Origin of the sequence: Actinospineispora spinosispora DSM 44797 (assembly GCF_000429025.1) — a bacterium.
GTDB classification, from domain to species: Bacteria; Actinomycetota; Actinomycetes; order Mycobacteriales; family Pseudonocardiaceae; genus Pseudonocardia; species Pseudonocardia spinosispora.
Map to the genome: position 1 here is coordinate 478,359 of NZ_KE386833.1, position 57,366 is coordinate 535,724.

A 57,366-nucleotide genomic window follows, 5' to 3' on the forward strand; every position below is an offset into this window, starting at 1 on the left:
GGCTGGTCTGGGTGGCCATCCGGGACCGGCGCATCGACCCGTTCGCGCTGTTCCTGTTCCTGGTGTTCGCACTCGGTCTTGCACTCACGTTCTTCACCGGAGACATCCGGCTCGCACTCGCCAAGGACTCGGCGACCAGCGGCCTCGCCGGCCTGGTCTTCCTCATCAGCTGCGTGATCCGGCGGCCGCTGGCCTACTACGCGTCGCTGCGCTTCGCCGGGCCCAAGGGCGAGGCCGGGGTGCGTGCGCAGTGGGACGAGCCCGAGGTGCGCCGCCGCTGGTACCTGGCCTCGACGGTCTGGGGCGTCGGTCTGCTGCTGGAGGCGTCGACGAGGGTCTGGGTCATCTACCACCTGCCGCTGGATCTGGCGGTCGCGTTGTCCAACGGTGTGATGGTCGTGGTGTTCACCCTGTTGATCACCTGGACGATTCGCTCCGCCAAGCGAGCAGTGGCAGGTTGATGCGGTGATGTCGAGCGCGGCGAGCAACGGACACGACGACCTGAGTGACGTCGCGGTGGACTCCCGGGAGTGGCCGGTCTTCCCCCGGACCGGGGCGAAGGGTGCGCGTCGGTGGGACTGGATGATCTCGTCGCTGCTGGTCGTCTGGCTGGTCAGCGGGACCGTGGAGACGGTGCGGGCCGGGGGCTCACCCGCGCTGCTCATCCCGCTGACGATCGCGTACGGCGGGGGATACCTCCTGGTGTGGTGGGTGGCCCCGCGCTGGTCGCCCGCCTACCGGGTCCTGATGGTTGCTCTGTTGTTCGTCCTCGGCATCGGTTATCTCCTGGCCTCGGGCTCGAACCGCTCCTTCGGTTATCTGGCCTACGCCGTCGCCGCCGCCGTGATGTTGTTGCCGCTCGCGGCGTCGAGGGCGATCGTCGTCCTGACCATCGCCTCGGCCATGGGGTTCGGTCTGGCGGCCGACGGGCAGATCGACGACCAGGGCACCGTCGTGGTGGCCCTGGTCGGGCTACTGGCACTGACCACCAGCCGGATGGCCAGGCTGGTCGGCAAGCTCGCGGTGGCCCGATCGGAGATCAGGACCCTGGCCGTGGCCCACGAGCGGGCCCGTCTCGCGCGCGACCTGCACGACGTACTCGGCCACAGCCTCACCGCGATCACGGTCAAGGCCTCACTGACCCGCAGGCTGCTGGAGAGCGGCCGGAGGGTCGAGGACGCGCTCGCCGAGGTCCGTGATGTGGAGAACCTGGCGCGCACCACACTGGGTGAGGTGCGCGCGACGGTGGCCGGTCAGCGTCGGATGACGCTGGTCGAGGAGCTGGCCGCCGCCCGCGCCGCACTGCGTGCCGCCGGGATCGACGCAGACCTGCCGACCTCGACCGATGACGTCGACACCCGGTTGGACGAGCCGCTCGCCTATGTCCTTCGGGAGGGCGTGACGAACGTGGTCCGGCACAGCCGCGCGCGACGGTGCATCGTCCGAGTGGGACGGCGGTGGCTGGAGATCGTCGACGACGGGGTCGGACCGGTCAACGGGGCAGGCAACGGCCTGACGGGGCTCTCCGAACGGCTGGCCGCCGTCGAGGGCACGATCGAGACCGGTCCGGGGCCGACCGGCGGGTTCCGACTGAAGGCGGAGATTCGCTGATGCCGAACAATCCGATCACCGTGCTGGTCGCCGACGACCAGGCGCTGGTCAGGGGTGGGTTGGTCGCCATGCTCGACCTGGAACCGGACCTGACCGTGGTGGCCGAGGTGGCTCGTGGGGACGACGTACTCGCGGCCGTCGTGGACAAGCGACCGGACGTCGCCCTGCTGGATGTACAGATGCCCGGTCTCGACGGGCTCGAGGTCGCGCGGCTGTTGCGTGAGTCGGCGCCCGGCTGCCGGGTCATCATCTGCACGACCTTCGGGCGTCCCGGCTACTTCAGCAGGGCGATGGCGGCGGGTGCCGCCGGTTTCGTGCTGAAGGACGCACCACCGGAACAGCTGGTCGACGCGATCCGCCGAGTCCACGCCGGGCTGCGCGCGGTGGATCCCGCACTGGCCGCCGACGCGATGGCGATCGGGGCCAACCCCCTGACCGACCGTGAACAGAACGTCCTGCGTGCCGCGGGGGAGGGGCGGACCGCCGCGGAGATCGCCAAGGCACTGCACCTGTCACACGGAACGGTCCGGAACCATCTGTCGTCCGCGATAGGCAAGACCGATGCGGTGAACAGCGCCGACGCGGTGCGCATCGCCGAGAACAACGGCTGGCTCTAGTGGGCACTAGCTCGTCGGGCCCAGCCGGTACGCCTCGTCGAGCTCCGGTGCCAGCGGTTCCGTGCCCAGCTCGCCCGCCACGAACCGTCGGGTGAGCGTCGACCAGGTGTGCCGCTCGCGCAGCATCGCGTGGCCCTCGCCGGCTATCTCGAACCGGGCGACGCGAGTCGCCACGTCCCTGGCCCGCACCGCGTAGCTGTAGGACTGCCGTGGGTCGGTCATCCGGTCCTCGACGCCGTGCACGATCAGCAGGGCGCGGCCGGACAGCTGGTCGACCGGATCCGAGCCGTCCAGCCACGGCGCCAGCGCGCACACCGCCCTGACCGAGGGATGGCCCGCGGCGTGCAGCGCCGCCCGTCCGCCCATCGAGTGCCCGACCAGCACCGCCGGCACACCCGGGTGGCGCAGGGACATCTCGTCCAGCACCCGCTCGGTGTCCTGGTACGCGTCCCGCTGGGCGCCGTTCCACCCCCGGTACCGATAGCGCAGCAGCCCGACGCCGACCCCGTCCGCGCGCAGCGCACCTTCGAGCATGTGAGCGATCGGCACCATCCGCAGGTACGCGGGCCGCAGCCGGTGCGGCCGCTGGAGGCTCACGGACTGGCCGCCGTGCAGCACGACGACCAGAGCTGACGGCCGCGCCGGAAAGCGCCGGATCACGTCGAGGCGGGGTGCGCGAGGGTCTGTCACAACGTCATCAAACAGGGCGTGAGCTCCGGCCGTCACTTCGCGTCGAGAATCCAGCGTGTCGCTCGGGCCAGGATCTCGGACGGGACCAGCTCGTCGGCAGTGATCGTGGTCGCCCTGGTCGTGCCGCGCGGGCTGAAGTGCCGCATCACGTCGACGTGCAGTGGCAGCCGCACGAATCGGCGCAGGTCGGCTTCGTTCGACCAGACGGAGATCGAGCCGGTGCGGGCTTGCAACGGCAGCGACCACAACCACAGCCCGACGGCGCCGGGCATGGCGTACCAGCCCTGGCGCAGCCGAAACCCGGTCCGCGCGATAGACGGGAGGTCCCGATAGCGCGCCGAGGTGAAGTCCGTGACGCTCACGACCACCGGACCGGTGTGCCTGACGACCGGGCCGGGCGTCCACCGGGTGAGTACCGGGCGCGCGGACGTGGTCGGGGACCTGCTCGTCAAAGGCACACCGGTGACTCTGAGGCTAAGATTGGCCGGTGTCCAGACCCAATTCTGACGCAGCTAGCCGGACCAATTCTCAGTTCCCGGCCGATCTGCTGGTCGTGCTCGATCGGACGCGACCGCGATCGTTGCGCGCCCAGCTGGAGAGCGAGCTGCGCAGGCTCATCCAGTCCAGCCAGGTGCCGGCCGGCACGCGGCTGCCTCCGTCCCGGACACTGGCCGAAGACCTGGGTGTCGCGCGGAGCGTCGTGGTCGAGGCGTACGGCCAGCTCGCTTCGGACGGCTATCTCGACGCGCACCAGGGATCGGCCACGACGGTGCGCGCCGTGGCGACGTCGCGCAGCGAAGGCGGCCGGGCCGGGACCGCGCCCGCGTCGACCGTCAGGTTCATCGGCGGACTACCCGACCCGGGGCTCTTCCCCAGGGCCGAGTGGCAACGGCACTACCGCGCCGCACTGACCGCGGTGTCGGACCGTGAGCTGGGATATCCGGGTCCGTTGGGTGCCTCCGCACTGCGCGAGGCGCTGACGGGCTACCTCGGGCGGGTCCGCGGGGTGATGACGTCGCCGGGCCAGCTGCTGGTCACCTCGGGCGTCACCCAGGCGCTGACGCTGCTGTGTGGTGTTCTCCGCGCACGTGGTGTGCGGGCGGTCGCGCTGGAGGACCCGTGTTTCGGCGTCCACCGCGAGATCGTCGTCAGGGCCGGTCTGCGTCCCGTGGCGATCCCGGTCGACCAGGACGGTCTGGACATCGCCCGGCTGACGGCCCACGAGATCGGTGCCGTTCTGATCGCTCCGGCCCACTCCTACCCGATGGGTGCGGTGCTCAGCGGCGCCCGGCGGTCCGCACTGCTCGACTGGGCCAGGGGGAGCGGCGGGCTGATCATCGAGGACGACTACGACGCGGAGTTCCGCTACGACCGGACACCGATCGGCGCATTGCAGGGGCTGGCACCGGAGCATGTCGTGCACGCGGGTTGCGTGAGCAAGACGCTGACCCCGGCGTTGCGCCTGGGCTGGCTGGCGTTGCCGAGCGACCTGGTCGACGAGGTCGCGGCGGAGAAGATGTACGCCGACATGGGCAGCACGCTCCTCGAGCAGCTCGCGCTGGCCCGGTTCGTCGCCGGCGGGGGATTCGCCCGTCACCTGCGGCGGGTCCGGCCGACCTATCGACGCAAGCGGGACACCGCGATCCGGGCGCTGGCGGCGGCGCTGCCCGATGCGCGTCCGCTCGGCGTCGCGGCCGGGCTGCACCTCTACGTCCAGTTGCCCTCCGAGTGTGACGAGCAGCGACTCGTGGCTCAGGCGCGCGACCGGGGAGTGCTCGTCGAAGGCGCGTCCTGGCACTGGGCCGAGCCGCACCTGGCGCCGCCCGCGCTCGTGCTCGGCTACGGCTCGCTCGCCGAGTCCGCGATCCGGGACGGGATCGCGGTGGTGGCGAGCTGCCGTTCCTGAGGTTCTCGGCTCGCTGGTTCGGGTCCGATTCCGCACACTCATTGGTGGATCGCACAAAACGGGAGTGGCCCACGCCACGCTTGTTCGTCGATCCGGTGAGTACCGTGCCGGACTGCGTGACCCGCATCGTTAGCGGACGGCCACGCCCGCCGTCCCCAGCTCGTGAGGTGCCCATGCGATTTGCCAGAGGCCGCTCCAGCCAGGATTCCGCATCGACCCAGGATTCGGCAGCGACAAGGCCGAGGACCGTCCATCCCGTCGACGAGGTGTTACCCGCCGGACGGTTGGCGCTGTACGGAATCCAGCACGTACTCGCTTTCTACGCCGGTGCCGTGGTCATCCCGATCCTGCTGGCGGGTGCGATCGGGCTGTCCGAGCGTGAGCTGATCCACCTGATCAACGCGGACCTGTTCACCTGCGGCATCGCCTCGATCATCCAGTCGGTCGGCTTCTGGAAGGTCGGCGTACGGCTGCCGCTCGTCCAGGGCGTCACGTTCACCGCCGTGTCGCCGATGATCGCGATCGGGCTGGCGGCCGGAGGTGGCACCAGCGGCCTGTTGATGATCTACGGATCGGTGATCGTCGCCGGTCTGGTCACGTTCTTCGCCGCGCCGTACTTCAGCAGGCTGATCCGCTACTTCCCGCCGGTCGTGACCGGCTCGGTCATCCTGATCATCGGTATCGCGCTGCTGCCGGTCGCCGCGCAGGACGTGGTCGGGGGCGCCACGAACGCGCAGCCCGCGAACTCGCGCAACCTGGCGTACGCACTCGGGACCCTCGCGCTCATCGTGATCATCCAGCGGGTCTTCCGCGGTTTCATGGCCACGGTCGCGGTGCTGGTCGGGCTTGTGCTGGGCACGCTGGTCGCCTGGGCGCTGGGTGACGCCAGCTTCACCGCGGTGGTCGGCCAGCCCTGGCTCGGCGTGACGACACCGTTCTTCTTCGGCATCCCCAAGTTCAGCGTCGCGGCCATCGTGTCGATGGTGGTGGTCATGCTGATCACCGCCGTCGAGACCACCGGTGACGTCTTCGCCACCGGCGAGATCGTCGACCGGAGGATCGGCCGCGAGGACATCGCGCGGGCACTGCGGGCCGATGGCCTGGCCACCACGATCGGCGGTGTCCTCAACTCGTTCCCCTACACCTGTTTCGCGGAGAACGTCGGTCTGGTGCGGCTGACCCGGATCTCCAGCAGGTACGTGGTCGCCGCGGCCGGCGTGTTCATGATCCTGATCGGTCTCGTGCCCAAGGCGGGCGCGGTCGTGGCCTCGATCCCGCACCCGGTTCTCGGTGGCGCCGCGCTGGCGATGTTCGCCACCGTCGCGGTCGTCGGAATCCAGACCCTCGGCGCCGTGGACTTCCACGACAACCGCAACGTCGTGATCGTGGCCTCCAGCGTCGGGCTGGCACTGCTCGCCACGGTGCAGCCGGACATCGCCAAGGCGGTCCCGGGGTGGGCGCAGATCGTCCTCGGATCGGGGATCACCCTGGGCAGCGTGACCGCGATTCTGCTGAACGTCGTGTTCCACCACATCGGCAAGGACTACGGACCGGCCGTCGCCGGCACCCCCGGCGGCGCCTCCGTGCGCCTGGACCAGGTCAACGAGATGGACCGGGCCCAGTTCGTCAGCACCTTCCGCAGGCTCTTCCAGGACACCGACTGGGTCGTGGAGAAGGCCTACGAGAACAAGCCCTTCGCGGATACCTCAGCGCTGCGGACCGCGTTCCAGGAAGCACTATTCACCAGCGGCCATGAGGAGCAGCGCGAGTTGATGACGCACTATCCGGCACTCGGCGACGACCGGGTGGCCGACGGGACGGAGGGCGAAGAGTCCGTCCGTGACCAGTCCGCCGCGGGTCTGACCCGGTTGACCGAGGACGATCACGCCGAGTTCGACAGCCTGACCAGCGCCTACCGCGACCGGTTCGGCATCCCGCTGATCGTGTCCGTGCGTGACGCCGGCAAGCGGGACCGCATCCTGGAGGAGGGCTGGCAGCGGCTGGCCAACTCGGCGGCGCAGGAGCACGCGGCGGCGCTCGTGGAGGTGGCGAAGATCGCCAGCCGGCGCTTCGGTGACCTGGTCGCCGACGCGAACCCGATCCACAGCGCACGTAGCTGGGCGCTGGGAAGAGAGGATCGGTGAACCTCGCCGAGTTCAACGAGCTGCCCGACGAGTCCGCCCGCGAGCTGCTGCTGAGCTGCTGCAGCGCGCCCCGGTGGGCGAGTGAGGTCGCGGCCGGCCGCCCGTACGCCACGGTCGCGCAGCTGGGCGTCGCGGCCGAGGACGCGCTGACCGACTCCGACGTCGTCGACGGGCTGACCGGACATCCCCGCATCGGTGAGCGCAGTTCCGACCCGAGGTCGAGCAGGGAACAGAGCAAGGTCAGTGAGGCGGGCGAGGACGTGCTGTCCGCGTTGGCCGAGGGCAACCGTGCCTACGAGGAACGATTCGGGCACGTCTACCTGGTGTGCGCCAGCGGCCGGGGTGCCGAGGAGCTGCTGGCGGTGCTGCGTGACCGGCTGGACAACGATCCGGCGACCGAATGGCGTGTGGTGCGCGCCGAGCTCGCCGCGATCAACCGGCTCCGGCTGGCCCGGGTGCTCGGCGAGCAGACGGCGGTGACCGGATGAGCCTGTCGACCCACGTCCTCGACACGACCCTGGGGATCCCGGCCGCCGGAGTGGCGGTCCGGCTGGAGCACAGCGCCTGCACTCTCGCCGAGGCGGTGACCGACGGCAACGGCCGGATCGGAGCCCTCGGCGCGGACCTGGCGGCGGGCACCTACCGGATCGTCTTCGACACCGGGACCTACTTCGCATCGGCCGACCGGCCGGTCTTCTACCCGGAGGTCGCCGTCAGTTTCGTCATCAGCGACCCGGCGCGGCACCACCACGTGCCGCTGTTGCTGTCGCCGTTCGGTTACTCCACCTATCTCGGGAGTTGACAGTGGAATCCCAGGACACAGCCTCGCGCGCCGGCATCGTGCTCGCCGAGAACCAGTACGGCAAAGCGGAATGCCGGGTCGTCCGCATCTACCGTGACACCGAGCGGCACGAGATCCGGGACGTCACCGTGTCCACGTCGCTGCGCGGTGACTTCGGCGCGGCGCACATCCACGGTGACCAGAGCCGGGTGCTGCCGACCGACACGCAGAAGAACACCTGCTACGCGTTCGCCAAGGAACACGGCCTCCGGGAGATCGAGAACTACGCGCTGCAACTCGGCAGGCACTTCGTCGGGACCGTGGAGCCGGTACACAGCGCCCGGATCGAGGTGGAGGAGCTCGACTGGGAGCGGGTCGAGGTCGACGGCCGGGGCCACGACCACACGTGGGCCCGGCGGGGCGCCGAGGTGCGCACCACGGCGGTCACCGTCGAGGGCGATCAGGCGTGGGTCGTGTCCGGCCTGCGTGACCTGGTGCTGCTGAAGTCGGCGGGCTCGGAGTTCGCCGGTTTCCTCACCGACCGCTACACGACGCTGCCGGAGACCCACGACCGGATCATGTCGACCTCGCTGGTCGCCAGGTGGCGCTACCGGGACACGGACGTCGACTGGGACAAGACCTGGGCGTCGGTCCGCCGGATTCTGCTGGAGCGGTTCGCCGAGGTGCACTCGCTGGCGCTGCAGCAGACGCTGTGGGAGATGGGCAGCAGCGCGCTGGCCGAGCACCCGGAGATCGCCGAGATCAAGCTGTCCGCTCCGAACCGGCACCACTTCGTCGTCGACCTCTCGCCGTTCGACCTGGAGAACCCCAACGAGGTCTTCTACGCCGCCGACCGCCCGTACGGCCTGATCGAGTGCGCGGTGACCCGGGAGGACGCCCCCGACGCCGGTCCGGCGTGGCGCTCGGTCCCCGGCTTCGCCTGAGCGAGCCCAGCTCGCACAGACCGAGTACACGCCGCACAGAGGCCCCAGCCTCTGTGCGGCGTAGAAAACCTCTGTGCGAGCTGCGGTTTGTCGGTGGTTCTGTCTACGACGGCCTGGACCGGGGTCCGGGATCGAACTTTGCTCAGTTGCGTGGGTGCCAGCCTCTGTGCGGGCTATCGCGAACGCAGGGCCAGGAAGACGTCCACGCGGTCCTCGAAGCGGGCCAGGTCCCGGCCGGTCAGCTCCTCGACCCTGCTGATCCGGTAGCGGACCGTGTTGACGTGCAGGTGCAGGTGCTGGGCGACCCTGCTCCAGGAACCGGAGTGGTCGAGGAAGGCCTCGAGGGTCTCCACCAGGCCCGCGTCGTTGCGTGCGTCGTAGTCCAGGACCGGGTCCAGGACCCGGGAGGCGAAGGCGCGCCGGACCTCGTCCGGGACCATGGCGAGCAGCGCCACGTGTGAGGTGACCTCGGCGTCGGTCACGACGTTCAGCGGGCCCGAGCGCAGCCGGGCGAGTTCGCGCGCGTGCTCGGCCTCGCGGATGGCACCGGACAGCGCCTCGGCGCCCGACGGCCTGCTGATCCCGACGGTCAGCCGCAGGCCGCCGAGGGCGGGCTGCAACCGCTCCAGCGCGGTGCGCAGAGTGGCCGACGGGTCCGGGTCCTGGCCGCCGGCCACCAGCGCCACGGCCAGGCCGTCCGACGTGGCTGCCGCGACCGGCGGCCCCAGGTGCGCGACCGCGTCCTCCAGCACCGTGACCGCGGTTTCGGTCAGGTCCGGCCGGTCCACGAACCCGGCCACGACCACCATCATCCGGACGGTCGGATCCAGACCGACCTGGCGCAGGCGGGCCGCGGTCTCGGGCTGACCGGACGCGCCGGCCGTGATCAGCCGGATGGCGTCGTCGGCGATCGTCCTGGCCACCCGGCGGCCCTCGTTGCGCCGCGACCGGTCGAGCGCGGCGAACGCCACCAGCTCGCCGACCGCATCGGAGACGTCCGGGCTCCAGCTCTGCCACGGCCCGACCACCACCACGAACCACGAGGTCAGGCGCTGTGCCAAGGCCGGGCCGACCGGGAACACCGAGTAACCGGGCTGCCCGGAGACGTTCGCGGGCAGCCGGTCGGCCGTCAGGTACGCCTGGACCACCAGGTCGACCTTCGAGGCCGTGAGCGGCACCGGGCCGGGCACGATCGCCCGGCCGGTCGGCGTGAAGATCCGGCAGACCACCCCGATCGTCTCGGACACCCGGCCGGACAGCTCGGTGAGCCCCATCCCGCCGGCCACGGCGGAGAGCAGCTCGCGCTGTCTGCCGAGCCGAGCGGCCAACCGGTCACCCCGCGCCGCCGTGACCGAGCCGGTGACCTGCTCGGTGACCGCCGAGAAGGAGACCTCCTCCGGCACGGCGATCAGAACCATGCCCCGCCGCCGGCACGCCGCTTCCAGGTCCGCGGGGACGTGGTGGAGGCGCGCCTCCCCGGCGGCCAGCGCGGCCGCTCCGGCGTCCGCGATCGTGTCGACGAACAGGTCGCTGTCGCCGGGCCCGTTGTGCCACACCAGACCGCTGATCACCAGCTCCCCGCCGGACAGGTAGCGACCGGGGTCGATCAGGTCGGTCGTGTAGACCCAGCGGACCGGACGGTCGAGTGCCGCATCGGTTCCGACGAGCAGCCGCAACCGTAGTTCGGGCACGGCGAGCAGGTCCCGAAGCAGCATTGGAGGAACCTACAACTTCATCGGGTGTTCGGCGCGACACTTCGTCTGCGTGATGGCTTATGCGGACCGTCGGAGTAGCGCTGTACTGGCACAGTCCTACGGAGAAGGAGTCCCGATGGAGTTCCTGCAGCCGAGCACCTGGCAGGAGGCGCTGGCCGCCCGCGCGGAGTTCCCCGATGCGGTGCCCGTCGCCGGCGGCACAGATGTCATGGTCGAGATCAACTTCGATCGACGCAGGCCGGGTGCCCTGCTGGACCTGACCCGGATCACCGAGCTGCGCGAGTGGAGCCGGGAGTCCGACGCGGACGGCGCGCGGGTACGGCTCGGGTCCGGGGTCAGCTACACCCGGCTGATCGCCGAGCTGGGCGATGAGCTGCCCGGTCTGGCGATGGCGTCGCGCACGGTCGGTTCCCCGCAGATTCGCAACCGGGGCACCGTCGGCGGCAACCTGGGTGCGGGCTCGCCCGCCGGCGACTCGCATCCTCCGCTTCTGGCCACCGACGCGGTGGTCGAGGTCGCCTCGGCGGCGCGAGGCACCCGTTTCATCCCGATCATCGAGTTCTATCTCGGGGTGAAGAAGACCGCGCTGGCCGAGGACGAGCTCATCGCGGCGATCCTGCTGACCCCGGCGTCGGGGCCGCAGCAGTTCTGCAAGATCGGCACCCGCAACGCCATGGTGATCGCCGTGTCGGCGTTCGGGTTCGCCCTGCACCCGGCGCGCCGCTCGGTGGGCACCGGGATCGGATCGGCCGCGCCCACCCCTCGGCGTGCGCACGAGGCGGAGACGTTCCTGGCCGGGGAACTCGAGGCGGCCGGGCTGTGGGACTCCCGCGGCCCGTTGCCCGAGTCGTTGACCCGGGAGTTCGGCAGCCGGGTCAGCGACGCGGCCGCTCCCATCGACGACGTGCGCGGCAGCGCCGCCTACCGCAGGCGTTCGCTCGCGGTGATGGCCCATCGTGCCGCGAACTGGGCCTGGAACGACTACCGGAAGGCAGCCTGACGCCATGCGGGTCACCACGACACTGAACGGGACGAAACACGTCGTCGACGACGTCTGGGAGGGCGAGAGCCTGCTGTACCTGCTGCGTGAGCGGGTCGGTCTGCCCGGTTCCAAGAACGCCTGTGAGCAGGGCGAGTGCGGTTCCTGCACCGTGTACCTGGACGGGCTGCCCAGCTGCGCCTGCCTGGTGGCCGCCGGTCAGGTGAACGGCCGGGAGGTCACCACGGTCGAAGGGCTCGCCGACAACACGGCGGAGGAACCCGCGCTGCACCCGGTCCAGCAGGCCTTCCTCGAGTGTGGAGCGGTGCAGTGCGGGTTCTGCACGCCCGGGCTGATCGTGTCCACACACGACCTGCTGGCGCGCAACCCTGAGCCGTCCGACCCGGAGATCCGCGAGGCGCTGGCCGGCAACCTGTGTCGGTGCACCGGCTACGAGAAGATCCTGGACGCCGTGCGGCTGGCCGCGCAGCGTGGCACCGACGAGCAGGGCGACCGATGAGCGGCACCGTGATCATCGAGGGTGCGCACATCGTCACGATGGACGGGCAACGCTCCGAACACACCGACGGTCACCTGGTCGTCTTCGACGACCGGATCGTCACGGTCGGCGACGGCCCCGGGCCCCGGCCCGAGGGCGCCAGGGTCATCGACGCCAGGGGATGTCTGGTGACCCCCGGTCTGGTCAACACACACCAGCACCTCTACCAGTGGGTCACCCGGGGGCTCGCGGTCGACGACACCCTGTTCGGCTGGCTGACCCGTCTGTACCCGGTGTGGGCGGGGATCGACGAGCACGCCGTGAACGTCGCCGCGAGCGGTGCACTGGCCTGGCTGGCCCGCACCGGGTGCACGACCAGCACGGACCACCACTACGTGTTTCCCCATGGCGGAGGCGACCTGCTGGCCGCCGAGATCGAGGCGGCCAGGGCGGTGGGCCTGCGGTTCCACCCGTGTCGAGGCTCGATGGACCTGGGCCGCAGCGCGGGCGGCCTGCCACCGGACGAGGTCGTCGAGGACCGGGACGCCGTGCTGGCCGCCTCGGCCGACGCGATCGACCGCTGGCACGACCCGGCTCCCGGCTCGATGCTGCGGATCGCGCTGGCCCCCTGTTCGCCGTTCTCGGTGACCGGTGAGCTGATGCGCGAGTCCGCCGAGCTGGCGCGCGAGCGCGGCCTGAGGCTGCACACGCACCTCGCGGAGACCCTGGACGAGGAGGACTTCTGCCGCGAACGCTTCGGCTGCACGCCGCTGGAGTACGTGGAGAGCCTCGGCTGGACCGGGCCGGACGTCTGGTTCGCCCACGCGGTGCACCTCGACGACTCGGCCGTGAAGAAGATCGCGGACAGCGGCACCGGTGTGGCGCACTGCCCGTCCTCCAATGCCCGTCTGGGAGCCGGCATCGCACGGTCCCGCGACCTGCGTGACGCGGGCGCCCCGGTCGGGCTCGGCGTCGACGGCGCGGCGAGCAACGAGGCGGGCAGCCTCCTGGAGGAGGTGCGGCACGCGTTGCTGTTCGCCAGGGCCAGGGGAGGCCCCCGTGCGCTGGCGGTGCGTGACGCACTGGAGATGGCGACGCTCGGCGGCGCCGCGCTGTTGGGTCGCACCGACGAGATCGGCTCGCTGGAACCGGGCAAGCTCGCCGACCTCGCGGTATGGCGGATCGACGGGTTCGCCCACGCCGACATCGCGGACCCGGTGGCCGCGCTGGTGCTCGGCGCCCCACCGCCACTGGAACTGCTGCTCGTCGGCGGCACACCGGTCGTCGAGCACGATCGTGCCCTCGGCGTCGACGCGGAGGCACTCGCGCGGGACGCGACGGCCGTCCATCGCGCACTACTGGCCAAGGCAGGTGGTTGAGGTGACCAGTACCCAGAACGACACCCGTACCGAGACTCGCGGCCGCATCGGGGACAGCCCGCTGCGCGTGGACGGTGTGCTCAAGGTGACCGGCGAGTTCGCCTACGCCAGCGACCTGTGGCACGACGACATGGTGTGGGGCGTGACGTTACGCAGCCCGCACCCGCACGCCCGCATCCTCGGCATCGACATCACCGACGCGCTGACCGTGCCGGGCGTGGACGCGGTGCTCACCGCCGCCGACGTGCCCGGTGCCAACGCGGTCGGGCTGGAGCACCTGGACACACCGGTGCTGGCCGACGGCGTGGTCCGCTATGAGGGCGAACCGGTCGCGCTGGTCGCCGCCGACCACCCCGAGACCGCCCGCAGAGCCGCGCAGCGGATCAAGGTCGACTACGAAATCCTTCCGGCCGTGACCGACGCCCGGCACGCGCTGGACGACGACGCGCCGAAGGTGCACGAGAACGGCAACCTGGTCCGGCACCTCGTGCTTCGCCGGGGCGAGCAGGACGTCAGCGCGCCGGTCGTGGTCGCGCTCGACTTCGAGGTCGGCATGCAGGACCAGGCGTTCCTCGGCCCGGAAGCGGGCCTCGCGGTGCCCGCGCAGGACGGCGGGGTCGACCTGTACGTCGCCACCCAGTGGCTGCACGTCGACCAGCAGCAGATCTGCCACGCGCTGGGACTGCCGAAGGACAAGGTGCGGCTCAGCCTGGCGGGTGTCGGCGGGGCGTTCGGCGGCCGTGAGGACCTGTCGATGCACGTGCACGCCTGCCTGCTCGCGCTGCACACCGGCAAGCCGGTCAAGATGTCGTACAACCGCGAGGAGTCGTTCTTCGGTCACGTCCACCGGCATCCTGCGACCATGCGTTTCGAGTTCGGCGCCCGCAGCGATGGGACGCTGGTCTACGCGAAGGCGAACATCCTGTTCGACGGCGGCGCCTACGCCTCGTCGACCGGCGCCGTGGTCGGCAACGGCGGCACGCTGGGCCTGGGCCCGTACCGCATCCCGAGTGTCGCGGTCGATTGCTACGGCGTCTACACGAACAACCCGCCGTGCGGCGCGATGCGTGGCTTCGGCTGTGTGCAGGCCGCGTTCGCGCACGAGGCGCTGATGGACGAGCTGGCCGACCGGGTCGGGCTCGACCGGGTGGAGATCCGCAAGCTCAACGGCATGCGCGAAGGCGACCGCAACATCACCGGGCAGCTGATCGACTCCGCCGCCCCGGTCGAGGAGCTGCTCGACATCGTCCGGGACATGCCGTTGCCCGCCCCCCGGTCCGCCGGCGACGAGCTGGACGTGCGCACCTTGCCGGGGGGTGCGTCCAACACCACCCACGGCGAAGGTGTCGTGCGTGGCGTCGGCTACGCCGTGACCTACAAGAACATCGGCTTCTCCGAAGGCTTCGACGACTACTCGACCGCGAGGGTCCGGCTCGAGGTGATCGCAGGCGAGCCGGTGGTCACGGTCCAGACGGCGGCGGCGGAGGTCGGCCAGGGGCTGATCACCGTCGAGCAGCAGATCTGCCGGACCGAGCTGGGGATCGAGCGGGTGGTCGTGCATCCCAAGGACACGACGGTCGGCTCCGGCGGTTCCACGTCGGCGTCCCGCCAGACCTACGTGACCGGTGGTGCGGTGAAGGCGGCGTGCGAAGCGGTGCGCCGGTCGCTGCTCGCCCGCGCTGCCGACCGGCTCGCGGTCACCGCCGACCAGCTCCGGCTCGACGGTGACAAGATCGTGGCGAGCAGCGGCGAGGTGGTCGTGAGCCTCGTCGAGCTGCTCGGTGACGGGACCGATGCCGGGTTCGTGGAGGAGACCGTCGAATGGCGGCACCGCCCGACGCACGCGATCGACCCGGAGACCGGGCAGGGCGACGCGCACGTCCAGTACGCGTTCTCCGCGCACCGGGCGGTGGTCGACGTCGACGTCGAGCTCGGGCTGGTGAAGGTCATCGCGCTGGACACCGCGCAGGACGTCGGCAAGGCGATCAACCCGGATGCCGTGGTCGGCCAGATTCAGGGCGGCAGCGCGCAGGGTATGGGGCTGGCGCTGATGGAGGAAATCCTCGTGACCGACGGTCATGTGCGAAATCCCTCTTTCACCGACTACCTGATTCCGACCATCCTGGACATGCCACCGATGCAGATCGCGGTGCTGGAGTACGCGGACCCGCACGCGCCGTACGGGGTCAGGGGAGTGGGCGAGCCGCCGACGATCTCCTCCGGCCCAGCCGTCGCCGCGGCGATCCGCGACGCCACCGGCCGCGCGCTGCGCCGGGTGCCGATCCGTCCAGAACACATCACCGGAACCTGAGGACTGATGAGCATCGACTTCCGCGAACTGCCCGATCTCGCCGTGCGCACCCTGGGTGGTGCCGTCGTCTACGCGAACGACGAGGCCTTCGCCGCCAGGGAGAACCTGATCTCGGCCGGGCCCTCGGTGTTCGACCCGAGCAGCTTCGGGCACAAGGGCAAGGTCTACGACGGGTGGGAGACCCGCCGCCGCCGCGAAGCGGGACACGACGAGGCGATCGTCCGGCTCGGTGCGGCCGGTGTCGTCAAGGGCGTGGTGATCGACACCAGCTGGTTCAAGGGCAACTACCCGCCGGAGGCGTCGGTGGACGGTCTGTGCCTCGACGGCCACCCGTCGGTGGACGAGCTGGTCGGGCACGAGGGCTGGCAGCCCCTGGTGCCCCCGCAGGCGATCAAGGGCGACGCGGAGAACCCCTTCGAGGTGGTCGGCGATGCGGCGACGCGTCGGTACACCCACGTCCGGCTGCGGATCCATCCCGACGGCGGTGTCGCGCGGCTGCGGGTGCACGGCCAGGCCATCGCGGACCCCTCGGTCGTCGACGCGCTCGGTGTCGTCGACCTCGCGGCCGCCGAGAACGGCGCGACGATGATCGACTCGTCGAACCGGTTCTACGGCTCGTCGACGAACCTGCTCCTGCCCGGCCCGGTGCGGTCCATGGGCGAGGGTTGGGAGACCGCGCGGCGCCGCGACGACGGCAACGACTGGGTCCATGTCGCGCTCGCGGCGGAGGGCCACGTCCGGGTCGCGGAGCTGGACACGTCCTACTTCCTGCACAACGCGCCCGGCTGGGCGTCGCTGCGGGGCAGGCGCGCGGGTGGCGAGTGGTTCGAGCTGCTCGCCAGGACCGCGTTGCAACCCGACACCCGGCACCGGTTCGTGCTGGGTGACACCCCGGCGGCCGACGAGGTCCGGCTGGACATCCATCCCGACGGTGGCATGGCGCGGCTGCGGCTGTTCGGCAGCCTCACCGACGAGGGAAGGGCGGAACTCGGCAGACGCTGGTGACGCTCACCGGTACGGTCGACCGTGTGACATCGCAAGCAGACAAGATCGCGCGGTTCCGCGAGCTCCACGTCCCCGGCCGTCCGCTCGTGGTGGCGAACCCGTGGGACGTGGGCACCGCGAAGCTGCTCGTGTCAGCGGGGTTCGCCGCACTGGCGACGACGAGCAGCGGCCACGCCGCGACCCTGGGGCGGCTCGACGGCGGGGCGACACGCGACGAGGTGCTCGCGCACGCGGCGGAGCTGGTCTCCGCGGTCGAGGTCCCGGTGTCCGCCGACCTGGAGAACGGTTTCGGGCACACCCCTGAGGCGGTGGCGGCGACGGTCACCGACGCCGCCGCCACCGGGCTCGCCGGGTGCTCGATCGAGGACTACACGGGCGATCCGGACACCCCGTTCTACGACCTGCCGCACGCCGTGGAGCGGATCGAGGCTGCCCGCGCCGCGTCGGACCTGGTGCTGACCGCGCGGGCGGAGAACTTCATCCGGGGCAACCGGGACCTCGCCGACACGATCGCTCGGCTGCAGGCCTTCCAGGAGGCGGGTGCCGATGTGCTGTACGCGCCCGGGGTGTCGAGGCCCGACGACCTGCGGAGCCTGCTCGCCTCGGTGGACCGGCCGGTCAACGTGCTGGTGCGCCCCGACATGGTCCCGGTCGCGCAGCTGGCCGAGTGGGGTGTCGCCCGCATCTCGGTCGGCGGCGCGTTCAACCAGGCGATGATCGGCGCGCTGCACCACGCGGCCCGCGAGCTGCTGGACGAAGGAACCTACGGCTTCCTGAACCTGGCCGCCGAGGGCCGAACCCAGATCGCGAAGGCGTTCGGCTGACTTCGTGATGTGTCCACTCAGAAGACGGCTGAGAGCAGCATGACGAAGACGAACGCGATCACCGACACGGCCGTCTCCATGACCGACCAGGTCTTGAACGTCTGACCGACGCTCAGCCCGAACAGCTCCTTCACCATCCAGAACCCGGCGTCGTTGACGTGGGACAGGAACAGTGACCCGGCGCCGATGGCCAGCGCGAGCAAGGCAGCGTGTGACGGGCTCAGCGTGGTGGCGAGCGGCGCGACGATGCCGGCCGCGGTGACCGTGGCGACCGTCGCCGAGCCGGTCGCCAGACGCAGCGCGACGGCGACGAGCCAGCCCAGTAGCAGGACCGACAGGTGCACGTCGGTGGCGAACTTCGCGACCGAGTCGCCCACGCCCGCACCGACCAGGGTCTGCTTGAACCCGCCGCCCGCTCCGACGATCAGGATGACCGCCGCGATCGGTCCGACGCTGGCGCCGATCCGCCGGGACAGCCCCGCGCCGGTGAACCCGACCGCGTAGCCGAACGTGACCAGCGCGAGCAGCACCGCGAGCGTCATCGCGACCAGCGGCTCACCGACGAAGTCGAAGATCGTCCGGATCAGCGGTGGGTTCTTCGCATCCGGCCAGATGATGTCCACGAGCGCCTTGCCCAGCATGAGCACGACCGGGAAGACGATCGTGAGCAGCGTGGCCAGGAACGTGGGCTGCCTGGTCGGGGCCTCCTCGTCCGGTTCCGGCTCGGCGTGCTCAGCCGTGTCGACGCCACCCGCGACCGCCGGCGCACCGACCGGTACCCACTTGGCGAGCAGAACCGCCAGCAGCGGCCCGCACAGCACGACGGTCGGAACGGCGACCAGGATCCCCAGTGCGAGCGTCGTACCGAGTGGCGCGTTCACGGCGCTGATCGCGATGAGCGGCCCGGGATGCGGCGGGATCAACCCGTGCAGCACGGACAGGCCCGCGAGCGCCGGGATGGCGATGCGCATCAGGCGCAGCCGGGATCGTTGGGTGACCAGCACGATCACCGGCAGCAGCAGGATCAGGCCGATCTCGAAGAACATCGGCAGACCGATGATGACCGCGACGAGTGCCATCGTCCAGGGCAGCGCACCGGCCGACGACGAGCCCACCAGTTTGTCGATCACCCGGTTCGCGCCACCGGAGTCGGCGAGCAGCTTCCCGAGCATCGCGCCGAGCGCGATCAGCAGCCCGACCTCCTGCAGAGTGCTGCCCACACCTGACTCGAAGTTGGAGATGACCTTCGGCAGCCCGACGCCGGAGGCCAGCCCGACGAACGCCGAGCCCAGCACCAGAGCCAGGAAGGGATGCATCTTGACCGCGACGATCAGCAGCACGATCAGCGCGATGCCGATCACCGCGACCGCGATCAACCGGGTGTCGTGCGCGCCCCAGGGCATCGCGGCGACGGCGTTCATCGGTGTTCTCCCGTCAGCCGGAGGTGCCGGATGATCTCCTCGGCCTCGCCGCCCGGCGAGTCCACGACATCGACCGTGATCGCCCGCTCGTCCTCGCCCGGTGGTTCCAGCGCGGCGAACTGCGAGTCGAGCAGCGTCGCCGGCATGAAATGCCCGTGACGCGCGGTGAGTCTCCTGGCGATCTGGTCGTACGTGCCGGCGAGGTAGACGAAGACGACGTGATCGCCGCGCAGCACGTCCCGATAGCGGCGCTTGAGCGCGGAGCACGTCACGATGCCGGGTCGGCCCGCGTCGGTCCGCTCGCGGATCCAGCGGGCCACCTCGGCGAGCCACGGCCCTCGGTCGGTGTCGTCGAGCGGGTGCCCGGCCGCCATCTTGGCCACGTTCGCCGGCGGGTGCATGTCGTCGCCCTCGGCCAGCTCCCAGCCGAGCCGACCGGCCAGCACACCCGCGACGGTCGACTTCCCCGAGCCCGACACACCCATCAGAACCAACACCGGACTGGGTTCGCCCATGCTCACGCTCCCTGGTCGGCGCTGACCTGTGCGCAGATCGTAAGGGCTGCGCCGAGGTCGCGCCCGGGGACGAGTTCGACGTGCGGTCTCGCCGAACCTGTCCCACAGTGAGGGTGGGAGGAATCGATGACGGTGTCTCAGGACCAACGCTCCACCGATCGGTCCGGCACGGAGCCCGACGCGATCGTGATCGGTGCCGGGTTCTCCGGCATGTACATGCTTCACCGGCTACGCGCGCTCGGGCTGTCGACGGTCGTGCTGGAGGCCGCCGAGGGAGTGGGCGGAACCTGGTACTGGAACCGGTATCCCGGCGCGCGGTGCGACTCCGAGAGCTACTACTACTCCTACTCGTTCTCCGACGAGCTGCAGCAGGACTGGGTGTGGACGGAGCGGTACCCGGAACAGCCGGAGATCCTGCGCTACCTGAACCACGTGGCGGACCGGTTCGACCTGCGCCGGGACATCCGGTTCGGCACGACGGTCACGCGCGCCCGGTTCGACGAGACGACCGACCGCTGGCGGTTGGACTCCGCGTCCGGCGAGACGTGGACCGCCCGGTACCTGATCACGGCGGTCGGGTGTCTGTCCGCCGCCAACATCCCCCGGATCCCCGGCCTGGACACGTTCGAAGGTCAGTGGTTCCACACCGGACGGTGGCCGCACGAGGGCGTCGACTTCGCGGGTAAGCGAGTCGGCGTGGTCGGCACCGGTTCCACCGGAATCCAGGCCATCCCGGTGATCGCCGAGCAGGCCGCACACCTGACGGTCTTCCAGCGCACCGCGAACTACAGCGTCCCGGCGCGCAACGGTCCGCTCGAGGACGCCGCCCTGCGCGAGATCAAGGCGGACTACCCGGAGATCCGCCGGACCCAGCGCGCGTCGACCAACGGTCACCCGTTCCTGATCAGCGAGAGGTCCGCGCTGGAGGTCTCGCCGCAGCGGCGGCGGGAGATCTACGAATCGGCGTGGAAGGTCGGCGGCCTGCGGTTTCGCGCCTGCTTCCAGGACCTGCTCACCGACAAGGCGGCCAACGACACGGCGTCGGACTTCATCCGGTCCAAGATCAGGGAGACGGTCCGCGACCCGGACACGGCGGCGACGCTCACCCCGACCGACCACCCCTTCGCGACCAAACGTCCGCCGATCGACACGCACTACTTCGAGACCTACAACCGGGACAACGTGAGTCTCGTCGACGTCCGCCGGACCCCGATCGAGGAGATCACTCCGCGCGGCGTGCGGACCGGCCAGGACGTGCACGAGCTCGACTGCCTGGTCTTCGCCACCGGGTTCGACGCGTTGACCGGCCCCCTACTGGGCATCGACATCCGGGGCACCGGCGGTCGGTCGCTGGGGGAGAAGTGGGCCGAGGGCCCCAAGACCTACCTGGGACTGCAGGTCGCGGGGTTCCCGAACATGTTCACGATCACCGGTCCCGGCAGCCCCTCGGTGCTCACCAACATGCCCACGGCGATCGAACAGCACGTCGACTGGATCGCCAGGACCATCGACCACATGCGCGGCCACCGGCTGGTCCGGATGGAGGCGAGCGAACAGGCCGAAGCCGAGTGGGGCGAGCACGTCAACGAGGTGGCGAACCGGACCCTGCTCCCGATGGCCAGCAGCTCCTGGTACCTGGGGGCGAACGTCCCCGGTAAGCCCCGGATCTTCATGCCGTACGCGGGTGGCTTCGCCTACTACGCCGGCCGGTGCGACGAGGTCGCCGACGCGGGGTATCCGGGGTTCGCTTTCGCCTAGGAACAGTTCGGATCCCTACTGGATCGTTCGAGAGCGGGTTAGCCACTCCACCATGTGGGTAAAGAGAGGCATGTGGCTCGTGGTGATTGTTCCCGTCGCTCTGTTGCTGATGCTTCTCGGGATGCAGCGCTTCGAAGCCGCACTGGACGCCACGACACGCCTGACCGCCCGCACCCCACAACGGCACGAATGTGGCTTTAGGGACGTTCAACGTCCCTAAAGCCACATTCGTGTCATCGCGAAACGGTGTGGTGGTCAGGCCGCTCGGTGGTGTGCGGCGGGGCTGGGGCCGGGGTGACCGCCGGAGATCGGGCCGCCGGTGTCGATGGCCCTCAGCTGTGCGGTCAGGCGGGTACCGAGGGACGGCAGGGCGGTGCCGGGGCGCGAACCGGGACGTTCGGTCCCGGTCGTCACGATCAGCACGATCAGTCCGAAACCGATCGCCACGAGTGAATGTGACGCCACCCGCCCGCCGTCGACGTTGCCGCCCAGCAGATCGATCACGCTGACCAGCGAGAGCACGAGTACGAAGCTGCCGAGCACCGGCAGCACGCCGGCCAGGTGCCGGGTCCACGCGGCGCCCGCGATGAAGGCGACGCCCAGAGCGAGGTTCCACGCCGACGACTCGTGAGACATGTGCGCCAGGTCCGCGCCCATCATGGTGCCGTGGTGCATGGTGTGGCCCATGTCCAGGTTCGGCACGATCAGGCCGAGCAGACCGAGGACGGCCTGCGCCGCGCCGACTCCGCCGAGGGCCCACCTGCCGAGCCCGTTCCACCGCGACGGGCGACCGCGGCGAGGGCGAGGCAGGTGCTCCAGTGCGTGCTCGAGCTGCTCGCCGGACAGGCCGGGGCTCGGCTCGGCGTGCGTGGTCCGGATGAGGCGGTTGACGCGCGCCGCGTCGCTGAACCAGCGCGAGCATCCGTGGCAGGTCTCCAGATGCGCGTACGCCCGGTTCAACACCGCGAAGTCCGCCTCGCCGTCGAGATCGGCGGAGAGATGCTCCCGGCAGGTGCTACAGCCCATGTATGTCAGGTCGGCCGGGTCACCCTGCTGGTTCCCGCCCGCACCATTGCGCTCGTTCATCCGCTGCCCTCCCGGTACTGGGGCTCGTCGAGGTGACTGATCAGATCGTTGCGCGCCCGCGCGACACGGGAGCGGATCGTGCCCACCGGGCAGTCGCACACGTCGGCCGCTTCCTGGTAGCTCAGGCCGACCACCTGGGTGAGCAGGAACGCGAGCTTGCGGTCGGGGTCGAGACCGTCGAGCACGGCACGCAGCGCGACGGACTCGCTGAGATCGCCGCGATCCACCGCCCACGGCGTGTCGTCGACCGCGATGTCGGGATCGATCCTCGGCCGGGTGCGGACGGCGCGCAGATGGTCGGCCGCGACCCGCCTGGCGATGGTGAGCAGCCAGGCGCGGACCGGCGACTCGGCCCGGAAGCTGGGCAGGGAGCGGAACGCCCTCGCGTAGGTCTCCTGGGCCAGGTCCTCGGCCACGCCCCGGTCGCTCAGTGCGACCAGCATGCGCCAGAGCTGCTGGTGGGTGTGCCGGACGAACTGGGTCGCCGCCGCGCGATCACCGTCGCGGGCCCGCAACGCCAGTGCGGTCAGCAGCGCGTCGTCAATCACGGGCATCGGCCGGTGTGCGCGAGCGGCGGCCACGGACCGCGTCGAGGAGCAGGAAGAGCAACACCGAGCCGCCGAACACCGGAAGGAACAGCCCGATCGCCACCGCGAGGGCGGCCAGCAGCACCACGGCGCTGAAGCTGGGTGCACGGGTGGCGCCGGGTGAGTCGTCGCGGGTCGGTCTGCGCAGCCACCACATCCGGTAACCCCACACGACCATGCAGATCACCGCCAGCGCCAGCGCGGCCAGCGCGATCTGGCTGGCCAGACCGAACAGTAGCCCCATGTGCGCGTCGACTCCCCACCTGGCGAGCTTCGCGGCGAGCGGCCAGTCCGCGAAGGCGAGCTGGTCCACCACGGTCCCGTTCACCGGGTCGACGGACACCGAGTCCTGCTTCTCCGGCCAGGACCGCTTGTTCTGCATGACGACCCAGGCCCGTCCCGGTTTCGTCGGCGGTGTGATCTCGACCGGATCGCTCAGCCCGTGCGCCCGCGCGACCGCGAGGGCCCGCTCGGCATTGATCGCCAGCTCGGCGGGCGAGCCGGTCGTGGGTGGCAGGGACGGCAACGCCGTGTGCACGGTCGGGGTCGTCCAGCTCATGGCAGACCGCAGTGTGTCGACGTTGGTGCCGGCGAACTGGGACCAGGTCAGCCCGGTCGCGGACAGGAAGAGCAGGCCGACCGTCGCCCACACCCCTACCGAGGCGTGCCACGAGCGCAACCTGACCCGTCCGGTGGCCCGCAGCTCGGGAGCGAGGGTGCGCCGGACCCGGTTCTGCCTGCGCCGCCGGGCCAGCCAGATACCGAGGCCGCTCAGCGTCAGTACCCACAGCCAGCTCGCCGCCAGCTCGGTGTACAACCGGCCCACGGCCCCCAGGTGCAGGGTGCGGTGCAGCTCGTCGAACCAGGCGCGGACCGGCAGCCACTCACCGAACGTCGTGAGCACCCCGGTCGAGCGGGCGGTGTACGGGTCGATGAAGGCGGTCCGGCTGTAGTCGGCGGGCACGCCCGGCGCGTCGAAGACCACGCGGGTCGTGCCCTCGGCGGACACCGGCGGACGGACCTCGATGACCGTACCCCCGGGTACGGCCGCGATCGCGGTCTCGATCTGCTGGGACAGCGGGAGTGGCTGTGCGCCGTGCGGCACGGTGACCCGCAGCTGGTCCTGGTGGACGTAACGCTCCAGCTGGGGGGTGAGCGTGTAGAGCAGACCCGTGGTCGCCGCGATCAGCAGGAACGGTCCGAGGAACAGACCGGCGTAGAAGTGTAGGCGGAGGACCAGCGGGCGCAGCTCGCGCCACCAGAAGTTCGCGGCCCGGCCGCGCCCGGCGGGCGGTGCCGCGGTGAGGGACAGGTGGTCGTCGTCGCGGACATCCGGTCGGGACACGGTGATGTCGGACATGGCGCTCCTAGCTGTCTGTCGTGCTGTCTGTGGTGGGCAGGGCGTCAGAGCATGGGGAGAAAGCCCAGTGCCATCGCCAGACTCATCAGACAGTGACAGGCCGCGTCGGTGCGCGGGGTGAGTGCGCGGGCGACCGGGTGGGGCCTACCCGGCCCGGACATGTCGGTCGTGCCACCTCCGACGAGCACGGGTTCCGGGGCCGGGGCACCGACCGGTGCGAGGAGGGACTCCCGGGCCCAGAAACCGGCACCGACGACCAGCAGCACGATGACGGCCCAGCTCACCCCGAGAGCCCAGGTCGGCGCCGGTGCGGCGGGCATGGACATGGTGGCCCCCATGTCCGAGCCGCCGTGCCCCGCGTGACCGGCGTGGCCACCGGACGAACCGGACGTCATCGGCCCCATCAGCAGCGGCATCGCCGCGACCATCCACACCATCGCGGCCGACATCACGAAGTGGTGCCCGGCGCCGCGACAGCCATGAGCGGCCGACGGATGTGCGCGGAGACCGTCGACCCAGCGCAGGAGGAAGTACAGCGCGAACGCGCCGAACCCGACGATCTGCACGACGTCGGCGACCGGACCCGCGTAGCCGTAGACCATTCCGATCATGGCCAGGCTCATCAGGAGATGACACAGCTCGGCGATCTGGTCGCCGTGGTGGCCTGCCACCCCGGCCCGCAACGATGCCCACCGCAGCAGGGCGTATCCGCCGGTGACCAGGAAGGCCACCGTCAAGAACGCACTCAGCAGGATCGACGAGATCACTGGCGTCTCCCTCATCCGCTGCCCGAACAGTCGGGCACTAGGCGTCCAGTCAACGAACCCGGGGGAGTAGTTCCCGAGAGTTTCCCCGGAGTGGGGACGGTCACACCGGTGTGGGTTCGCGGACCCTCTGCCACTCCGGTGCCGGCCGAGGGCTGTGGTCGTCCTTGGTCCAGCGCAGGATGAGCACGACGACGGCGAGAATGACCGGGACCTCGCCGAGCAGCCATCCGAGGATCGCGCCGAGTCGTTGGTCGGCGAGCAGATCCGTGACGAACGGCAGGCCGAGGGGCCGGTAGAAGTCCGAGGCCAGCGCGTCCGGCTGACCGAGGAGCCACGCGGAGAACCCGGCGTGCAGCGCCATCACCGCGAAGATCAGCACGAGCTGGCCGATCGCCGGCAGCGCCCGATGGGTCGAGCCGCGTCCCAGAACCGACCAGAACAACGCCAGTCCGGTCAGGAAGAACACCAGGTTCATGGCCAGATGGGCCCAATGCTCGGCGACGATCGCGGTGTACAGCCCGGTGGGGTACAGCAGGAACAGCGATGCGGCCACCGAGAGCCAGGCCGCCATCGGGTGGCTGGCGAATCGCACGACGGCGGAGTCGAGCAGGCTGCCGATCCGGCTCGACACGCCTGACGAGGTGGCCTCGATGGCGAGGCTGGCGCCGTGGCCGAGGACGAGCAGCACGGGCGCCAGCGTGGCGAGCAGCATGTGCTGAACCATGTGCACGCTGAACATGGCCGGTGCGTAGCTGCCGACACCGGACGAGGTGGCGACCAGCAGGACGCCGCAACCGGCCAGCCAGGACACGGTGTGCCGCACCGGCCAGTGGCGCCCGGACCGGTGCAGCCGGCGCACTCCGACCAGGTAGGAGACCGCCGCGAGCACGGCGACCAGGTTGAAGATCAGGTCCGGTCGCCACCGTACGGCCAGGTCGAGCGCGGTGAGGTGATCGGGCAGGTCGTAGCCGATCTGGTAGGTCTGGGTGCTGATCTGGTCGCTCGGCGCACTCGCCGGCGCGGTCCGAGACAGTCCGGTGCCGAGGGCGGAACCACCCGCGAGCAGCACGAGTTCTAGCAGGACCAGCCGGGTCGCCGACCGCTCGACCACCGTTCTCAACCGCGCCGCCGCTGCCGCCAGCCCGACGAACAGCGCGCAGCTGAGCAGGACCAGCTGTCCGTAGCCGCTGGACAGCAGGTCGGACGGGTTGACCGCGTACGCCGAGGAGATAACCCCGGAGATCCCGACGCACAGCAGGCACCAGGTGGCGATGCGACGATGCCGGCGTAGGGCGACAGCCCGGTTGTCGGCGTGCCGTGCAGAGTGCACCACCACCGCCAGCGTGCTGCCCAGCCAGAGCACCGAACCCAGTACGTGCAGCGTCAGTGAGTCGCCGACGATGTCGTGCGAGCGCTCCGCGTTGCTGTCGGCGGTCAGCGTCGCGGGGAGCAGCCCGGCAAGCGTCAGCACCAGCAGGCCGACGGCGCCACGCCAGGACAGCGTCCAGTCGCAGCCCACGGCCACGACGAGGCCCACCACGGCGGTGATCAGCCAGCCGGTCGCCTGCTGGATCTGTTGGAGTCCGATCAGCAGCGCGGCGCCGTTCGTGAGCAGGCGCGCGGGCTCCATACCGACGTTCTCCGCGACGGTCAGCACCGCCACCGTGCCCGAGGCCAACGCCTGGACCAATGCGCACGGCCGGGCGGCGCGCAGGCCCGCGTAGCCGGCTGCCGACACCACACCGGTCGGCTCTCCCGGCGCGAGCACCGCCGCGACCAGCAGGTTCCCGACCAACGCGGCCGAGGCGAGCACCGCGACGAGCCGGGCGGCCGGCTGCGCCGCGTCGACCACGACCGTGGCCGGCGGCAACCCGTACTGGACCGACAGACTCGTGCCCAGCGTGATGATCAGACCCGAGGTCAGCACGACGAGGACCGAGGCGCCGATCACCAGCGGCGGCCATGACGACCGCGGAGCAGTCATCGCTCGGTGTCCGGCCGGAAGCTGCGCAGTCGCAAACTGTGCGAGACCACGAACACCGAGGACAGCGACATCGCGGCGCCCGCGACCAGCGGGCTGAGCATGCCGGTCATCGCGAGCGGCAACGCGGCGATGTTGTAGCCGAAGGCCCACACCAGGTTGCCCCGGATCGTGCGATGGGTGCGGCGGGCGAGCTCTACCGCTTCCGGGACGACCAGCAGGTCATCCCGGGTCAGCACGATGTCGGCCGCTTCGATCGCGGCGTCGGTGCCGCGTCCGATCGCCAGCCCCAGGTCGGCCGCCGCGAGTGCGGCGGCATCGTTGACCCCGTCGCCGACCATGGCCACCCGGTGCCCTTCGGCCTGCAGACGCCGGATGACGTCGACCTTCTCCTCGGGCAGGGTCTCCGCGACGACGTCGTCGATCCCGACCTCGGCGGCCACCGCGGCGGCGGTCCGCGCGTTGTCGCCGGTCACCAACATCGGACGCAGCCCCTGATCGCGCAGTGCCGCGATGGCCGAGGCGCTCGTGGGGCGCACGGTGTCGGCGACGGCCAGCACGCCGAGGGCCTGACCTGCCCAGCCGACCAGCACGACGGTCACACCGGCGGCTTCGAGCTCGTGGCGCCAGGTCTCGATCTCCTCGGGCACCCGCAGCCCCAGGTCGGTGAGCAGCCGCTGGCGTCCCACGACGACCCGCTCGCCCTCGACGATGCCGTGTGCTCCGAGCCCGGGCAGGGCGGTGAACTCGGTGACCGAGGGCAGCTCGCCCTCGGCCGCCGCGATGATGGCCTGGCCGAGCGGATGCTCGGACGCACTCTCGACCGCGGCGGCGAGCCGCAGCAGCTGCTCGCGGGGAACGTCGGCGAGCGATCGGGCCTCGCGCAGCCGCATCCGGCCCTCGGTGATGGTGCCGGTCTTGTCCAGCACCACGACGTCCACCGAACGCGTCGACTCCAGCGCGGACGGACCCTTGATGAACACCCCGAGCTGGGCACCGCGGCCGGTGCCGACGAGCAGCGCGGTCGGCGTGGCGAGGCCGAGCGCGCACGGGCAGGCCACCACGAGAACGGCCACCGTCGCGGTCACGGCCGAACCGACCGGTTCGCCGAGCAGCAACCAACCGGCGAGAGTGGCGAGTGCCAGCAGCAGCACCGAGGGCACGAATACCGACGCGATCCGGTCGGCCAGCCGCTGCGCCGACGCCTTGCCCTCCTGCGCGCGGCGGACCAGCTGCGCCATCCGGGCCAGCTGGCTGTCCGCGCCGACCCGGGTGGCGCGCATCAGCAACCGGCCTCCCGCGTTGAGCGCACCACCGACCACCTGGTCACCGGCCCGGACCTCACGCGGCATCGGTTCACCGGTCAGCAGACTCATGTCGACGGCCGAACTGCCCTCGGTGACCACCGCGTCGGTGGCGATCTTCTCGCCGGGACGTGCGACGAACACGTCACCGACGACCAGCTCCGCGACCGGCACCCGTTCGGCGTGGCCGTCCCTGACGACCTCGACGTCCTTGGCGCCGAGCTGCAGCAACGCCCGCATCGCCTCACCGGCACTGCGTTTGGCGCGGGCCTCGAAGTACCGCCCGGCCAGCACGAACATCGTGACGCCCGCCGCGACCTCGAGATAGAGGGCATGGGTCCCGCCGGAAAGTACGGTCAGGCCCCGGCCCAGACCGGGTGTCGTCGCCTGGTCGGTGAACATGACCCACAGTGACCACAAGGAGGCGGCGAGCACCCCGCCCGACACCAGGGTGTCCATCGAGGACCCGCCGTGCCGCAGCCCCGCGAGCGCGGCGCGGTGGAACGGCAGCGCACACCACCCGACAACCGGCGCCGCGAGCACCAGACACACCCACTGCCAGCCGGTGAAGCGCAGCTCGGGGAACAGCGACAGGGCCAGCGACAGGTCGCACAGCGGCACCGCGAGCACCGCGGCCACGGCCAGCCGGCGCCGCAGATCGGTGACCCGCTGCTCGTGCTCGGCCGCATCGTCGATCGGGGCGACGTCATCCACCCGGCGCGCGACGTACCCGGCGCGCTCGACCTGCTCGATCAGCGTCCTCGGGTCGACGTCGTCGGCACAGTGGACCTCGGCGCGCTCGGTCGCATAGTTGACCGAGGCCGAGACCCCGTCGAGTTTGTTGAGCTTCCGTTCGATCCGGTTGGCGCACGCCGCGCAGGTCATGCCGCCGACGGAGATCTCGTAGCGTCTCGGCCGGAGAGTGGCCGACTCGGTGGATGTGGACCCGATGGGGAGGGACATAGCTCCTGAGCTCACTGTCGGGGCGGCTGCTGACGGTGCAGTGCCGCCAGCGTCGCGTTGTAGGCGTCCAGCGCCCGCTGGTCGGAATCCAGCTCGACGCCCTGGCCGAGGGTGCGGTCGTCCGCGCCGAGCAGCGCACTTCTGCGGGCGCTCTCCAGCCAGTTGCCGAGGCCTTGACGGTCGCTTCCCGCTCTGCCCCACTGCACGGCGGTGATGATCATCAAGATCATCATCAGCAGGTCGCCACCGAACCACATGATCGCCCCGGCGAGTTCCTGGTCACCGAGCGGGGTCGGGCCCCAGCCCGGATGGCTCGCGGCGTAGGCGGGCACGAGCGTGTGGCTGGTCAGCATGAGCACGATCCCGGTGAGGGTGTCGGCACCCATCCCAGCGGCGAGCAGGACGAAACGCAGCAGGTAGGGCAGGTCCCACGGCTCGCGTTCAGAACCGACCAGCGGGAGGAAGTACAGCCAGCCGGAAACGAAGAACGCCGCGAGCTCGAGGTTGCGGAACACCCCGTGGGTCGCGGAGAGCTGCTGGTAGCCGGTCAGGTGGGCCAGCGTCACGATCGCCGTGTAGAGCACCAGGAACGCGACCGGCCACCCGGACCAACCCGGGAGCTTCGGCGCTCCGAGGAGCTCCAGCGGCCTGGCCCAGATCAGTAGGACCGGCACAACCATGATCAACAGTAGGTGCTGGGCCATGTGCACCCAGAACAGCATGTCCGCGTAGACCGCGATCGGGCTGTTCATCGCCAGCACCGCGACGAGCATCGCCGCCAGCCAGTAGAGCGACCTCGTGCGGGGCCAGTGCCCGCCTCGCCCGGCCAGCCAGAGGTAGCCGATCGTGCCGACCACCACCAGGAGGTCAGTGATCGGCGAGAACGTCCAGGTCATGAGCACCGAGGTCGGGTTCGGTGCGAGGGGAGTCACGGTTGTCCTGCTCTTCGGTCTTGTGGGGGAGTTCTCTGTGGTAGTCGCGGGTGGGGCTCAGCTGGTTCCCGGGGATCGGAAGGTTCACCCCGTGTCCCGGTTTGGGGATGCATCCCCGCTGGCCGTTGAGTGTCTTAGCGCGGCCAGGATCGCGGGGATGGGGTGGTGTGCGCGCGGATGCTTGGCGTTGCTGGAGGCTGCGGGAGGCTTGTTTCTTTTCGTACAAGGTCTGTTTTCTTGTGTGAATTGTCGGTGTTATCTGAGATAATGGTGGTATGTCCGAAGTCTTGGTGCGTGAGTTGCGCGCGGAAGCTGTCTCGGTGATGGCTCGGCTTCGTGATGCGGAAAAGGTTTTGTCGGATCAGGCGTTGATCGAGTCGATTCAGTTTCATGATCGGTTGCAGCGGCAGTCGAAGCAGGATGTGTTGCGGTCTATTGCTCGCCTGGATTCCGAGGGCGGGTTCGTCGATCGTGGGGTGCGGTCTAAGTCGGCGGTGGCGGATTTGTTGGGTGTGAGGCCGTCGGAGGCGCATCGGTTGGTGCGGTTGGCGCGTCACGCGTTCCCGACCGTCACCTTGACCGGCCAGCCTGTCGCCGCCCGTCTGGCTGCCACCGCCGCCGCGTTGGCCGCACATGCCATCGACCAAGCACACGGTTTGGTGATCGACACCGCGTTGAGGTCCAGTGCCGCCCGTCGCCTGGACTCTGGTATCTGGGGTGGCGCGGAAACCATCCTCGCGGAGTGGGCTCAGACCTACGCGCCGGCGCAGCTTGCGGTGGAGGCGCGGCGGCTGGTCAACGGCCTCGATCATGACGGCGCCCGGCCTGGGGATGATGATTCGGGGGTGGATGGGCTGGTCAACGACCTGTCGTTCACCCGTCACAAGCACGGCGGTGGTTTCTTCAAGGGCCGCCTCGATGCGTTGTCGTTCGAGGTGTTCCGCCGGGCGCTCGAAGCCCGGTTGTTGCCGGAGAAGGACGAGAACAAACCACTGGCCGAACGTCAGGGTGATGCGTTGGCTCAGCTGTGTGTGCATGCTCTGGATGAGGGGTGTCTGCCTCGGCGTGCTGGGGAACGCCCGCACGTGACGATCATCTTGACCGAGAAGGAGCTACGCGAGCAGCACCGGGGCGTGGTTCTGGAGTACGGCGGGCAGCTCTCGGCCGCGCAGACCCGCATGCTGTTGTGTGACGCGAAGATTCTGCCGGTCGTGCTCGGCGGCCAGAGCCAGATCCTGGATGTGGGCCGGGAGAAACGAACCGCGACCCCGGCCCAGCGCGCAGCGATCACTGCTCGTGACGGCGGTTGCGCCCATCCGGGATGCGACCAACCGCCACACCACTGCGAAGTCCATCACCTCACCCCATGGGCGCACGGCGGTAAAACCGATATCGACAATCTGGCGATGTTCTGCTGGCAACACCACCGGATGGTTCACGAATCCGGATGGACCATCGACATGGTCAATGGATATCCATCCATAATCCCGCCGAAATGGCTCGACCCGACCCAAACGCCCCGCCGAAAGCCACCACCGATCCTCGACTTGGACATAGTCTCTCGAACGTAAGTGGCTGTGGTGGACCGGCCGCATCCGGCGTGCTCGCACTAGGTGCTTGAGCATCGGTCGGGCTCCGCGCCGAACATCTCGGCGCTCCGGCACGTCACGCCGCCCTGTGACCAAGCAGCAGCGGCGGTAGCGCACCTATCTGGTCAGCGCCCTGAGCTTGCCGGAGAGCATCTCCACCAGGATCACCAGCACGAACAGGACCAACAGCAGCATGCTCGCCTGCTGATACTGGAACTCCTCCATTGCGCTGAGCACCTGGAACCCGATTCCACCTGCCCCGACGAAACCGAGCACCAGCGAGGCGCGCACGTTCTGCTCCAGCCGGTACAGCGCCAGCGAACCGAACGTGGGAAGCAGCTCGGGCAGCACGGCGTGGCTGAACACCTGCATGCGCGTGGCACCCGAGGTCACCAGTACGTCGACCGGGCCGGCGTCCATCTCCTCGATGGCCTCCGCGAACAGCCGCACCAGCATGCCCACCGAATGCACGGTGAGGGCCAGTACCCCGGCGAACGGCCCAAGCCCGACGGCCGCGACGAACACCAGCGCCCACACCAGGTCGGGGATCGAGCGCAAGAAGGCCGCCGCCGCGCGGACCGGGCCCGCGAGATAGCGGCCGACCGCGAGCGTGCTCGCTCCGGCCGCGGCGAGCGGCACGGAGATGAGCGTTGCCGCGACCGTCGCCACCAGCGCAATGTCCACGGTCTGCAATACCGCACCCGCGGCGTTCGGTAGTACCGACGGGTCCGGCGGCAGCCCGTCCAGGACCAGGCGCCACAGGCCTCCTAGGCCGGTCGCCAGCTGACCGGGGTCGACATGCGCGATGACGACTGCTTGACCCAGCACCGCGAGCACAGCCACGGTCACGAGGGCTCTGACGATCACTGGGCCGACCGGTTCGTGGTGAGCCGCTCCACTGTCGAGGCTGCAATGTCGGGGACCGGACTGTTCAGTACCACCCGGCCCTCGCGCAGTGCGACGATGCGGTCGGCGTGGGCCAGCGCCAGGTCCGGCTGGTGCAGCACGCACAGGACAGCGATCTGCTCCTGGTCCGCGAGCTCCCGCAGCAGCCGCATGGTGGCGGTGGCGGACTCGGGGTCGAGGCTGGCGACCGGTTCGTCGGCGAGCAGCACCCGAGGGCGCTGGGCCAGGGCACGGGCGACGGCGGTTCGCTGGGCCTGGCCGCCGGACAGCGTGTCAGCTCGCTGGCCGGCTATCGAGGAGAGTCCGACCCGGGTGAGCAGGTCACCGGCGCGCTCCCTCTCGGTGCGCGGAAGCCGACCCAACGACGTACGCCAACCCGGATGGTGCCCGAGCGCGCCCGCCGCAACGTTGTCCAGCGCGCTGCGCCTTCGCACCAGGTAGGACCGCTGGAAGACCATCGCCACCTCGGTCCGTGCCCGGCGCAGTTGTTCCCCGCGCAGCGCGGTCAGCTCGGTTCCCGCCACGCGGACGCTCCCGGCGTCGGGTTCCACCAGGCGGACCACGCAGCGCAGCAGCGTCGACTTCCCGCTGCCGTTCGGACCGAGCAACGCGACCAGCTCGCCCGGCCGGACCGTAAGGCTCACGTCGTCGAGCGCGCGCGGTCCGTTCGGGTAGCGCTTGCCGAGCCCCTGGATCTCCAGTCCGTGCGAGTCCGGAGTGCTCACTTCACCGACGATGCGGTCAGTTTCAGCGCCGTGACCACCTCGCGCACGCTGGAATACGTCGAATCGTCGGCCGGTACATAGCGCTGAGCCATGACGGTGCCGGCGAAGAAGTCGCGCGTCGAGGGTGTGAACGCGGCGAAGTCCAGCCCCAGGACGGCATCGCGCAGTCGCTGCTGGAACGCCTGCGGCAGATCACCCCGGACCACCAGCGGATCGGACGGGGACGGCTCAGAACGCCACAGAAGCCTGATCTTCGCCGGATCGTAGATCTTCGCCGAGGTCGCCGCCGCGATCTGGGTCGAGGCCAGCTCGGCCGCATCCACCCTGCCGTTCAGCAGCGCCTGGTAGACGGCCGTGTGAGTGCCCAGATAGACCGGGTTGATCCCGGTGTTCGGGTCCACGCCCGCCTGGTGCAGCCCGTAGGCAGGCAGGAGGTGGCCCGACGTCGCGGTCGGGGCGGTGAAGCCGACCGTGCGTCCCGCCAGCCCCTTCAGATCGGTGATGGGGGAGCCCGCGAGCACGGCGATGCCCGCGGTGGCGGTGCTCACCCGGCCCTGCGCATCACCGAAGGTGGCGATGGGCACCAGCTTCGCCCGATCCTTCGCCAGTACGTACCCGAACGGCGGGAACTCCGCGATCTCCAGCTGGCCGGCACGCATCGCTTCGGTCTCGGCCGCGTAGTCGGTGGTCACCGCGACCGTCACGGTGCAGCCCAGCGCCGTCGACAGCGCTCTGCCCAGCTCGTCGTAGGCGGCGGTCAGCTTCGTGGCGGCCAGGAACGGCTGGACACCCATGCGCACCGTGCCATCGCCGGGACACCCCTTCGCGTCGGTGGTCGTCGATCCGCCCGTGCCGCACGCGGACACCAACAGCACCACCGCGACCGCGAGAGTCGAGATCGCCCGCCGCACATGAACCTCCCGAATGCCGTCACACCGAGGTCGCGGGCAGGTCTGGGCCCGGTGACCCTGTTTCCGGGGATCGTCGCACGATCCGGCCGCATCCGCGGATCCAGATTCTGCACGCCGCACCCCATCCGTCCGCGCATGTCACATCCGTCGCTCGGGCGTCGTCCGGTGAGGGACGACTCACATCGGGAGGCAAAATGCGCGTGTTGGTGACCGGGGCGAGCGGCCGGCTCGGCTCGGTGTTGGTGGACCGGCTCACCGGCGAAGGGCACATCGTGCGTGCGATGAGCCGTCGGACCCGTCCGGTTCGGGACGGAGTCGAGTGGGTGGTCGCCGACCTGGCCGAGGGCGTCGGGGTCGAGAGGGCGGTTCACGGTATGGACGTCGTGGTGCACCTCGCCTCGGCCCCCTACCGAGGGCGCTACACCGAGCGGGTGGAGAGTGGCGGGACCCGCCTGCTCGCCTCGGCGGCACGGGACGCCGGCGTGGCACACCTGGTCTACACCTCGATCGTCGGTGTGCACCGGATTCCGTGGGGCTACTTCGCCAGCAAGTACCGAGCGGAGAAGATCGTCGAGTCGTCGGGCGTCCCCTTCACCATCCTGCGGGCCACCCAGTTCCATGAGCTGGTCAATCTGGCTATGCGCGGTATGTCCAGGCTCGGGGTGCTCGCGGTGGACCGGGCGATCTCCGCCCAGCCGGTCGACGTCCGCGATGTCGCCGACCGGCTGCTGCCGATCGTCGCGGGCCGGCCAACCGGTGGCACCGAGGACTTCGGCGGGCCTGAGATCCTCGGATCGGGTGAGCTGGCGCGGCAGTGGAGCGACGTGACCGGTCGGCGGCGGCCGGTGCTGCCGATCAAGGTTCCGGGTGGGCTCGGCCGCGCGTTCCGCGCCGGCCACCTGACGACCTCGACCACACCGACCGGAACCCGCACCTGGGCCCAGTACCTCGAATCGCTCTGAGAACGCACCTCGGCCCCGTATCCGACGAACGGATACGGGGCCGAGGTGGTGTGGAGGTGACCAGACGATCAGTGGTGGGTGTCGAAGTTGTGGCTGTCCTCGTAGCGGCTGTCGTTGCCCGAGTTGATGTCGTCGTGGCTGTCGGTCGAGGAGTGGTCCTCGTAGTTGCTGCGCGTGCTGTCGTCGTGCTCGCTCTGGTCGGAGTAGTTGTCCGCGTAGCCGTGGTCGCCCGCGGCGTTCACCGAGGTCGAACCGGAGCCCGAGCTGTGCACCGAGGTCGTGGTGTCGTTGTCCTCGTTGTTGCCGTGCGCGTCGCCACCCAGCGAGATGGCGCTGCCGTCACCGGTGCGAACGTGCGACAGGTCCGAGTTGTTGGCGTCACCGGAGCCGAAGGCGGTGGTGTTGTCGTTGCCGGTCACGGCCTGGTTGTGGTCGCCGACGACGTTGCCGTTGCCCGAGGTGATCGTGCTGTCCCGGATGTCGCCGTGCGCCGCGACGGCACCGTCACCGGACGCGACGGTGGGGCTGTTGTGGATCGTCTGGTTGAAGTCGCCGCCGCGGTCGTGGTCGTAGCCCCAGCCGCGGTCGTGGTGGTCGCGGCCGCCACCGGTGTCGATGTCCTGGTGCACCGAGTTGTCGATGTTGGTCTCGTTGCGGTCGATGTGGGTCTCGTTGCGCTCGAACCGGTTGTCCCAACGGTCGTGGTCCCGGTCGTTGTCCCAACGGTCGTGGTCACGGCCCCGGTCGTGATCGCGGTCGTGATCGCGGTCGCGGTCGTGATCCCTGTCCCGGTCGTGATCGTGGTCGCGGCCCCTGTCGTGGTCACGGTCGCGGTCCCAGTCGCGGTCCCTGTCGTGGTCGTGGCCCCAGTGGTCCGAGCGCTCCCAGTCGTGGTGACCGAAGTGCTCACGGTTGTCCACGAAGTAGGAGCGCAGGTAGTCCGCTCCGTTGTGGTAGTTGCCGTGCTCCCAGTGCGAGGGCGCCGGGTAGTGATGACCGTGGTTGTACGAGCTCTCGTCGTCCGCGATGAGCGCGAGTGCGTCGTGCACGTCGGCGGGCGTCAGGTCGCGGAATCCGTGGTGATCGGAGTAACGGTCCGAGTCGTTCCAGAACTCGTTACGGTGGTGCGAGTCGCGCAGCAGGTCGGAAATCCAGTCCAGCAGCGAAGTAGCCATGCTCGGTGAGCTCCTCTGAGAAGTTCGATTCGGCCTCGGGGGCCTTCAAGCGCCGTCCCGATAGAAACTACGGCCGTGCCCAACCCAGCAGCATCGGGGATCCGACCGGGTTCGACCGCAGAGTATCCGGGTCGATTCGGGGCGCATCGTTAGGGGCATTGGGGGATCAGCGAGCGGGGGAACGGCCCCCAGCAGCGACGATACGGGTACTCCCCAATCCCCGTTGGGGGATCGGCGCTAGGCCCATTCGAGTGATAGGGCACTGATTCGGAATTGTCGGCGCGAAACTGATATTGATCGGGCCGCTTCCGTCGCAAATGCCATCCTGTGGCCATGGAACAGCTAGCGCAGTGGGGCGCGGTGGTACTACGCCGAGCTCGATCGACCGATCTTCCCGCCATCGTGGCGCTGCTCGCCGACGATGTGCTCGGCTCGACACGGGAGGCCACCGGGGACCAGGAGCTCACGGCATACGAGCGTGCGTTCGACGCGATCGACGCCGACCCGGCGCACCTGCTGGTCGTGGCGGAAGCCGACGGACGCCTGGTCGGCACGATGCAGCTGTCCTTCGTCCCGGGGCTCGCCAGCAGAGGCGCGCTGCGCGGCCAGATCGAGGCGGTACGCGTCGCCTCGTGGCGCCGAGGTGACCGTCTCGGCTCGTCGATGATCGACTGGGCGATCCGGGAGTGCCGCGCCCGGGGCTGCGCCATGGTCCAGCTCACGAGCGATAAACGCCGCCCGGACGCCCACCGCTTCTACGAGCGCCTCGGCTTCGCCGCGACCCATGAGGGCTTCAAACTCCCGCTCTGACAGCTCGCACAGACCCCATCGGGTCTGTGCGAGCCGGGTGTCAGTGGCAGCGAGGCTGGGACGGAGCAACGTCCAGGGACGGGTTGTGGTCGAAGAAACCGGTGGGCTTCAGCCAGAACGAGACCGTGTCCGCCGGCATGATCGGCCAGTCCTCGACCCTCGGCACGTGATGGATGCCGAACACGTACCACAGGACGACGTCGGTGTTCTCGATCGAGCGGTCGGCTTCGGTCCAGACCGGAAGACCCTCGTCGGTGCCGCTCTGGTTGACGAACTCACCGCACGGCCAGCGTTCGTCCCGGTCGAACGGGGTCACCCAGAGCGTGTGCCGCAGCACCTGGGCGCGCTTCAGCACGGGTGACTCCGGGTCGAGCATCGCGGGAACGGCGGCTCCCGGCACCAGCTTGTACGCGACCGGCGCACCGACCTTGTTGCGCTTGCCCGGGTTGGTGATCTTCCAGGCGCGCTGGGTGGACCAGTTGTAGTCCTGACGTCCCTCGGCCTCGGTGCGCAACGGAACGGACCGCTGGGTCAGCGCGAGCCCGTGCGGGTTGTCCGGGCCGATCGGCGGCTGCGCGGTCTCGGACATGACGACCGTGTTGTCCGGGCCGTCCACCTCCATGTCGAGCCGCGCCACGATGAAGTGCTGGTGGATCGGCGCGTACGTCTGGTGGTCGACGACCGTGCCGTAGGGCGGCGGCTGCTCACCGGAGAACGGGGTGGTCACCATGATGCCGGTGGCCCGCACCTCGCACTCGATGCTGCCGTCCTCGTGGAACCGCCAGTACACCAGGTACTCGTAGTTGGCGACGGTCACGTGCGCGGACACCACGAGCCTGCGCATCCGCCGGACCTCGGCACCGGCGCGCTCGTCGACGTGCTTCCACAGGACGGCGTTGTCCTCCTCGTGGATGCACACCGCGTTGCGGATGACCTGAGGTTCGCCGGCGCTGTCGTGCAGCACCGCGTCCAGGTAGGTGATCTCACCCAGGCAGTCGCAGCCCAGCTCGAGCGACGTGGTCATGAACCCCAGACCCCACTCGCCGATGTCGTAGGCGGTGCGGCGCACGTGGTCGGGGGAGGGATCGCGGTAGGGCACCACCATCTCGGCGAAGGACAGCCGGTGCGCGACCGGGCGGCCGTCGTAGGACACGGCGTGCAGCACGAGCCCCTCGCGGTAGGTGAAGCCCACCCGTAGCTGCCAACGCTGCCAGCTCAGCTGGTGCCCGTCGAGGGTGAACGAGACACCGTCGGGCTGGGTGATCTCCAGTGGCCTGCGGTCGGTGCGAAGAACCTGGTCCGGGACGTGCTTGGGGACGTACTCACCCTGCACCGGCGGGAACCCGGCTCCCGGGGTGTCCTCGATCTCGAGCAGCTCCATGGTGTTGAGATCGACCACGAGCTTGAGCCCGCTGACCGGGTGGGCGTAGGGGTTGGCGTCGTGGGCCGCGCGCAGCCACACGTCGCACCAGCCGATGCGGCGTCCCGAGTACTGCTCGGGGATCAGGTGCGCGCCGTAGGTCCACACGTCCACCAGCACGAGGTCCATGTCGGTGACACCTCGACCACCCAGCACCGCGATGACCTCGGGATGCGCCCGCATCGCCACGTCGCAGTCGTGCCACTCGTCGACGGTCGCGTTCGGCTGCTTGCCCGGCACCGAGGTCCAGCTCAGGACCGCGTCCTTGGTCAGCGACAGCAGGCCGACCCACGCGGTGCCGACATCGGTCTGCCAGGCGACGACCCGTGCTTCGCGGACGATCTGGTCACCGGATCGGAACTCACGCGCCACGGCCTTCTCCGGCTCGTGCAGCTCGACCGACGCGATCCGCCAGGCGGGGCGGACCACGTTCTTCTCGCGCCGCAGGATGTCCCGCACCTGGCGGAACTCCGCCTCCGACAGCGGATCGAGGGGATGGGCGGTCATGGTCAGCCTTTCACTCGGGAACTATCAGGGCGGGAGTGTCGCGGCGCAGCGTCTCGCCGGTGAAGAAGGCGGGCGCCCGCAGCCGCCATACGACCATCAGCACGGCGCCGAGCAGTAGCAGCCCGAGACCGAGGAGGAACACCAGGCCGATCCCACCGATCTCCGCGCCGCTGCCGTTGGCCGGGTCGTAGCTGTCGATCAGCGAGATGACGAAGACGGCGGCCAGCATGAGCCCGCCGACCAGTGGGAACAGGAACTTGAAGACCACGTTGAACGCGCTGGCGAACAGCTCGTTGCGGAAGTACCAGACGCAGGAGAACGCGGTCAGGCCGTAGTAGAAGCAGATCATGATGCCCAGGGCCAGGATCGTGTCGGACAGGACCTTCTCCGACAGCAACGTCATCACCGCGTAGAACGCGGCGGTGCCGACGCCACACACGAGCGTGGCGTAGCTGGGGATCAGGAACCGGGGATGGACCTGCGCGAACCGCGATGGGATGGCCTTGTACTCACCCATCGCCAGCAGCGTCCGGGCCGGCGGGAGGAACGTGGTCTGCAGGCTCGCGGCGCTCGAGGCCAGCACGGCGAGGAACAGCAGCAGCGACGGCCAGTGACCGAGAACCGGTTCGGCCAGCGCCCCGAACACGTTGTCCGAGGACTCCTCGTTCCCCAGCCCCAGTCCCGTCGTGCCGATCCCGGCGTACATCATGGCCGCGATCGCCACCAGCAGGTATGTCGCCAGGATCGTCAGCACCGTCGCCAGCGCCGCCCGCCCGGGTGTCCGGTCGGCATCGGTGCTCTCCTCGTTGACGGTCAGGCAGGTGTCCCAGCCCCAGAACGCGAAGATCGAGCCGACGAGGCCCGCGACGAACGCGGACAGCGTCAGGTCACTGAACGGGTTGAGCCAGCTCCACTCGAACGGAATGCCCAGCGGGTCGCTCGAACCGACCGAGCGGGTGATCGCGACGATCACGAACAGGGCAAGCACCAGCATCTGGAAGACGACCAGCACGTTCTGCACCCGCTGGGTCGTGGTGATGCCCCGGTAGGCGATGTAGGTGGCGACCGCGATGAACGCGATACACGTGACGATGTTGATCGCCTTGTCCTTCGCCAGGTCCGCCAGCGATTCGACACCGGTGAGCCGCGCGAGGAACAGGTAGAAGAACGTGACCGCGACACCCGCGAGGTTGGACAGGACGATCACCGTGGCGAGCACCGCGCCCCAGCCGCACAACCACCCGGTGTACGGACCGAACGCCTTGGTCGCCCAGGTGAACGAGGTGCCGCAGTCCGGCACCGCTCGGTTGAGCTCCCGGTAGGCGTAGGCGGTGAGGAACATCGGTACGAACCCGGCGAGGAAGATCGCCGGCATCTTCAGGCCGACCGCGGTGACCACGATCCCGAGGGTCGCGGTGAGGGTGTAGGCCGGCGCGACGCTCGAGACTCCGAGCGTGACGCTGCCCCACATCCCGACCGATCCACTCGACAGACCCTTGGCATGGACATCGGTCATCGGGGTACCACCTCCGGACAGCGGGAACGCACTCCGGACAGTGTGTGTGCGCCGTCACCTCACTGTGTCACGACAATGTGGCACTCCCGTACCGATCGGCGCACCACTTAGGCGGGTGTTGCGCCGGTCAGCCCAGTGGTGTGAGGACCCAGGTGGTGGAGGACTCCGAGTCGCACCGCAGGACGAGGGTGTCACCGACGACCTGGGCCGGCGCTCCAGCTCCGAGTGAACGGATCTCGCCGCCGTCGAGCTCAGCGCGGTCGTCACCGTCGAGGCTCAGCCGCCACCGTCCGCGACCGACGACCCGCCCGACCGTCACCGTGCCGCCGCCGGTATCCCCCGGCAGCCTGCGCAGCGTGCTGACCAGCGCGCCGTCGACGACCTGGGCCTGGCTGACCTCGATGTCACGGTCGACGGCGACGAGTGCGGGAGCATCGCGGTGAGCGGCGTCCCACGGCTCGTTGTACAGCCCCCACAGACCGTCGGGGACGTTGAGCCGTGCGTAGCCGAACAACACGTTCCCGGTCATCGGCTCGACCTCACGCAGGTTGCCCTCGTCGTCGGACCGGGTGTCGTTGCGCGGGTAGTACAGGCCGCCGTCCGCCCAGGTCGGGGACAGGTAGCGGTCGGCGTAGGCGAGCAGCCCGGACAGCCGCTCCACGTCGCCCATCTCCGACACCCACGCGGTGGTCCAGCCGAGGTCGCACCAGTCGTAGGGCACCGGCATGTCACGCTCGGGCGATGCGACGGTGAGCGTCCCGTCCGGCCCCGGGACCACGAAGTCGGTGACCTGCCGGGGATAGTTGCCCCGGACGAAGTCGCGGTTCCACATGTTCATCAGCGCGCCGCACCACGCGTCGACCCACGGCTGACGTTCCCCGTTGGGGACGATCATCCGGCTGTCCTCGACGACCATCATGTTGTAGTGCCCGGTCTCGTCGAGCCGCCCGAACTCCGACCAGGCCTTCTCGTACCCGGCGACGACCTCGGCCGCGCGGTCCCCACCGGTGATCAGGTCGTGCAGCCGGAACCCGAGGATCGCCGGCTGGTTGCATATCTGGAACACACAGTTGGGTTCGCAGGCGACACCCATGTACCCGTTCTGGACCATCTGCCAGTAGACGAGGTCGTTGAGCGACTCACGGTCGTAGCCGAACCGCTTCTCCTCGCCGCCCCAGAAGAACGACCAGTGCTGGAAGGTCAGCGAGTCCGGCCGGGCGTAGCGGTCGGAGTCGAACAGGTAGTCGTGCAGTAGTGCGACCGACTGGACGTAGGCGCTGTACATGATGTTGTCGCGCGCGACCGGGTCCCACTCCTCCTTGAGCTGGTCGGTGAGGTGGGCGTTGAGTGGCGCGCCACCCCTGCTGGTGTCGCGCCAGTACATCCACACCTCGGGTTCCAGCAGCTTGTCGATCAGTCGTTGGATGGTCGGCTGGAACAGGCCTGGCGCGGCGGGCAACCGGTGCCGGTGGGTCAGAGCCAGCGCGTAGATCATGTACGCCAGCTGGAACCGGTAGCCACCGAAGTCGTCCTGCCCGACGGCTTTGGACTGCATCAGTGACCAGTCGTTGCGCGGCCGTCGGGACAGGTTGTCGAAGTGCCTCAGGTGGCCCAGCTGTTCGCCGGTCAGGACCTGTTCAGCCATCGAGGTGCGCCTATCTGTTCGCGGGCTCCGGGTTGCCCTGGATGCCGGCCGGGTACCTCTCACCCTGAACCGAATCCGCCAGCGGATCAAGGGTTCGGCGGGCCTCGTCGTCCAGCGTCACGTCGAGTGCGGCGACGTTCTGCTCCACCCGCTCCGGCCGTTTGGTGCCGGGGATGCTGGACACCGTCACGCCGAGCCGCTCGGCCTGCGCATACACCCAGGCCAGGGCGACCTGAGCAGGTGCGGCACCAAGGCGTTCCGCGACCTGGAGCACGGTCTGCGCGAGCTGCTCGTTGGCGTCGCCCGCGTCGCCGACGAAGCGGGGGCTGCGCCGCCGGAAGTCCTTCGCATCCAGCGTCGAGCGGTCGACCGCTCCGGTGAGGAACCCACGCCCGAGCGGTGAGTAGGGCACCAGACCGACACCCAGCTCCGCCATGACCGGCGTGACCGCTTCGACGTCGCGGGTCCACAGCGAGTACTCGCTCTGCACCGCCGTGATCGGGTGCACGGCGTGTGCGCGGCGAAGCAGGTCACCGGAGACCTCGGACAGTCCGAGGTAGCGCACCTTGCCCGCCTGCACCAGCTCGCCCATGGCGCCGACGGTCTCCTCGATCTCGACGTCGTTCGGCGGGCGGTGTGCGTAGTACAGGTCGATCACGTCGACGCCCAGCCGCAACAGCGAGGCGTCGCAGGCGCGGTGCACGTACGCGCGTGAACCGCGCACCCGCCGGTCCGCATCGCCACCACTGCGGTCGATGCCGAACTTCGTGGCCAGCTGGACGCTGTCACGGCGGTCGTGGATCGCCCGGCCGACCAGGACCTCGTTGTGGCCGGTTCCGTAGATGTCGGCCGTGTCCAGGAACGTGACACCCAGCTCCAGCGCGCGGTGGATGGTGGCGATCGAGGTGTCCCAGTCGGTCGGGCCGTAGTGCTCACTCATGCCCATGCAGCCGAGGCCCATGGCGCTCACGGTCAACCCGGACGAACCGAGCGTGCTGCGGGAAATCATTCTTGCTCCTTGAGTTTCGTGGCGGAACTCGTGGCTCCGGTTCATGAGGCTAGGAGTGTGAGCGCGCTCGAAGTCAAGGAGGATCAGCTGCTCGATCGAGAGAGGTCCGGTGACCTGAGAGGAAGTCTGAAGAGCTTCTCCGCCGCGCCACCGAGGAACGAGGCCCGTGCGTCCTCGGACAGGGGGAGGTCGGCGACCTGGGCCAGCGCCACGTCATGGCGTAGCTGCGGCCAGTTGGTGCCGAACAGGACCTTCCCCCTGCCATAGGTGTTCAGGTAGTGCACGATCTCCGACGGGTAGTAGCGGGGGAGATAGGCGGACGTGTCGATGTAGACGTTGTCGTGCTTCCAGGCCAGCCCGATCATCTCGTTCGTCCACGGGTGGCCCAGGTGTCCGCCGACGATGGTCAGCTCGGGGAAGTCGAGTGCCACCCGGTCCAGATAGGGGACCGGACGCCCGGTCTCCGACGGCATCAACGGTCCGGTGTGACCGACCTGGGTGCAGAACGGGATGCCGAGCTCCACGCACGCGACGTAGAGCGGGTAGTACAGCCGGTCGTCCGGCGGCAGCTGCCACAGCCACGGCACGACTCGCAGGCCGACGAAGCCCAGTTCCTGCACCGCCCGCCGCAGCTCACGCACCGCCGCCATCGGGTCGGCCAGGTCGACCGAGGCCAGACCGGCGAACCGGTCCGGGTGGGCGGTGGTGAAGCGGGCGACGTCGTCGTTGCTGACCACCCAGCCACCCGGGCGGTGCCACGCCGACAACAGCAGCATGTCGACGCCGGCGGCGTCCATCTCCGCGACGAGCTCGTCCGGCTCGATCGGTACCCCGATCCGCTCCTGGGCGCCGGACTTCTCGGCCAGCCTGGTCACCTCCGGCATGGCGAGCCGGCCGGGGCCGGCCACGAACGGCGGCTGTGCCCATACATCGACGATCATGTGTCCTCCTGGGGGATCGAACCGAGCACGTGCCGGCAGAGGTCGGCCACGATGTCATCGGCATCGGCCGGTGGTGGGTTGCCGTGGACGAGATGGCGCCGGCAGACCGCGAACGGGATGTCGGCGATCGCCAGCGCCAGCCGATCGCGGAACACCTTGTCCGAGCGTCCGTAGCGGCGCTCACCGTGCGCGATGCTCGCGGCGATCGCCGCTGAGTTGAGCGTGTTGAGTTGCTCACCGAGCTCGTCCGGCCAGGTCGCCGCCAACTCTTCGGCCCGGTACAGCAGCAGCACGGTCGCTTCGTCGAGATGCTCGCGTGACCACCGCACCATGTGCAGCGCGGCGGCGATCGTGTCGTCCCCTTCGAGGGCCTCGATCAGCCCGACGTGGTAGCGGCGTACCGAGCGGATCCACAGCCTGGCCAGCAGCAACTCCATCGAGGCGAAGCGGTGGTAGACCGACCCGGATGGGGCGCCGAGCGTCGAGCCGATCGCGGAGACGGTGGCGGCCCTGACCCCTCCGCTCGCCACGAGACGCAGCGCCGCATCGAGGAAGTCGTCCTCGGTGAACTTCGCTCGCCGCCCCACGTGTTCAACCTAGCTCATTCTAGAACGCACGCGCTATTTAGTTCCGGTCGAGCGGGATGATTGACTGCAGCGGTGATCTCGATGCCCAGGTGCGCCGGATGAGCGTGCGACTCGACAGGCTCCGCTCGCTGATCGACCGCGAGATACCGATCGCACCGGTGCACGACGTCTTTCAGGTTCGACTCGTCGGGGTCGGTGCAGGGCGGGCGGTCGCGCGGATGCCGGCCCGGTCACTGACCGAGCAGGCCGACACCCGGTGCGGAGGACCGCTGTGGGTGCTCGCGGACTGCGCGCTCGGCGTGTCGATCAGCTCGACGCTGCCGGAGGACCGGGGCATCACGACGCTGCGGCTGGCCATGCACCAGGTGGCGTCGTGGTGGCCGGGCTCGGGGTGGGTGACCTGCGTCGGCACCGTCGATGACGTCGACGCCGAGGACGGCACCAGCCGGGGCGAGGTCCGTGACTCCGAGGACCGGCTGCTCGCCACCTTCGACACTCGCTGCGCGGTGATCCCCGCGCCGGAACACTGGCTGCACCGGACACCCGAACCGGCGCCGGACGGGAGCGACAGTGACGGTCAGCTCGACGTCGAGCTGACCGTCGAGGCCGCCGCCGTGTCGATGCGCGCGCGAACCGGCAGCCGGCTCGGCAACGCTCGCGGCGCGGTGCAGGGCGGGGTGATGGGGCTGCTGGTCGACCGCATGCTCATGCCGCTGCTGGACCAGCCGGACGCGGCGGGGGAGCGGACGCCGTTGCGCCACGACGTCGAGGTTCACTACCTGCGCGGAGCCGGCATGAACGCCGACCTGACCGGTACGGCCGAGCAGGTCCACGGCGGTCGTCGCCTGCGCACCGCCCGTGCCGAGATCCTGGATCCACGCGGACGTCCGGCGATCACCGCGACCGGCCTCGCGTACCCGGCGGCAAGCGGGTAGACCCGCCGGTCGCGACGCGGCGGGCCGTGCATGAGCACGGCCCGCCGTCGTGTGGAGCGTGGATCAGCCGCCGAGGCGCGCGGCCTGCTTCTGCTCGCTCTCGTCGAGCGGGACGACGCCGAGCGGCGCGCTCGGGTCGATCTTGTAGGTGAGCTTGCGCTGGTAGCCCTGCTTGGCGTCCATCCCGCTCTTGCGCCAAGCGGCGGTCAGGCCGACCTTCGCCCAGAACATCGGGCCGTCGAGCGAACGCGACTTCGGGTTCAGGTGAGCCGCGTTGCGCAGGATGCCGTTGCCGTAGTGCATGGCGTACGACCGGCGGATCTCGCTGGTCCAGTGCTCGGTGGTCAGCGAGACGCTGAAGCCGTCGAGGTTGCTGACACGGTGCGGGCCGTTGAGCGCCCAGTGCAGCATCTGGCCGGGCTCGAGGTCGTAGACCTCGGCGTAGTCGTCGTACCACGGCTCGTAGGAGAGGTCCTCCATGGCGAGGCTGCGCACGACGTTCTCGACCTCGGTCGAGGGCAGGAACGGCTCGGTGGGCGGGTAGATCCAGATCCGCTTGCGGCCACGAATCTGCCAGAGCGCCTGACCGGGCACGTCGAAGTGGTAGAAGACCCGCGCGGTCGGCGAGGAGATCAGCATGCCGAGCTTGCGCTTGAAGGTCTTGAAGTCGGGCAGGGTGCCCTCGAGCTCGCCGTACATCTGGTCGAGCAGGTCCTTGAAGCGCGGGTCGACCTGCTCGATGGCCTGCAGGTTGATCCACACGCGACCGCCTCGGACGGCCTCGAGGACACTGGCACCGGGCTGCCCGGCACGGTCGACATGGCCCCAGGTGGACACGTCCTCACCCATGGTGGTGATGTCGATGTGCTTCGGGTCGATCGACTCGACGATGTTGGCAAGCGACTCGTCGGAGAACAGTTCTGATTCGCCGAGGTTGTGCTGGAGCTTCACCGTGTGATTGCCCCAGAGCGCAATATCCTTTGAGTCGATCTTGTCGAAGACGCGTGGCACAGCTGTTACTCCCCTGTGAGACTCTCTCTAGCTTGCGAAGGGCAGGCTTACTTTGTCCAACGCAATCCGACTGAAAACGTTACTGATCGTGGGTCATCGGCCTGAGAGCTCGCTGCCGAACAGGGAGGCCGACTGCCTTGCCCACGAGGGTACTCCCGTCGGAGCAGTGGTAATTCTGGGTACGCCTCAGATCACCCGTTGCTGACGCAAGATCTCAATTTCTTCAGAGGTAACTCCCAGACCAGCAAGAACAGTGTCCGTGTGTTCGCCGATATCGGGTATCGCACCCATTGTCGGTTCCCATCCGCTGATCACGGGCGGGGGCAGCACCACCGGGAGCGTGCCCACCGGAGAGTCGACATCACGCCATCGATCGCGTTCTCTCAGATGTGTGTGGGACACCACGTCGGCCGGCATGTTGTAGCGGGCGTTCCCGATCCCGGCCGCATCCGCCTGGGCCTGGACGTCGGCGAGCGTGCGCTGGGAACACCACGCCGTGATCTCCGCGTCGATCTCGTCGCGGTGCCGCAGACGGTCGGCGTTGCGCGCGTAACGGGGATCGTCGGCCAGGTCGGGTCGCCCGAGCAGGCCACCCGCGAGGCGGCGCCACTCGGAGTCGTTCGTCGTGCCGAGTACGACCGTCTCGCCGTCGGAGGTCGGGTAGCCGCCGTACGGTGCGACCGACGGCGAGCTCATGCCGTTCGGTGGCTGGTCGTGTCCGCTGTGCAGGGAATGGTTGAGCGCGTACCCCATGAACTCGACGACGGTGTCGAACAGGCTGACCGCGATCGCGGCACCTCGGCCGGTGCGCTCACGGTCGTACAGGGCGGCGAGGATCGACGAGTAGGCGTACATCGCGGTACCCACGTCCGCGATCGGGATCCCCGGCTTGACCGGCTGTCCGGGCCAACCGGTGATCGCGCACGAGCCGGCCTCTGCCTGGGCGAGCAGGTCGTAGGCCCGCTTCTGGTCCAGGGTGCCGCCGGTGCCGTAGCCGGAGATCGTCATGATGACCAGGCGCGGGTAGCGCTCCTCGAGCTGCTCCGCCCCGAGCCCGAGCCTGCCCATCGCGCCCGGCCCGAGGTTGGAGACCAGGACATCGGTGCCCGCCAGCAGACGGTGCAACAGCTCGATGCCGCGCTCGGACTTGAGGTCGAGCGTCAGCGACTCCTTGCCCCTGCCGACCCACACGAAGTGTGCGGCGAGGCCGCGTGCGACGTCGTCGTAGTCGCGGGTGAAATCTCCTCTGCCCGGCGGCTCGATCTTGATCACCCGGGCGCCGAGCTCGGCGAGATGACGAGTGCACAGCGGCGCGGAGACGGCCTGTTCGAGCGCCACCACGACGATTCCGTCGAGGGGGCCTCGGCGCGGAGCGTGGTCGCCGCTCATGCGGTGACGACCGGGTGCGGACCGCTGCTGTCGACGGTGACCTTCGTGCCGATGAGCTCGGTAGTCATCAACTCGGGGAGCAGGTCGGTGGACTCGGACCGTGCCCACACCCGGTGACCGTCCGGCGTGCGGCAGGCGAGGACCGCGAACTCCGGACCGCCGTCCCGCGCATGCAGCACGGTGTAGGTCTCGAGTGTCGCGGGGCCGTGGAAGGACAGGGCGATCTCCACCTTCGGCAAGGCATCCACCTCCGGTTGGGGGTCGAGGTACCGGAAGGGAGCGGTGGGCGCCCGCGCGGAGAGCAGCGCCATGGAGTGCTTCGTGAGGAACCAGCCGTTGCCGGTCACCAGACCGGTCGTGTCCGGCTCGGTCCGCAGCCGGCCCACCATCGTGGCGAGGGAATGGGTCACATAGTTGCTCCCCGGGCCGCCCGCGAACGTGAGGCCGCCGGTCACGGTCAGCGGACGGTCCGGGTCGTCCATCGGGAGACCGAGTGCCGACGCACCGACCTGGACCGCCGACGGGAAACAGGAGTAGAGGTCCAGGTGCGCGACGTCCTCGACGGCGACGCCTGCCGAGGCGAGCACCGCGCGACCGTTGGCCGCGATCGAGGGCGACTCGGCGAGATCGACCCGTTCACCGACGTGCCAGTGGTCGTGTGACGAGGCGCCGGACCACAGGTAGACCCAGCGTTCGGGCGGCACACCGGCGGCTCGCGCCGCGCCGACCGAGCTGACGATGACGGCGGCCGCCATGTCGACGCCCATGTCGGCGTTCATCAGCTTCGGGTAGGGGAAGCCGATCATGCGGTTGTCCGGGCCCACCGTGGTGATGTCCTCCGGCGAGTAGACCGTCGGCCGCCATGCGTCGGGGTTCGTGGCGGCGACCTCGGAGAACCGGCTCCACAGCCTGCCGAGCGCCGCCGTGTGCTCCTCGATGGTGCGTCGTGTCTTGGCGCGCAACGCGTTCTCGAACAGCGGATAGTACGAGACCGGAGGCTTCAGGCCGACCGCGCGTTCGGCGGGATGGACCGGGTCTGCGGACACGAACGGCGAACCGGCCGCGAGCATCTCCGGTTCGGGTGTCGAGTCCGGCTGCCGCGTCCAGCCGAGACTGATGTCGCGGGAACGGGCGAGCTTCCTGCTGCGCATCAGCTCCGCGCCCGCCACCAGCACGATGTCGTGCTCGCCTGCCGCGATGGCCTCGGCGGCACGGTTGACCATGGTCAACGGGGTCTCACCGCCGACCCCGGAGCGGAGCCGGTGCGCGGGGTCGATGCCGAGCGCCGACGCCACCGGCTCGGTCGGGTCGCGGTAACGCCAGCAGAGCGGGTCGACCACCCACAGACCGGTGGCCCTGCGCAGAACGTCACGGCCGCCGCTGTCCACCTCGGCGTCCCGCAGCGCGGCGGCGGTCATCAGCGCCGGTTCGCCGACCCGGCCGACCTCGTCGGCCTCGACGTGAACCGACCGTTGAGCGACACCGATCAGTACCGGGGTGCGATCATCAACCACCGGCCCACTCTGACACGGCTCGTCCGAATCGGCAGGCCGCCACATAGTTCTGCGGCCGGGGCGAGTCGTGGAACCGCACGTCGTCGAACCCGGCGTCGGCGAGCATGCGCGCGGCCAGCTCGCGTCCCCACAGCGCGCCGAGTGCGGCACCGCCGTCCGCGCGGCAGGTCGGCACGCAGTACAGCAGGCTGACCCCGTAGCTCAGCGCGGCGAACGGGTTGCCCAGGTTCTTCTCCAGGTCACTGGACAGGTTCACGTCCACCATGACGAAGACGCCGTCCGGTGTGAGTGCGCCCCGGATCCGTCGCAGCACCTCGTCGGGTTCCCGCTGGTCGTGGATCGCGTCGAACGCGGTGATCACGTCGAAGGAACCGTCGGTCGCGAGGGTGGTCGCGTCGGCGACCGTGAACGAGGCATTGGCCAGCCCCCTCGACGCGCGCTCCGCCTCGGCGAGCGCGATCGCATCGGGGGAGAGGTCGAGCCCGACGAAGCGTGACGCCGGAAACTCCTGGGCCATCAGGTTGATGGCGTGTCCGGTACCGCAGCCCAGGTCGAGCACCCTCGCCCCGGACCGGAGTCCGTCGACCAGGCCCGGTACGACCGGGAGGAACCCGCTGACCAGCTGCTCGTCATACACCCGCTGCCACTGCTCGCCGAGCGTGGCGCCCGCGACCGAGGCGAACGCGGAATGCGGAACCCCGCCGCCCTCGACGAAGCACCGCTGCACCTGGGGGAGCAGAACACCCAGGTTGGCCAGCATGCCGGCCGCCGGGCCGATGTTGCCGACCCCGCTTCCGGTGAGGAACGGCCGATGCTCCTCGGGCAGTGAGTACCGGCCGGTCGCCGCGTCGTAGGACAGGATCCCGCCGGTCACCATCGCCCCGAGCCACTCCCGCACGTAGCGCTCGTCCAGACCGGCCCGGACGGCGAGGTCCACGGCGTCGGCCGGACCTTCGGCCACCGCGTCGAACAAGCCGGTCCGATGCCCGATCGCGATGAGCAGGGTCAGGACGTTGCCCGTGACCAGGTCCAGCAGGCGCTCGCCGAACGCGGATGACTTGTCGGTGTCCATCGGCGGAGCGTGCCCGGGGCCGGTCCGCGGTGTCCAGCTCAATGCCGGACGCCGCGCCGAACCGCTTCGCACGAGGTAGCGTCCCAGCGGTGGCGCTGCAGCAGAGCGAGACCGATGCGCAGTTTCCCTCCGGCTGGGCCCGATCCGCTCCCGGCAAACCGGCGGTCATCGTCCTGGACGAGGAACTGGCAGAGGTTCAACGACTGAGCTACGCGGAGCTGGACAGTCGCTCGATCCGGGTCGCACTGCTGTTGCGTGCCGAGGGACTCACCCCCGGGCGACACATCGCGGTGCTGATGGAGAACCGGGCCGAGATCTTCGAGGTCTGCTGGGCCGCGCAGCGCCTCGGGCTGTACGTAACGGTGGTGAACACCCACCTCGGGGTCGAGGAAGCCGGGTATGTGGTCGACGACTGCGAGGCGGCGGTCCTGTTCACCTCGGCCCGGATGGCACAGCTGGCGTCCGAGATCGTCGCGACCACGCCGAATGTCCGCCGGCGGCTGATGGTGGACCGTGCGGCCGTCGAGGTCGGTGGCGACCACGAGGACTACGAGAGCGCACTCGCCGAGGTGCCGGACGGCCCGCTGGCCGATCAGTGCGAGGGCGACACGATGCTCTACTCCTCGGGCACCACCGGTCGGCCCAAGGGAGTCAAACGGCCCCTGGCTCTGGGCCCTATCGGCAGCGGGTTCCGGCTGCGCGCCATGTTCGAGTTGATGGGCTACGACGAGTCCGTCGTTTACCTGAGCCCGGCGCCGCTGTATCACGCGGCGCCGCTCGGCTACACCATGGCGGTGCACCGGGTGGGCGGGACGGTGCTGGTCATGCGGCGCTTCGACGCTCACAACGCACTTCGGCTGATCGAGCGTTTCCGGGTCACCCACGCCCAGTTCGTGCCGACGATGTTCATCCGCATGATCAAGCTGCCCACCGAGGTGCTCGCCCACGCCGATGTGTCGAGCCTCCGATCGGTCGTGCATGCCGCCGCTCCGTGCCCGGTCGAGCTCAAGCGCCGCATGATCGACTGGTGGGGCCCGATCCTGTGGGAGTACTACGCGGGCACCGAGGGCAACGGCAGCACCCTGATCTCCTCAGCGGAGTGGCTGGCACATCCCGGCTCGGTGGGGCGAGCGGTGATCGGTTCGGTACGGATCCTCGACCCGGACGGCGCGTCCGTCGCCGTCGGGGAGACCGGCACCGTGTACTTCGCGGACGGGCCGCGGTTCGAATACCACAACGCTCCGGAGAAGACGGCCGGCAGCTACGCGCGGGACGGGTGGAGCACGCTCGGGGATGTCGGTCACGTCGATGAGGACGGCTACCTGTACCTCACCGACCGGCTGTCGAACATGATCATCTCAGGTGGGGTGAACATCTATCCGCAGGAGACCGAGAACGTGCTGACCATGCATCCCTCGGTCGCCGACGCCGCCGTGATCGGGATTCCCGATCCGGAGATGGGGGAGCAGGTGAAGGCCGTGGTCCAGCTGGTCGATCCGAACGCCGGAACCCCGGAGCTGTCCGCCGCCTTGATCGATTACTGCAGGAGCCGGCTGGCGCACTACAAGTGCCCCAGGGTCGTGGAGTTCACCGAGGCGCTGCCCCGCCAGGACAACGGAAAGCTCTACAAGCGTCTGTTGCGGTAGGTGTCCCCGCTGGCCTCGGGGTACACGGGTTGTCCCGCTGGTTCGGGGTGTCCCCGCTGGCCATTCAGTGTCTTGGCGTGGTCGGGCGGGATCAACCCCCCGCTGGCGCCGGCCTCGCACCCGTTCCTGGTTGCACGCCGTTCGGGGGCGAGGGTTCCGGGTTGACACCGCCCGACCACGCCAAGTGCGGGCCAGGATCGCGGGGACGGGGGCAGTCTGCGCGCCCACCGGGCCACGGCTGCGCCGCGTCCCCTGGGGTGCAGCGCGCCCGCCAGGTGATCAACATCGGCCACACCGCGCACCCACCGACCACACCGCGCCACGTGCACATCGCGCGGCGTGACCACAGGGTGCGCGGCGTGACGGTTCCATGATCACCACGGCTCCATGGCTGAATCCGCGCGGAAATTCAGCCACCACACCGTGGTGATCATGAAAAACCGGACCGGACCGGACCGGACCACGCCACCCACACAGTCAGCTCCCCAAGAGCTCCGATAGGAGTTCCGGCGAAGGCCGGCGTAGTGGATGTCCGCAACCAATCCGCCCGACTGCCAGGGCGGCTCCCAGGGCGACAACAAGCGCGCGCTTGGGCCGAAGGCCGAAAATCCTGAAGACGGCCCCCGAAGGGGGCCTCTTCAGGATTTTGAGCGCGGAACAGGCCTAAGAAGCCAGCCCGAAAATTACTGCCACCACTGGGGGAAGGTCTCCAGGTGGCGGACCATGCGGTGCCTAGCCAGGTCACCGTCGCCCGCGATCAAGGCGTCGACCACGCTGCGGTGCGCGGACTCCACGCTCTCGCCGGAGCAGCTGTTCTCCGGTGTCGGCTCCGCCGTCTCGGGGGACGCCAGCGAGTTGCGGGCCCACAGTGTGGTCAGGATGCGCAGGAACAGCGACAGCACCGGGTTGCCGGACAGTTCGGCGATCTCCAGGTGCAGCAGGTGCGGGAGCTCGTCGAGGTGGTGTTCCGACGTGGGCGCCTGGCCGATGTTCGCCTCGAACTGCAGCGCGGCCCGGAGCCTGCGGACGACCTCGGGTTCACCGGCGCGTGCCGCGACCGACTCGAGGCAGCCGAGCTCGACGCGTTCGCGCACGGCTCGCAGGTGCTCGATCTCGATGCCCTTGTAGTCCAGGTACAGGGCCATCGCGTCGATGCTCGCGCTGGGGTCGGGCTTGGCGACCACCAGTCCACCGCCGGGGCCTCGCCGCATGCGCGCGACCGAGTGGTACTCCAGCAGGCGTACCGCCTCGCGCAGCACGGCCCTGCTGACCTCGAACCGGTCGAGGAGTGCGCTCTCGGAACCGATGACCGAGCCGACCGGCCAGCCGCCGTCGTGAATCTCGACCATGATCCGGCGGGCGACGACCTCGGCGAGCTTCTGGTCCTGGGTGTGGCCGGGTGCGCCGCCGCCCCAGATCATCGAGGGCACGTCCTCGACGGACTCGGGGTGCCAGCCGAGGATGAACTTGGAGAACTCTTCCAGGTGCTCGCCCGACAGGTACTCCGCGCGGGCGAAGTCACCCGCGACGACGGCGTTCACCAGCGCCTGGTGTGCCTTGCTCGACTCGGTGAGCGCGGGGTGGTCGCCCTCGGGAAGCTTGCTGAGCACGCCGCGCGCGTAGCGGTCGGTGAGCCGCAGCAGGACGTCCACGAACAGTCGCAGCGCGGGGTTGCCGGACAGCTCGGCCAGCACCAGGTGCATCTGGTGTCGAACCGTCGCGTCGGCGGCGGAGCCGGCGCCGATCTCCTCGGCGACGACGCTGCGCAGCAGCGGGATGCCTGCCTCGTTGATCCGCTTGGCCGCGAGTGCGACCGCGAGCGGCTCGATCAGCATGCGGGCGGCGAGAACGTGCTCGACGGTCGTTCCGACGAACTCGAGGTAGACGACCATGGCGTTGGTCGCCGGTCCGGCGTCGGGAGCCTGGACGACGAGGCCGCCGGCGGGCCCGCGTCGCATCGCGGCGACGCGGTGGTGTTCGACGAGGCGAATCGCCTCCCGTAGCACCGCCCTGCTGACCTGGTAGCGCTCCCGCAGTTCGGACTCCGAGCCGAGAACTCGGCCGACCGGCCAGTTCATCCGCTTGATGTCCATCTCGATATCTCTGGCGACCCTTGCGGCGAGTTTGTCCGTTCCGCCGTTGTCGGTACCCGCGGCGGTGGCAAGGGTCGGCGCGGGCCATCCACGGCGTGCGCTCGGCACGGCGGTCGGACCGGCGTCGAAGTGGGCAATCACGGCTGGCTCCTCGGGCTGCGGGCGCGTCATTCTACGCAGCCTGGACTGCTGAATACGGACTGTTTGGTGTGCTATATCGCCCGATAGGATGAGGTTCTTGGCCATTTTCGGCGTCGATCGGGTTCCTCTTCAAGGGAATCTAACAATCAGGACAAGGATTGCAGTTCGTAATGGACACCGGTCAACTGTTCTGAGAGGTCCCACAGGCCACTCTGAACCCGGCGGTCCCGCGATGCCGCGCTCGACCCGACCGGTTTGGGATGGCCGCGCATCTCGCCGGGGCCACCTGGGCCCAGGTATGTGCCGCCGAGGAGGTCCGGTTTCGTCGCCGCGCACAGAACGGGCAGGGCCCCCATGGCGGCGGACTGCGCGAAGATCATGTTAGCGACGCCCATCAGTCGATCCTGCAACGACTCGGTGTGTGACTGGAGATTAGTCGAGGCATAGCCGGGATGGGCCGCCAGCGAACGTAATCGTGATCTTGCTGAGGACAACCTGTGCTGCAGTTCGTAGCTGAACATCAGGTTGGCGAGCTTCGACTGGCCGTAGGCCAGCCAGCGTTGGTAGCCGCCCTGCCAGTTGGGGTCGTCCAGCCGGATTCGGCCGATACGGTGCATGAAGCTGGACACCGTGACCACGCGGTCGGTGATGCGGGGCAGTAAACGGGCGGTGAGGGCGAAGTGGCCGAGATGGTTGGTGCCGAACTGCAGCTCGAACCCGTCCGCCGTGTACTTGCGCGGCGGCGCCATCACCCCGGCGTTGTTGACCAGTACGTCGATCGGCTCGTCGAGATCGAGCGCGAACGCCGCTACCGAGGACAGGTCGGAGAGATCGAGCGCGCGCACCTCGAACGTGCCGGGGAGCCCCGCGATCGCCGCGCGGCCCTTCTCGACGTCGCGGCACGCGCAGATGACCTTGGCGCCGGCGGCGGCCAGTGCCGTGGCGCTGACGAGCCCGAGGCCGCTGTTGGCCCCGGTGACAACAAACGTCCGGCCGTGCTGGTCCGGGATGTCCTTCGTCGTCCACGCCATGTGGGCAGACTAGGAGAAATCCGCACACTCTGTTGGTTGAATGAGCAACAAACAGGCCTTTCGTGGTTCATCCCATAGGGTCAAACGGGCCCTGTTTCACCCGGTCGGTGCGCATCGAGGGGTGGCTACTGCCCCGCCGCGTCCAGCTGGTCGTCGTCTTCGTCGAACACCGCCGAGCCCGACGCGGAGGCTCCGTTGTCCAACGCGGCCACCAGATCGGCGCGAGCTCGCGCGACCCGGGAACGGATCGTCCCGACCGGACATCCACACACGGTCGCGGCTTCGCCGTAGCTCAGATCGAGCATCTGGGTCAGCACGAACGCCTCGCGCCGGTCCGCGTGCAGCGCCAGCACGAGCTCGCGCAACAGCACCCGCTCCTCGACGGCGGGAACCGGTTCGGTGTTCTCGGCGACCAGCTCCCAGCCGGGGAACGAGCCAGCCCGGGGCCTGCGCACGATGGACCTGATGTGGTCGGCGGCGGTTCTGCGCGCGATCGACAACAGCCAGGTCCGGGCCGATGACCGGCCGGCGAACCGGGGAAGCGAGCGAAGCGCGCGCAGATAGGTCTCCTGGGCCAGGTCCTCCGCTTCGCGGGAGCCGACGAGCCCGGAGAGGAACCGCTGGACATCGCGCTGGGTGGCCTGGACGAACCTGATCGTCGCCTCGGCATCGCCTCGGGCGCCGGCCAGCGCGAGTCTGGTCACGTCGTCGTCGCGGATACCACCGGCCACAGCAACGGAGCGTACGGGCATCGCGTGAACAAGCCGGAACCATGGGGCCGCGTCGAGCGACTAACACCGGTATGAGGTGTGCGAGCTGTCGGGACGCGCTGTCGGCGATGCTGGACGGTGAGGAACTAGCGGAGGAACGGCTCTTGGTACAGGCCCATCTGGCCGAATGCCTCGAGTGCGCCCGGTTCGCCGAGCGTTCGGCGCACGTCACCCGCATGGCCAGGACCGAGCTGGTCGAGCCGCTGGCCGACCTGAGCGTGGCGCTGCGGGACGTGATCGCCGAGCGGTCCTCGGTCACCCGGTTCGACTGGCTGACCTCCTTGCGAGTGCTGCTCGCCGCGATCGGCGTCGGTCAGCTCGGACTCGTCACCGGTGAGCTGCTGTCCAGCGCCGGCCACGACGATGCGCCCGCGGGTGTCGACGGTGCGACACTCCTGCACTTCTCGCACGAGAGCTCGGCGTGGAACCTGGCCCTCGCGGTCGGGTTCCTGTGCGCGGCCGTCAGCCCTAGCCGCACCCGGGGCCTGGTGCCGTTGGTGGCCGCATTCGTGTGCGGGGTGATGACGCTGAGCGTCGTCGATCTGCTCGGCGGCAAGGTGGGTGGCTCGCGCCTGATGTCGCACGGCGTCGCGGTCCTCGGACTCGTCACACTGCTCGCGCTGACCAGGGCGATGGTCCGCCACCATCCGAACGGAAGCCCGGACACCATGGCCGGGGACCTGCCGGAGCATCTCGAGGACCGCTCCATCAGCGCGGTCATGGTCCGGCACTCCGGCATCCAGCACGACGGAGGTGACGACCTGAAGCCGACCGCTCGCCACCGCGCGGCCTGATGACACGATGAGGTCGTGGTCGCGGACAGCTCGAAGTCTCCTGTTCTGGTGGTCGGCATCGGCGCCGACGGGTGGACCGGGATGTCCCCGGCCGCGCGGCGGGCGGTGACCGACGCTGACGTGGTGATCGGCAGCGCCCGGCAGCTGGAGCTGCTCGACCCGGTCGACGCCGAGCTCATCCGCTGGCC

Annotated in this window: 51 protein-coding genes (2 of these 51 running past the window's edge); 22 read left to right on the forward strand and 29 right to left on the reverse strand. The window is 69.6% G+C overall.

What is annotated here, in order from left to right:
* The 3 genes in view from G406_RS0125880 to G406_RS0125890 are tightly spaced (at most 7 nt apart) and all read left to right on the forward strand, a layout consistent with a single transcriptional unit that may run on beyond the window.
* On the forward strand, positions 1-461 hold the 3' portion of the coding sequence (locus tag G406_RS0125880; RefSeq protein ID WP_051342692.1) for a VC0807 family protein. The gene continues 184 nt to the left of window position 1, outside the view; the window shows 461 of its 645 coding nt (coding positions 185-645); its start codon lies beyond the left edge, outside the window; its stop codon occupies positions 459-461.
* 7 nt (positions 462-468) lie between these two features.
* Positions 469-1,611: a sensor histidine kinase gene (locus G406_RS49965; RefSeq protein WP_051342693.1), complete on the forward strand. Its 1,143-nt coding sequence runs from the start codon at positions 469-471 to the stop codon at positions 1,609-1,611.
* Entirely contained in the window at positions 1,611-2,228 is a 618-nt protein-coding gene (locus tag G406_RS0125890; protein ID WP_037078426.1) for a response regulator transcription factor, read from the forward strand. The genes G406_RS49965 and G406_RS0125890 overlap by 1 nt, the downstream gene beginning before the upstream one ends.
* A gap of 6 nt (positions 2,229-2,234) precedes the next feature.
* On the opposite strand, the gene G406_RS57905 is transcribed toward G406_RS0125890, so the two are convergent.
* Both G406_RS57905 and G406_RS57910 read right to left on the reverse strand, forming a co-directional pair.
* Complete coding sequence (locus G406_RS57905) at positions 2,235-2,918, reverse strand: alpha/beta hydrolase family protein (protein ID WP_051342694.1); 684 nt, start codon at positions 2,916-2,918, stop codon at positions 2,235-2,237.
* Positions 2,919-2,950: 32 nt separating this feature from the next.
* Complete coding sequence (locus G406_RS57910) at positions 2,951-3,376, reverse strand: hypothetical protein (protein WP_084216382.1); 426 nt, start codon at positions 3,374-3,376, stop codon at positions 2,951-2,953.
* 29 nt (positions 3,377-3,405) lie between these two features.
* Between G406_RS57910 and pdxR the strand changes: the two genes are divergently transcribed.
* The 5 genes from pdxR to pucL all read left to right on the forward strand — a co-directional run bounded on the left by pdxR (position 3,406) and on the right by pucL (position 8,693).
* Positions 3,406-4,824: a MocR-like pyridoxine biosynthesis transcription factor PdxR gene (gene pdxR, locus G406_RS0125905; protein WP_028936002.1), complete on the forward strand. Its 1,419-nt coding sequence runs from the start codon at positions 3,406-3,408 to the stop codon at positions 4,822-4,824.
* A 173-nt stretch (positions 4,825-4,997) separates the two neighbouring features.
* Complete coding sequence (gene uraD, locus G406_RS49975; protein ID WP_084216383.1) at positions 4,998-6,968, forward strand: 2-oxo-4-hydroxy-4-carboxy-5-ureidoimidazoline decarboxylase; 1,971 nt, start codon at positions 4,998-5,000, stop codon at positions 6,966-6,968.
* Positions 6,965-7,456: a 2-oxo-4-hydroxy-4-carboxy-5-ureidoimidazoline decarboxylase gene (gene uraD, locus G406_RS0125915; RefSeq protein WP_028936003.1), complete on the forward strand. Its 492-nt coding sequence runs from the start codon at positions 6,965-6,967 to the stop codon at positions 7,454-7,456. Before uraD (G406_RS49975) ends, uraD (G406_RS0125915) begins: the two co-directional genes overlap by 4 nt.
* Positions 7,453-7,770 carry a hydroxyisourate hydrolase gene (gene uraH, locus G406_RS0125920; RefSeq protein WP_028936004.1) on the forward strand — a complete coding sequence of 106 codons (318 nt, stop codon included), beginning with the start codon at positions 7,453-7,455 and terminating at the stop codon, positions 7,768-7,770. Before uraD (G406_RS0125915) ends, uraH begins: the two co-directional genes overlap by 4 nt.
* A gap of 2 nt (positions 7,771-7,772) precedes the next feature.
* A complete protein-coding gene (gene pucL, locus G406_RS0125925; protein WP_028936005.1) occupies positions 7,773-8,693 on the forward strand; it encodes a factor-independent urate hydroxylase in 921 nt (306 codons plus the stop codon).
* 173 nt (positions 8,694-8,866) lie between these two features.
* Here the strand turns inward: pucL and G406_RS0125930 are convergent, their stop codons facing one another.
* On the reverse strand, positions 8,867-10,408 hold the full coding sequence (locus G406_RS0125930) for a PucR family transcriptional regulator (protein ID WP_028936006.1): 1,542 nt from the start codon (positions 10,406-10,408) through the stop codon (positions 8,867-8,869).
* A 115-nt stretch (positions 10,409-10,523) separates the two neighbouring features.
* Between G406_RS0125930 and G406_RS0125935 the strand changes: the two genes are divergently transcribed.
* The 6 genes from G406_RS0125935 to G406_RS0125960 are packed head-to-tail and all read left to right on the forward strand — an operon-like array spanning position 10,524 to position 17,405.
* Positions 10,524-11,408: an FAD binding domain-containing protein gene (locus tag G406_RS0125935; protein ID WP_028936007.1), complete on the forward strand. Its 885-nt coding sequence runs from the start codon at positions 10,524-10,526 to the stop codon at positions 11,406-11,408.
* 4 nt (positions 11,409-11,412) lie between these two features.
* On the forward strand, positions 11,413-11,907 hold the full coding sequence (locus tag G406_RS0125940) for a (2Fe-2S)-binding protein (RefSeq protein ID WP_028936008.1): 495 nt from the start codon (positions 11,413-11,415) through the stop codon (positions 11,905-11,907).
* Complete coding sequence (locus G406_RS0125945; RefSeq protein ID WP_037078432.1) at positions 11,904-13,265, forward strand: 8-oxoguanine deaminase; 1,362 nt, start codon at positions 11,904-11,906, stop codon at positions 13,263-13,265. Before G406_RS0125940 ends, G406_RS0125945 begins: the two co-directional genes overlap by 4 nt.
* Position 13,266: 1 nt before the next feature.
* A complete protein-coding gene (pucD, locus tag G406_RS0125950) occupies positions 13,267-15,576 on the forward strand; it encodes a xanthine dehydrogenase subunit D (protein ID WP_028936010.1) in 2,310 nt (769 codons plus the stop codon).
* A gap of 6 nt (positions 15,577-15,582) precedes the next feature.
* Positions 15,583-16,581 carry an allantoicase gene (alc, locus tag G406_RS0125955; protein WP_037078435.1) on the forward strand — a complete coding sequence of 333 codons (999 nt, stop codon included), beginning with the start codon at positions 15,583-15,585 and terminating at the stop codon, positions 16,579-16,581.
* A 23-nt stretch (positions 16,582-16,604) separates the two neighbouring features.
* On the forward strand, positions 16,605-17,405 hold the full coding sequence (locus tag G406_RS0125960) for an isocitrate lyase/PEP mutase family protein (protein WP_028936012.1): 801 nt from the start codon (positions 16,605-16,607) through the stop codon (positions 17,403-17,405).
* A 17-nt stretch (positions 17,406-17,422) separates the two neighbouring features.
* On the opposite strand, the gene G406_RS0125965 is transcribed toward G406_RS0125960, so the two are convergent.
* Positions 17,423-18,826 (reverse strand): GntT/GntP/DsdX family permease, encoded by a 1,404-nt coding sequence (locus G406_RS0125965; protein ID WP_028936013.1) that lies wholly within the window; start codon positions 18,824-18,826, stop codon positions 17,423-17,425.
* Positions 18,823-19,341: a gluconokinase gene (locus tag G406_RS0125970; RefSeq protein ID WP_037078900.1), complete on the reverse strand. Its 519-nt coding sequence runs from the start codon at positions 19,339-19,341 to the stop codon at positions 18,823-18,825. The genes G406_RS0125965 and G406_RS0125970 overlap by 4 nt, the downstream gene beginning before the upstream one ends.
* 126 nt (positions 19,342-19,467) lie before the next feature.
* On the opposite strand from G406_RS0125970, the gene G406_RS0125975 reads away from it, so the two are divergent.
* A complete protein-coding gene (locus G406_RS0125975; RefSeq protein WP_028936015.1) occupies positions 19,468-21,099 on the forward strand; it encodes a flavin-containing monooxygenase in 1,632 nt (543 codons plus the stop codon).
* A 255-nt stretch (positions 21,100-21,354) separates the two neighbouring features.
* On the opposite strand, the gene G406_RS49980 is transcribed toward G406_RS0125975, so the two are convergent.
* The 7 genes from G406_RS49980 to G406_RS49985 all read right to left on the reverse strand — a co-directional run bounded on the left by G406_RS49980 (position 21,355) and on the right by G406_RS49985 (position 30,079).
* Positions 21,355-22,185: a zf-HC2 domain-containing protein gene (locus tag G406_RS49980; RefSeq protein WP_051342695.1), complete on the reverse strand. Its 831-nt coding sequence runs from the start codon at positions 22,183-22,185 to the stop codon at positions 21,355-21,357.
* The gene (locus tag G406_RS0125985) at positions 22,182-22,739 is read right to left on the reverse strand and encodes a sigma-70 family RNA polymerase sigma factor (RefSeq protein ID WP_037078904.1); all 558 of its coding nucleotides are present in this window, start codon (positions 22,737-22,739) and stop codon (positions 22,182-22,184) included. The genes G406_RS49980 and G406_RS0125985 overlap by 4 nt, the downstream gene beginning before the upstream one ends.
* Entirely contained in the window at positions 22,726-24,132 is a 1,407-nt protein-coding gene (locus G406_RS0125990; RefSeq protein ID WP_028936017.1) for a PepSY-associated TM helix domain-containing protein, read from the reverse strand. Before G406_RS0125990 ends, G406_RS0125985 begins: the two co-directional genes overlap by 14 nt.
* Positions 24,133-24,176: 44 nt before the next feature.
* Positions 24,177-24,899, reverse strand: a complete 723-nt coding sequence (locus tag G406_RS0125995; RefSeq protein ID WP_028936018.1) for a DUF5134 domain-containing protein — start codon at positions 24,897-24,899, stop codon at positions 24,177-24,179.
* Between the two features lie 100 nt (positions 24,900-24,999).
* A complete protein-coding gene (locus G406_RS0126000) occupies positions 25,000-26,883 on the reverse strand; it encodes a cytochrome c oxidase assembly protein (RefSeq protein ID WP_156935173.1) in 1,884 nt (627 codons plus the stop codon).
* Positions 26,880-29,147 carry a heavy metal translocating P-type ATPase gene (locus G406_RS0126005; protein WP_028936020.1) on the reverse strand — a complete coding sequence of 756 codons (2,268 nt, stop codon included), beginning with the start codon at positions 29,145-29,147 and terminating at the stop codon, positions 26,880-26,882. The genes G406_RS0126000 and G406_RS0126005 overlap by 4 nt, the downstream gene beginning before the upstream one ends.
* A gap of 11 nt (positions 29,148-29,158) precedes the next feature.
* On the reverse strand, positions 29,159-30,079 hold the full coding sequence (locus tag G406_RS49985; protein ID WP_051342696.1) for a cytochrome c oxidase assembly protein: 921 nt from the start codon (positions 30,077-30,079) through the stop codon (positions 29,159-29,161).
* A 275-nt stretch (positions 30,080-30,354) separates the two neighbouring features.
* On the opposite strand from G406_RS49985, the gene G406_RS49990 reads away from it, so the two are divergent.
* Entirely contained in the window at positions 30,355-31,650 is a 1,296-nt protein-coding gene (locus G406_RS49990) for an HNH endonuclease signature motif containing protein (protein WP_051342697.1), read from the forward strand.
* A gap of 135 nt (positions 31,651-31,785) precedes the next feature.
* Here the strand turns inward: G406_RS49990 and phnE are convergent, their stop codons facing one another.
* From phnE to G406_RS0126030, 3 genes are read right to left on the reverse strand one after another with little or no spacing between them, the layout of a single operon-like run.
* A complete protein-coding gene (gene phnE, locus G406_RS49995) occupies positions 31,786-32,517 on the reverse strand; it encodes a phosphonate ABC transporter, permease protein PhnE (protein ID WP_169736787.1) in 732 nt (243 codons plus the stop codon).
* 14 nt (positions 32,518-32,531) lie between these two features.
* On the reverse strand, positions 32,532-33,299 hold the full coding sequence (gene phnC / locus G406_RS0126025; protein WP_028936021.1) for a phosphonate ABC transporter ATP-binding protein: 768 nt from the start codon (positions 33,297-33,299) through the stop codon (positions 32,532-32,534).
* The gene (locus G406_RS0126030) at positions 33,296-34,210 is read right to left on the reverse strand and encodes a phosphate/phosphite/phosphonate ABC transporter substrate-binding protein (RefSeq protein ID WP_051342699.1); all 915 of its coding nucleotides are present in this window, start codon (positions 34,208-34,210) and stop codon (positions 33,296-33,298) included. The genes phnC and G406_RS0126030 overlap by 4 nt, the downstream gene beginning before the upstream one ends.
* Positions 34,211-34,404: 194 nt before the next feature.
* On the opposite strand from G406_RS0126030, the gene G406_RS0126035 reads away from it, so the two are divergent.
* Positions 34,405-35,172, forward strand: a complete 768-nt coding sequence (locus tag G406_RS0126035) for an SDR family oxidoreductase (RefSeq protein WP_028936023.1) — start codon at positions 34,405-34,407, stop codon at positions 35,170-35,172.
* A 68-nt stretch (positions 35,173-35,240) separates the two neighbouring features.
* On the opposite strand, the gene G406_RS54560 is transcribed toward G406_RS0126035, so the two are convergent.
* Positions 35,241-36,347: a hypothetical protein gene (locus tag G406_RS54560; RefSeq protein ID WP_028936024.1), complete on the reverse strand. Its 1,107-nt coding sequence runs from the start codon at positions 36,345-36,347 to the stop codon at positions 35,241-35,243.
* Between the two features lie 333 nt (positions 36,348-36,680).
* Between G406_RS54560 and G406_RS0126045 the strand changes: the two genes are divergently transcribed.
* Positions 36,681-37,157 carry a GNAT family N-acetyltransferase gene (locus G406_RS0126045; protein WP_051342700.1) on the forward strand — a complete coding sequence of 159 codons (477 nt, stop codon included), beginning with the start codon at positions 36,681-36,683 and terminating at the stop codon, positions 37,155-37,157.
* A 40-nt stretch (positions 37,158-37,197) separates the two neighbouring features.
* Here the strand turns inward: G406_RS0126045 and G406_RS0126050 are convergent, their stop codons facing one another.
* The 6 genes from G406_RS0126050 to G406_RS0126075 all read right to left on the reverse strand — a co-directional run bounded on the left by G406_RS0126050 (position 37,198) and on the right by G406_RS0126075 (position 44,782).
* The gene (locus G406_RS0126050) at positions 37,198-39,084 is read right to left on the reverse strand and encodes a primary-amine oxidase (protein ID WP_037078438.1); all 1,887 of its coding nucleotides are present in this window, start codon (positions 39,082-39,084) and stop codon (positions 37,198-37,200) included.
* Between the two features lie 10 nt (positions 39,085-39,094).
* Complete coding sequence (locus tag G406_RS0126055) at positions 39,095-40,600, reverse strand: APC family permease (protein ID WP_028936027.1); 1,506 nt, start codon at positions 40,598-40,600, stop codon at positions 39,095-39,097.
* 127 nt (positions 40,601-40,727) lie between these two features.
* Complete coding sequence (locus G406_RS50005; protein ID WP_051342701.1) at positions 40,728-42,245, reverse strand: linalool dehydratase/isomerase domain-containing protein; 1,518 nt, start codon at positions 42,243-42,245, stop codon at positions 40,728-40,730.
* A 10-nt stretch (positions 42,246-42,255) separates the two neighbouring features.
* The gene (locus G406_RS50010; protein WP_037078441.1) at positions 42,256-43,254 is read right to left on the reverse strand and encodes an aldo/keto reductase; all 999 of its coding nucleotides are present in this window, start codon (positions 43,252-43,254) and stop codon (positions 42,256-42,258) included.
* A gap of 83 nt (positions 43,255-43,337) precedes the next feature.
* Entirely contained in the window at positions 43,338-44,195 is an 858-nt protein-coding gene (locus tag G406_RS50015; RefSeq protein WP_051342702.1) for an amidohydrolase family protein, read from the reverse strand.
* Positions 44,192-44,782 carry a TetR/AcrR family transcriptional regulator gene (locus G406_RS0126075; protein WP_028936028.1) on the reverse strand — a complete coding sequence of 197 codons (591 nt, stop codon included), beginning with the start codon at positions 44,780-44,782 and terminating at the stop codon, positions 44,192-44,194. Before G406_RS0126075 ends, G406_RS50015 begins: the two co-directional genes overlap by 4 nt.
* A gap of 98 nt (positions 44,783-44,880) precedes the next feature.
* Here G406_RS0126075 and G406_RS54565 point away from each other — a divergent pair, with 98 nt between their 5' ends.
* On the forward strand, positions 44,881-45,717 hold the full coding sequence (locus G406_RS54565; RefSeq protein ID WP_156935175.1) for a PaaI family thioesterase: 837 nt from the start codon (positions 44,881-44,883) through the stop codon (positions 45,715-45,717).
* A 63-nt stretch (positions 45,718-45,780) separates the two neighbouring features.
* On the opposite strand, the gene G406_RS50025 is transcribed toward G406_RS54565, so the two are convergent.
* The 4 genes from G406_RS50025 to G406_RS59440 all read right to left on the reverse strand — a co-directional run bounded on the left by G406_RS50025 (position 45,781) and on the right by G406_RS59440 (position 50,703).
* Positions 45,781-46,668 carry a cupin domain-containing protein gene (locus tag G406_RS50025; RefSeq protein ID WP_051342704.1) on the reverse strand — a complete coding sequence of 296 codons (888 nt, stop codon included), beginning with the start codon at positions 46,666-46,668 and terminating at the stop codon, positions 45,781-45,783.
* A gap of 246 nt (positions 46,669-46,914) precedes the next feature.
* Complete coding sequence (locus G406_RS0126090; protein ID WP_028936029.1) at positions 46,915-48,117, reverse strand: CaiB/BaiF CoA transferase family protein; 1,203 nt, start codon at positions 48,115-48,117, stop codon at positions 46,915-46,917.
* On the reverse strand, positions 48,114-49,631 hold the full coding sequence (locus tag G406_RS0126095; RefSeq protein WP_037078443.1) for an acetyl-CoA acetyltransferase: 1,518 nt from the start codon (positions 49,629-49,631) through the stop codon (positions 48,114-48,116). The genes G406_RS0126090 and G406_RS0126095 overlap by 4 nt, the downstream gene beginning before the upstream one ends.
* On the reverse strand, positions 49,624-50,703 hold the full coding sequence (locus G406_RS59440) for a class I SAM-dependent methyltransferase (protein ID WP_051342705.1): 1,080 nt from the start codon (positions 50,701-50,703) through the stop codon (positions 49,624-49,626). The genes G406_RS0126095 and G406_RS59440 overlap by 8 nt, the downstream gene beginning before the upstream one ends.
* Positions 50,704-50,792: 89 nt before the next feature.
* Between G406_RS59440 and G406_RS0126105 the strand changes: the two genes are divergently transcribed.
* Positions 50,793-52,349 (forward strand): acyl-CoA synthetase, encoded by a 1,557-nt coding sequence (locus G406_RS0126105; protein WP_245607217.1) that lies wholly within the window; start codon positions 50,793-50,795, stop codon positions 52,347-52,349.
* Positions 52,350-53,032: 683 nt separating this feature from the next.
* Here G406_RS0126105 and G406_RS50035 read toward each other — a convergent pair.
* From G406_RS50035 to G406_RS50040, 3 genes are all read right to left on the reverse strand, one after another.
* A complete protein-coding gene (locus G406_RS50035) occupies positions 53,033-54,583 on the reverse strand; it encodes a FadR/GntR family transcriptional regulator (protein ID WP_211241256.1) in 1,551 nt (516 codons plus the stop codon).
* A 146-nt stretch (positions 54,584-54,729) separates the two neighbouring features.
* Positions 54,730-55,614 (reverse strand): oxidoreductase, encoded by an 885-nt coding sequence (locus G406_RS0126115; protein ID WP_028936032.1) that lies wholly within the window; start codon positions 55,612-55,614, stop codon positions 54,730-54,732.
* A gap of 125 nt (positions 55,615-55,739) precedes the next feature.
* Positions 55,740-56,345: a sigma-70 family RNA polymerase sigma factor gene (locus G406_RS50040; protein WP_245607218.1), complete on the reverse strand. Its 606-nt coding sequence runs from the start codon at positions 56,343-56,345 to the stop codon at positions 55,740-55,742.
* Positions 56,346-56,416: 71 nt separating this feature from the next.
* Here G406_RS50040 and G406_RS50045 point away from each other — a divergent pair, with 71 nt between their 5' ends.
* Both G406_RS50045 and G406_RS0126130 read left to right on the forward strand, forming a co-directional pair.
* On the forward strand, positions 56,417-57,178 hold the full coding sequence (locus G406_RS50045) for a zf-HC2 domain-containing protein (protein ID WP_051342706.1): 762 nt from the start codon (positions 56,417-56,419) through the stop codon (positions 57,176-57,178).
* A 15-nt stretch (positions 57,179-57,193) separates the two neighbouring features.
* Positions 57,194-57,366 carry the start of a bifunctional cobalt-precorrin-7 (C(5))-methyltransferase/cobalt-precorrin-6B (C(15))-methyltransferase gene (locus G406_RS0126130; RefSeq protein WP_028936033.1) on the forward strand. 1,051 nt of this gene lie beyond the right edge of the window, so only the first 173 of its 1,224 coding nucleotides appear in the window; its start codon is at positions 57,194-57,196; its stop codon lies off the right edge, out of view.

Bases quoted from the DNA above. Each gene is read 5' to 3' on its own strand.
- G406_RS50010 (WP_037078441.1), bottom strand. From the start codon at position 43,254: ATGATTTCCCGCAGCACGCTCGGTTCGTCCGGGTTGACCGTGAGCGCC.
- G406_RS0125965 (WP_028936013.1), bottom strand. From the start codon at position 18,826: ATGAACGCCGTCGCCGCGATGCCCTGGGGCGCGCACGACACCCGGTTG.
- G406_RS49980 (WP_051342695.1), bottom strand. From the start codon at position 22,185: ATGAACGAGCGCAATGGTGCGGGCGGGAACCAGCAGGGTGACCCGGCC.
- G406_RS0126050 (WP_037078438.1), bottom strand. From the start codon at position 39,084: ATGACCGCCCATCCCCTCGATCCGCTGTCGGAGGCGGAGTTCCGCCAG.
- G406_RS0125940 (WP_028936008.1), top strand. From the start codon at position 11,413: ATGCGGGTCACCACGACACTGAACGGGACGAAACACGTCGTCGACGAC.
- uraD (WP_084216383.1), top strand. From the start codon at position 4,998: ATGCGATTTGCCAGAGGCCGCTCCAGCCAGGATTCCGCATCGACCCAG.
- G406_RS0126055 (WP_028936027.1), bottom strand. From the start codon at position 40,600: ATGACCGATGTCCATGCCAAGGGTCTGTCGAGTGGATCGGTCGGGATG.
- G406_RS0126115 (WP_028936032.1), bottom strand. From the start codon at position 55,614: ATGGCGTGGACGACGAAGGACATCCCGGACCAGCACGGCCGGACGTTT.
- G406_RS59440 (WP_051342705.1), bottom strand. From the start codon at position 50,703: ATGGACACCGACAAGTCATCCGCGTTCGGCGAGCGCCTGCTGGACCTG.
- G406_RS50015 (WP_051342702.1), bottom strand. From the start codon at position 44,195: ATGATCGTCGATGTATGGGCACAGCCGCCGTTCGTGGCCGGCCCCGGC.
- G406_RS0125930 (WP_028936006.1), bottom strand. From the start codon at position 10,408: ATGCTGCTTCGGGACCTGCTCGCCGTGCCCGAACTACGGTTGCGGCTG.
- G406_RS54565 (WP_156935175.1), top strand. From the start codon at position 44,881: ATGAGCGTGCGACTCGACAGGCTCCGCTCGCTGATCGACCGCGAGATA.
- G406_RS0126090 (WP_028936029.1), bottom strand. From the start codon at position 48,117: ATGAGCGGCGACCACGCTCCGCGCCGAGGCCCCCTCGACGGAATCGTC.
- G406_RS49990 (WP_051342697.1), top strand. From the start codon at position 30,355: ATGTCCGAAGTCTTGGTGCGTGAGTTGCGCGCGGAAGCTGTCTCGGTG.
- G406_RS0126035 (WP_028936023.1), top strand. From the start codon at position 34,405: ATGCGCGTGTTGGTGACCGGGGCGAGCGGCCGGCTCGGCTCGGTGTTG.
- G406_RS0125975 (WP_028936015.1), top strand. From the start codon at position 19,468: ATGACGGTGTCTCAGGACCAACGCTCCACCGATCGGTCCGGCACGGAG.
- G406_RS0126005 (WP_028936020.1), bottom strand. From the start codon at position 29,147: ATGTCCCTCCCCATCGGGTCCACATCCACCGAGTCGGCCACTCTCCGG.
- G406_RS50005 (WP_051342701.1), bottom strand. From the start codon at position 42,245: ATGGCTGAACAGGTCCTGACCGGCGAACAGCTGGGCCACCTGAGGCAC.
- uraH (WP_028936004.1), top strand. From the start codon at position 7,453: ATGAGCCTGTCGACCCACGTCCTCGACACGACCCTGGGGATCCCGGCC.
- G406_RS0126000 (WP_156935173.1), bottom strand. From the start codon at position 26,883: ATGACTGCTCCGCGGTCGTCATGGCCGCCGCTGGTGATCGGCGCCTCG.
- G406_RS0125890 (WP_037078426.1), top strand. From the start codon at position 1,611: ATGCCGAACAATCCGATCACCGTGCTGGTCGCCGACGACCAGGCGCTG.
- G406_RS49965 (WP_051342693.1), top strand. From the start codon at position 469: ATGTCGAGCGCGGCGAGCAACGGACACGACGACCTGAGTGACGTCGCG.
- G406_RS0125990 (WP_028936017.1), bottom strand. From the start codon at position 24,132: ATGTCCGACATCACCGTGTCCCGACCGGATGTCCGCGACGACGACCAC.
- G406_RS50045 (WP_051342706.1), top strand. From the start codon at position 56,417: ATGAGGTGTGCGAGCTGTCGGGACGCGCTGTCGGCGATGCTGGACGGT.
- alc (WP_037078435.1), top strand. From the start codon at position 15,583: ATGAGCATCGACTTCCGCGAACTGCCCGATCTCGCCGTGCGCACCCTG.
- G406_RS0125935 (WP_028936007.1), top strand. From the start codon at position 10,524: ATGGAGTTCCTGCAGCCGAGCACCTGGCAGGAGGCGCTGGCCGCCCGC.
- G406_RS0125985 (WP_037078904.1), bottom strand. From the start codon at position 22,739: ATGCCCGTGATTGACGACGCGCTGCTGACCGCACTGGCGTTGCGGGCC.
- G406_RS54560 (WP_028936024.1), bottom strand. From the start codon at position 36,347: ATGGCTACTTCGCTGCTGGACTGGATTTCCGACCTGCTGCGCGACTCG.
- G406_RS0126045 (WP_051342700.1), top strand. From the start codon at position 36,681: ATGGAACAGCTAGCGCAGTGGGGCGCGGTGGTACTACGCCGAGCTCGA.
- G406_RS0125945 (WP_037078432.1), top strand. From the start codon at position 11,904: ATGAGCGGCACCGTGATCATCGAGGGTGCGCACATCGTCACGATGGAC.
- G406_RS0125970 (WP_037078900.1), bottom strand. From the start codon at position 19,341: ATGGGCGAACCCAGTCCGGTGTTGGTTCTGATGGGTGTGTCGGGCTCG.